General features: G+C 45.8%; 47 protein-coding genes, 1 pseudogene and 1 other annotated feature (1 of these 49 running past the window's edge). Of the genes and pseudogenes, 35 read left to right on the forward strand and 13 right to left on the reverse strand.

From position 1 onward, the window contains the following. Positions 1–618 precede the first annotated feature (618 nt). On the reverse strand, positions 619–939 hold the full coding sequence (locus E5329_RS01180; protein WP_135987759.1) for a hypothetical protein: 321 nt from the start codon (positions 937–939) through the stop codon (positions 619–621). A 171-nt stretch (positions 940–1,110) separates the two neighbouring features. Here E5329_RS01180 and E5329_RS01185 point away from each other — a divergent pair, with 171 nt between their 5' ends. The 4 genes from E5329_RS01185 to E5329_RS01200 all read left to right on the forward strand — a co-directional run bounded on the left by E5329_RS01185 (position 1,111) and on the right by E5329_RS01200 (position 10,467). Next, complete coding sequence (locus E5329_RS01185) at positions 1,111–7,896, forward strand: coiled-coil domain-containing protein (protein ID WP_135987760.1); 6,786 nt, start codon at positions 1,111–1,113, stop codon at positions 7,894–7,896. Positions 7,897–7,982: 86 nt separating this feature from the next. Next, positions 7,983–8,285 carry a hypothetical protein gene (locus E5329_RS01190; protein WP_135987761.1) on the forward strand — a complete coding sequence of 101 codons (303 nt, stop codon included), beginning with the start codon at positions 7,983–7,985 and terminating at the stop codon, positions 8,283–8,285. Further along, a complete protein-coding gene (locus E5329_RS01195; protein WP_135987762.1) occupies positions 8,269–8,529 on the forward strand; it encodes a hypothetical protein in 261 nt (86 codons plus the stop codon). The genes E5329_RS01190 and E5329_RS01195 overlap by 17 nt, the downstream gene beginning before the upstream one ends. Positions 8,530–8,886: 357 nt before the next feature. Continuing rightward, entirely contained in the window at positions 8,887–10,467 is a 1,581-nt protein-coding gene (locus E5329_RS01200) for a recombinase family protein (RefSeq protein ID WP_135987763.1), read from the forward strand. Positions 10,468–10,484: 17 nt separating this feature from the next. On the opposite strand, the pseudogene E5329_RS01205 reads toward E5329_RS01200, so the two are convergent. Next, a pseudogene (locus E5329_RS01205) lies at positions 10,485–10,880 on the reverse strand (D-alanyl-D-alanine carboxypeptidase family protein); the annotation flags it as partial. A 137-nt stretch (positions 10,881–11,017) separates the two neighbouring features. Here E5329_RS01205 and E5329_RS01210 point away from each other — a divergent pair. The 3 genes from E5329_RS01210 to scpB all read left to right on the forward strand — a co-directional run bounded on the left by E5329_RS01210 (position 11,018) and on the right by scpB (position 13,470). Continuing rightward, the gene (locus tag E5329_RS01210; RefSeq protein ID WP_135987765.1) at positions 11,018–11,881 is read left to right on the forward strand and encodes a metallophosphoesterase; all 864 of its coding nucleotides are present in this window, start codon (positions 11,018–11,020) and stop codon (positions 11,879–11,881) included. Positions 11,882–12,124: 243 nt separating this feature from the next. Further along, positions 12,125–12,886, forward strand: coding sequence for a segregation and condensation protein A (locus E5329_RS01215; protein ID WP_135987766.1), 762 nt, complete (start codon positions 12,125–12,127; stop codon positions 12,884–12,886). A 14-nt stretch (positions 12,887–12,900) separates the two neighbouring features. Next, positions 12,901–13,470, forward strand: coding sequence for an SMC-Scp complex subunit ScpB (gene scpB, locus E5329_RS01220; protein ID WP_135987767.1), 570 nt, complete (start codon positions 12,901–12,903; stop codon positions 13,468–13,470). A 98-nt stretch (positions 13,471–13,568) separates the two neighbouring features. Here scpB and E5329_RS01225 read toward each other — a convergent pair whose 3' ends face one another. Then, positions 13,569–14,207 (reverse strand): lactate utilization protein, encoded by a 639-nt coding sequence (locus E5329_RS01225; protein ID WP_135987768.1) that lies wholly within the window; start codon positions 14,205–14,207, stop codon positions 13,569–13,571. A 301-nt stretch (positions 14,208–14,508) separates the two neighbouring features. On the opposite strand from E5329_RS01225, the gene E5329_RS01230 reads away from it, so the two are divergent. From E5329_RS01230 to lepB, 6 genes are all read left to right on the forward strand, one after another. Beyond that, positions 14,509–16,245: an ABC transporter ATP-binding protein gene (locus E5329_RS01230; protein WP_135987769.1), complete on the forward strand. Its 1,737-nt coding sequence runs from the start codon at positions 14,509–14,511 to the stop codon at positions 16,243–16,245. A gap of 61 nt (positions 16,246–16,306) precedes the next feature. Then, entirely contained in the window at positions 16,307–17,221 is a 915-nt protein-coding gene (locus E5329_RS01235) for a DUF2156 domain-containing protein (RefSeq protein WP_135987888.1), read from the forward strand. A gap of 49 nt (positions 17,222–17,270) precedes the next feature. After that, positions 17,271–18,362, forward strand: a complete 1,092-nt coding sequence (locus E5329_RS01240) for a CobW family GTP-binding protein (RefSeq protein ID WP_135987770.1) — start codon at positions 17,271–17,273, stop codon at positions 18,360–18,362. 77 nt (positions 18,363–18,439) lie between these two features. Then, entirely contained in the window at positions 18,440–19,381 is a 942-nt protein-coding gene (locus tag E5329_RS01245; RefSeq protein ID WP_135987771.1) for a TIGR03943 family putative permease subunit, read from the forward strand. A 16-nt stretch (positions 19,382–19,397) separates the two neighbouring features. Further along, positions 19,398–20,075 carry a FadR/GntR family transcriptional regulator gene (locus E5329_RS01250; RefSeq protein ID WP_135987772.1) on the forward strand — a complete coding sequence of 226 codons (678 nt, stop codon included), beginning with the start codon at positions 19,398–19,400 and terminating at the stop codon, positions 20,073–20,075. A 104-nt stretch (positions 20,076–20,179) separates the two neighbouring features. Continuing rightward, the gene (lepB, locus tag E5329_RS01255) at positions 20,180–20,698 is read left to right on the forward strand and encodes a signal peptidase I (RefSeq protein WP_135987773.1); all 519 of its coding nucleotides are present in this window, start codon (positions 20,180–20,182) and stop codon (positions 20,696–20,698) included. 50 nt (positions 20,699–20,748) lie between these two features. Here the strand turns inward: lepB and E5329_RS01260 are convergent, their stop codons facing one another. Beyond that, entirely contained in the window at positions 20,749–22,917 is a 2,169-nt protein-coding gene (locus E5329_RS01260) for a hybrid sensor histidine kinase/response regulator (protein ID WP_135987774.1), read from the reverse strand. A 178-nt stretch (positions 22,918–23,095) separates the two neighbouring features. Between E5329_RS01260 and ilvD the strand changes: the two genes are divergently transcribed. Genes ilvD through E5329_RS30335 form a run of 3 tightly spaced genes read left to right on the forward strand, consistent with a single transcriptional unit; the run spans position 23,096 to position 26,670 of the window. Beyond that, on the forward strand, positions 23,096–24,766 hold the full coding sequence (gene ilvD / locus E5329_RS01265) for a dihydroxy-acid dehydratase (protein ID WP_135987775.1): 1,671 nt from the start codon (positions 23,096–23,098) through the stop codon (positions 24,764–24,766). Positions 24,767–24,781: 15 nt separating this feature from the next. Next, positions 24,782–25,615 carry a deoxyribonuclease IV gene (locus E5329_RS01270; RefSeq protein WP_135987776.1) on the forward strand — a complete coding sequence of 278 codons (834 nt, stop codon included), beginning with the start codon at positions 24,782–24,784 and terminating at the stop codon, positions 25,613–25,615. Beyond that, complete coding sequence (locus tag E5329_RS30335) at positions 25,612–26,670, forward strand: M15 family metallopeptidase (protein ID WP_275442899.1); 1,059 nt, start codon at positions 25,612–25,614, stop codon at positions 26,668–26,670. Before E5329_RS01270 ends, E5329_RS30335 begins: the two co-directional genes overlap by 4 nt. Positions 26,671–26,751: 81 nt before the next feature. On the opposite strand, the gene E5329_RS01280 is transcribed toward E5329_RS30335, so the two are convergent. Further along, positions 26,752–28,152, reverse strand: coding sequence for an MATE family efflux transporter (locus E5329_RS01280; RefSeq protein ID WP_330571876.1), 1,401 nt, complete (start codon positions 28,150–28,152; stop codon positions 26,752–26,754). Positions 28,153–28,193: 41 nt separating this feature from the next. Between E5329_RS01280 and E5329_RS01285 the strand changes: the two genes are divergently transcribed. From E5329_RS01285 to queA, 4 genes are all read left to right on the forward strand, one after another. Beyond that, on the forward strand, positions 28,194–28,472 hold the full coding sequence (locus tag E5329_RS01285) for a hypothetical protein (protein WP_135987777.1): 279 nt from the start codon (positions 28,194–28,196) through the stop codon (positions 28,470–28,472). A gap of 71 nt (positions 28,473–28,543) precedes the next feature. Then, positions 28,544–28,796, forward strand: a binding site (T-box leader). A 138-nt stretch (positions 28,797–28,934) separates the two neighbouring features. Then, the gene (gene pheS, locus E5329_RS01290) at positions 28,935–29,954 is read left to right on the forward strand and encodes a phenylalanine--tRNA ligase subunit alpha (RefSeq protein ID WP_135987778.1); all 1,020 of its coding nucleotides are present in this window, start codon (positions 28,935–28,937) and stop codon (positions 29,952–29,954) included. A gap of 63 nt (positions 29,955–30,017) precedes the next feature. Beyond that, positions 30,018–32,438, forward strand: a complete 2,421-nt coding sequence (gene pheT, locus E5329_RS01295) for a phenylalanine--tRNA ligase subunit beta (RefSeq protein WP_135987779.1) — start codon at positions 30,018–30,020, stop codon at positions 32,436–32,438. A gap of 6 nt (positions 32,439–32,444) precedes the next feature. Further along, on the forward strand, positions 32,445–33,491 hold the full coding sequence (gene queA, locus E5329_RS01300) for a tRNA preQ1(34) S-adenosylmethionine ribosyltransferase-isomerase QueA (protein WP_135987780.1): 1,047 nt from the start codon (positions 32,445–32,447) through the stop codon (positions 33,489–33,491). 137 nt (positions 33,492–33,628) lie between these two features. Here queA and E5329_RS01305 read toward each other — a convergent pair whose 3' ends face one another. Next, a complete protein-coding gene (locus E5329_RS01305) occupies positions 33,629–34,192 on the reverse strand; it encodes a hypothetical protein (protein ID WP_135987781.1) in 564 nt (187 codons plus the stop codon). A 154-nt stretch (positions 34,193–34,346) separates the two neighbouring features. Next, a complete protein-coding gene (locus E5329_RS01310; RefSeq protein WP_135987782.1) occupies positions 34,347–35,444 on the reverse strand; it encodes a glycerol dehydrogenase in 1,098 nt (365 codons plus the stop codon). A gap of 171 nt (positions 35,445–35,615) precedes the next feature. Between E5329_RS01310 and E5329_RS01315 the strand changes: the two genes are divergently transcribed. Both E5329_RS01315 and E5329_RS01320 read left to right on the forward strand, forming a co-directional pair. Further along, on the forward strand, positions 35,616–36,938 hold the full coding sequence (locus E5329_RS01315; protein ID WP_135987783.1) for a phosphoadenosine phosphosulfate reductase: 1,323 nt from the start codon (positions 35,616–35,618) through the stop codon (positions 36,936–36,938). Continuing rightward, positions 36,928–37,461 (forward strand): IbrB-like domain-containing protein, encoded by a 534-nt coding sequence (locus E5329_RS01320; protein ID WP_135987784.1) that lies wholly within the window; start codon positions 36,928–36,930, stop codon positions 37,459–37,461. The genes E5329_RS01315 and E5329_RS01320 overlap by 11 nt, the downstream gene beginning before the upstream one ends. Here E5329_RS01320 and aroA read toward each other — a convergent pair whose 3' ends face one another. Continuing rightward, a complete protein-coding gene (gene aroA / locus E5329_RS01325) occupies positions 37,462–38,772 on the reverse strand; it encodes a 3-phosphoshikimate 1-carboxyvinyltransferase (protein ID WP_135987891.1) in 1,311 nt (436 codons plus the stop codon). It lies immediately after the preceding gene. A 34-nt stretch (positions 38,773–38,806) separates the two neighbouring features. Beyond that, positions 38,807–39,904 carry a prephenate dehydrogenase gene (locus E5329_RS01330; RefSeq protein ID WP_135987785.1) on the reverse strand — a complete coding sequence of 366 codons (1,098 nt, stop codon included), beginning with the start codon at positions 39,902–39,904 and terminating at the stop codon, positions 38,807–38,809. 281 nt (positions 39,905–40,185) lie between these two features. Here E5329_RS01330 and E5329_RS01335 point away from each other — a divergent pair, with 281 nt between their 5' ends. Next, positions 40,186–42,276 carry an elongation factor G gene (locus E5329_RS01335; protein WP_135987786.1) on the forward strand — a complete coding sequence of 697 codons (2,091 nt, stop codon included), beginning with the start codon at positions 40,186–40,188 and terminating at the stop codon, positions 42,274–42,276. A gap of 34 nt (positions 42,277–42,310) precedes the next feature. Beyond that, positions 42,311–44,362, forward strand: coding sequence for a methyl-accepting chemotaxis protein (locus E5329_RS01340; RefSeq protein WP_135987787.1), 2,052 nt, complete (start codon positions 42,311–42,313; stop codon positions 44,360–44,362). 63 nt (positions 44,363–44,425) lie between these two features. Here the strand turns inward: E5329_RS01340 and E5329_RS01345 are convergent, their stop codons facing one another. Next, positions 44,426–44,959: a superoxide dismutase family protein gene (locus E5329_RS01345; protein ID WP_135987788.1), complete on the reverse strand. Its 534-nt coding sequence runs from the start codon at positions 44,957–44,959 to the stop codon at positions 44,426–44,428. Positions 44,960–45,139: 180 nt separating this feature from the next. Here E5329_RS01345 and leuS point away from each other — a divergent pair, with 180 nt between their 5' ends. Then, positions 45,140–47,548: a leucine--tRNA ligase gene (leuS, locus tag E5329_RS01350; RefSeq protein WP_135987789.1), complete on the forward strand. Its 2,409-nt coding sequence runs from the start codon at positions 45,140–45,142 to the stop codon at positions 47,546–47,548. Positions 47,549–47,747: 199 nt separating this feature from the next. On the opposite strand, the gene E5329_RS01355 is transcribed toward leuS, so the two are convergent. Both E5329_RS01355 and E5329_RS01360 read right to left on the reverse strand, forming a co-directional pair. Further along, positions 47,748–48,035: a hypothetical protein gene (locus E5329_RS01355; RefSeq protein WP_135987790.1), complete on the reverse strand. Its 288-nt coding sequence runs from the start codon at positions 48,033–48,035 to the stop codon at positions 47,748–47,750. 23 nt (positions 48,036–48,058) lie between these two features. After that, positions 48,059–48,373 carry a hypothetical protein gene (locus tag E5329_RS01360; RefSeq protein ID WP_135987791.1) on the reverse strand — a complete coding sequence of 105 codons (315 nt, stop codon included), beginning with the start codon at positions 48,371–48,373 and terminating at the stop codon, positions 48,059–48,061. Between the two features lie 118 nt (positions 48,374–48,491). Between E5329_RS01360 and E5329_RS29570 the strand changes: the two genes are divergently transcribed. After that, positions 48,492–48,638, forward strand: coding sequence for a hypothetical protein (locus E5329_RS29570; protein ID WP_168356473.1), 147 nt, complete (start codon positions 48,492–48,494; stop codon positions 48,636–48,638). A 374-nt stretch (positions 48,639–49,012) separates the two neighbouring features. Continuing rightward, a complete protein-coding gene (locus E5329_RS01365; protein WP_275442905.1) occupies positions 49,013–50,728 on the forward strand; it encodes a HAMP domain-containing methyl-accepting chemotaxis protein in 1,716 nt (571 codons plus the stop codon). 112 nt (positions 50,729–50,840) lie between these two features. On the opposite strand, the gene E5329_RS01370 is transcribed toward E5329_RS01365, so the two are convergent. Then, complete coding sequence (locus E5329_RS01370; protein ID WP_135987792.1) at positions 50,841–51,083, reverse strand: chorion class high-cysteine HCB protein 13; 243 nt, start codon at positions 51,081–51,083, stop codon at positions 50,841–50,843. A gap of 181 nt (positions 51,084–51,264) precedes the next feature. On the opposite strand from E5329_RS01370, the gene E5329_RS01375 reads away from it, so the two are divergent. The 8 genes from E5329_RS01375 to E5329_RS01410 all read left to right on the forward strand — a co-directional run. Then, complete coding sequence (locus tag E5329_RS01375) at positions 51,265–52,329, forward strand: response regulator (RefSeq protein ID WP_168356474.1); 1,065 nt, start codon at positions 51,265–51,267, stop codon at positions 52,327–52,329. Continuing rightward, entirely contained in the window at positions 52,301–52,612 is a 312-nt protein-coding gene (locus E5329_RS01380) for a hypothetical protein (protein WP_135987794.1), read from the forward strand. Before E5329_RS01375 ends, E5329_RS01380 begins: the two co-directional genes overlap by 29 nt. 2 nt (positions 52,613–52,614) lie before the next feature. Beyond that, positions 52,615–53,439, forward strand: a complete 825-nt coding sequence (locus E5329_RS01385; RefSeq protein ID WP_135987795.1) for a V-type ATPase subunit — start codon at positions 52,615–52,617, stop codon at positions 53,437–53,439. A gap of 102 nt (positions 53,440–53,541) precedes the next feature. Continuing rightward, on the forward strand, positions 53,542–55,452 hold the full coding sequence (locus E5329_RS01390) for a V-type ATP synthase subunit I (protein ID WP_135987796.1): 1,911 nt from the start codon (positions 53,542–53,544) through the stop codon (positions 55,450–55,452). Between the two features lie 46 nt (positions 55,453–55,498). Next, positions 55,499–55,912 carry an ATP synthase subunit C gene (locus tag E5329_RS01395; protein ID WP_135987797.1) on the forward strand — a complete coding sequence of 138 codons (414 nt, stop codon included), beginning with the start codon at positions 55,499–55,501 and terminating at the stop codon, positions 55,910–55,912. 12 nt (positions 55,913–55,924) lie between these two features. Beyond that, complete coding sequence (locus E5329_RS01400; RefSeq protein ID WP_135987798.1) at positions 55,925–56,233, forward strand: V-type ATP synthase subunit F; 309 nt, start codon at positions 55,925–55,927, stop codon at positions 56,231–56,233. 26 nt (positions 56,234–56,259) lie between these two features. Continuing rightward, positions 56,260–56,820: a V-type ATP synthase subunit E gene (locus E5329_RS01405; RefSeq protein ID WP_135987799.1), complete on the forward strand. Its 561-nt coding sequence runs from the start codon at positions 56,260–56,262 to the stop codon at positions 56,818–56,820. Next, on the forward strand, positions 56,817–57,671 hold the start of the coding sequence (locus E5329_RS01410; protein ID WP_135987800.1) for a V-type ATP synthase subunit A. 912 nt of this gene lie beyond the right edge of the window; 855 of the gene's 1,767 nt are visible here — the first part of the coding sequence; it begins with the start codon at positions 56,817–56,819; the stop codon falls past the right edge of the window. Before E5329_RS01405 ends, E5329_RS01410 begins: the two co-directional genes overlap by 4 nt.

Genomic DNA, 57,671 nt, shown 5'->3' on the forward strand with positions numbered 1-57,671 from the left:
TAGGCTGCTTTAGCAGCAGAGCGAACCTACCGGCTTTAGCCGGTAGTGGTTCAGTAATGGAACTAATTCATTATTGGATGTGTTGAATAAATTAACATCCAAACTTGGAAGCATAGGCACTATTGGATTAGGTGCTTTTGCTTTTATAAACAAAGGTAGATCAAACGATTTTGCCCTGTAGGGTGGTGACACCTTGCAGCAAGTTTTAAAACGTGCCAAAGTATGAAATGTGGAAGCAGAGTAATACACCGGGGAACTCTAACCCATATATATGATATATGGGACTATATAACTAACCAATAATGTTATACAGTAGATCAGTCTATGATGGAGAATAGCCTGATAATACAGAGCCGTCCGAAACCAAGCTAAGGGGGAATCCCCTTGGGGCAGCATTGGGAACACTGCCCTCCTGGATACAGGGTGAAGGTCAAGAGACTGTAAGGCACAGGGTCTTGTATATGCAAGATTCAGAAATCCAGTCCAGTTTCTACTATATAAATGTAACATATAGTAGTCCATGCTCGCTGGTAACCAGACCAGCAAGGAGGGAACTCCAGGAAGCAGTATGGAATGGGATTGAAACAATATTAAATTGTAAAGGTAAATATGAAACGGTTAAAACATGCTTTTTACAAATACCTTGTAATATTCGTCATTGATAAGGATCAGGGACTTATCGCCATCCTTCCATTCGATAGCGATAAGATATTCTTTCTTATTCTTGCCACTGATTCCGGCAACAGCACCAATACTTCCGAAAAGTGCAACACCTAATGCACCTTTCCAGAAGGAATATTGGTCTTTGTTGGATTCATCTATTACAGTGTATGAGGAAATGTTGTTTTTAGATAACCAACCATTTGCATAAAGCATTGTACCACCAGTAATTTTTGTACCCTTATTTTTACCTTCTAATACGATATTTATAGTTGCCATATGTGGTACTCCTTTTTGATTTAATATAGCAATTATAACAAAGAAATTTAATTCATTCAATCTCATAAAAAGAAAATCAAAGATTTAAAAACAGTAGTTAGTGATATTAAAAATGTAATGGTTGAACTTGATAAGGTAAATTATGTGTTTTCTAATTTATCAGGTGTTCAATTGCAAGTATTTAAAGGCTTAGATGGTGCTCAGATTCAAAATTACATAACCCAGCTTCAAGCGATTAAAGCATCATCCAATGGGTTATATGCATCAACACCAGTGGCAGAGTATGCGAAAGCCATTGAAGGTTTGGAGGCGAAACAGGCGGCATTACTGCTGTCCACACAGGGGCTAACCAATGCACAAATAGCTGAAACATTAGCGGTAAATGAATCAAATGCAGCTAAAAACTATCAGGCCATGGCAGATGCAGGATTATTAGCGCGTAAGCAGAAACTTACCGTTGCACAGGTGCAGGAGAATTTACAGACAGTATTGGGGGCAGAGGCGGACACATCCGCAGCAATGGCTTCACTCGGACTGTCCGCAGCAATGGAAGGGCAGGGACACCAGACGCTGAAGCTCACTGCAAGGAAACTGGAAGAAGCAGTCGCTACAAATGCCCTGACAGAAGCACAGGCGAAAGAGCTTGCAATGCGTACAGGGGTGATGCTTTCCATGGAGGCGCAGACAGCAAGCGAAATGCCGAAATGGATTGCTACGGTGAAAGCTGGCACAAAAGCGGTTTTGGGACAGATAAAGGCAACGGCTAAATGGCTGGCAACAACACCGGCTGGATGGGCTGCTGCTGCAATTGCTTCCATAGGCGGTGTCATTGCTGTCATTAATAACCTGGAAAAAGCGGAGAAGAAGGAAAGCGATGCGGCAGCAGAGTTATTTGAGAAATCCAAAGAAAAGGTAAGCTCCAATAAGGAAGAAGCGGAATCTTTAGAGGAATTGATTCAGAAATACCAGGAATTAAAATCTGCATCTGTCATAGATTCCGATGCCAGGGAACAGATAAAGGAAATCCAGAATGACATTGTTGGGCTGGTCGGTTCCGAAGCGAAAACGCTTGACCTTGTGAATGGCGGGCTGGAAGAGCAGTTAAGCAGACTGAAAGAGATATCATCTGAAAAGGCAAGGCAGAATGCGGAGGATGCAAAGGATGCATATGACAACGCAATCTACCAGTCAGATGTCATGACAGGGAATGCGGATGATTATGGAAACGATGTGTCCTTGAAATGGAACGGCACAGAATCCACACAGATACACAAAGTAAAAGGATTTGAACAGGCAAAATATGATGAATTTGTAAAATTTATTACGAACAGTGGGTTTGGCGATATTTTCCGAAAGAACAAGGATGAAAATATCTTCAACATGAGGCTTGTCGTTGACACCACAGGGATTGACGGGTTAGAAGAAAAGGTGGAACGGCTGAAAGAGTTCAAAGAATTCCTCGATGAAAATGGGTTCAGGAATACGGGTATGTACCAAGGTGTGGCTAATGCAATCAGCAGCTACGGGGAACAGCAGGATAGTGAAGCGGAAGCGGCAAACAACCTTGTGGAAGCAACTATCCAAAGCCTTTCAGCTTCAAGCAAGGAGCTTTCAAAGATATCGGTTGATTCCGTGAAGTCTTTTGAAGAATACCGGCAGAAGATGCTTGATGAAATGAAAAATGATGAAAGCATTGGGAAAATACTGGCCGATGGCGCATTGTCAAAAGAAAATTTAGAAACAGCAGTCAATGATTTTATGGCTGCGGCTGAACAGTTTTCAGAATGGTATGAGCGATGGAACAGTGAGATCCAGAACCAGGACACAGGAGAAATTTCAACTCCATCCTACAAAGATTCCCTGGACGGAGTGCAGTCCGTCACAGACAAACTCCATACGCTTATGGAAGTTTATGACGATGTGCAGGACGGGGAGGAATTTAATTGGTCTTCCATTTTAAACAATGACGATTTTGCGTCCGCTTTCGAAAGCGCAGGAAAAGCCTATGACGATTTCATTCAAACCGTCACCCAAAATTCAGATGACATTGGCGCATGTCAGAAAGCCTTTGACAGCCTTGCGACTTCCGTCATTGACGGCAGCGGGATCTGGGACGATTTAACCGCTGAAACAAAGGAAGCCACCATTGCAATGTTAGAAGAGAACGGGGTTGTGAACGCTTCCGAGTTAGTGAACGCAAGGCTCGCCATGCAGGAAGAGTGCCTTGCCCTGGCCAAAGACAACGCGGCACTTGCAGGGAAGAAACTTTCTGACATCACATGGGAAGAGATCGGCGCATTGTTAAGCGAAGGGGAAGCCTCCGACACGACCTCAGATTATCTTACAGCGTTAGCCATCTCAAAGATGGACGTGAACAGCGTAAAAATCAACACCCAGGACGACGTAGACCAGATCATTGCGATTGCGAACGCGGCGGGAGCCTCCACCTCCTACATCCAGAACCTTGCAAACGCGCTGCTGCATTTTAAGTCCATGGAGTTTGACACTGGCACCATGTTTGGGAAGGTGGGGGATTCCGCCAGGAACATCATGGTGAAATCCACGGAGGAAAAGCTGAAACAGGAACTCAGCGCGCAGCTGGAAGGCGCACAGCTTGATTCCTCACAGTTTTACGCAAAGTCAGGGGGAACTGGCGGATCAGGCTCCGGCAAGTCAGGCAAATCCGGCTCCTCCGCAAAAGAGGAGTCCATCGAAACTTTCGACTTCATTGAAACCGCCGTCAAACGGGTGGAAGCGGCCATTGAACGGCTGAAAACAAAAGCGGAAGAGACGTTCCGCAGCTTCACCAAAAGAGGACGGGAATACAAGAAAGCCATTTCTGAGATTGCAAAGGAAATTGACATCCAGAGAAAGGGCTATGACGCTTACATTGCAAAGGCGAACAGCATTGGATTAGAAGAATCCTGGGCAAGGCAGGTCAGGGACGGAAGCGTCAACATAGCGGACGTTTCAGACGACGGATTAAAGGAACGGATTAAAAATTACAAAGAGTGGTATGAAAAAGCCCTGGAATGCCAGGAGAAATTAGAGGAGCTTAAAAAGACCCAGAAAGAGCTTGCCCGGGAAAAGATTGAACTCTTAATCACCAAATATGAAAAACTCCTTGGGAAGCTGGAATCCACAAGCAAACGCATCCAGAATAACATGGACTTCAAAGAAACCTGGGGATTCTCCGCAAGCGCAAAGGATTACACAAAGCTCAATAAAAACGCAAAGTCCCAGATCAAAAACCTCATAAACCAGAACAAAAAGCTGAAAGAGCTGCAAAAGACGGTGACAAAAGGCTCCGAAGCGTGGCGTGAATACAATGAACGGATCAATTCCAACAATGAATCCATCCAGGAGCTGACCCAGTCCATGGCCGAGAACGCGATTGCGTCCGCCAATCTCGCCGGACAGAACGCGGAAGCCAAAAACAGCGCAAAGGACACGGCTGACAGCAGAACGGACGCAAAACTGTCCACTGCATCCACTGCGTCCAGGAAGAACAGCCTGCTAAACAACAAAGCGAAGAACATTGACGCAAGGCAGAAGAACTTACAGACCGCGTACAATAAGACGGCCAAAAGCAGGGTTTCCTATGGAAACAAAATCTTAAAGGCCAATAAGAAGGACGTTTCCAAAAAGAACAAAAAACTGTTCGCCCAGGCGATCGCAAAAGTCAAAGCGGGCAAATTAGTTTCCGCGTCCACCATAAACGGGATTGTGAACGCGCTGAAATCCGCAAAGGGAAAAGAATACAAAGAATTAAATGCGCTCCTCTCCCACTGCATTTCTTACAATGCGAACAAGAATGCGGAAGAGGAAAACAAATTAAACCTGGAAATGTATGCGCTCACCGCGCAGGAAGAGAAGAAGTCTTTCAGGCAGGAGCAGTTAAACAATTCTTTGGACGCGAACCAGTCCAAAGCGGACAGGGCCACGCTTTCAAACGCTGAAACAACAGCGGCCAAAAACCAGAACATAGACACCCAGACGCGCTTAAGCAATGCAAACGCAAACGCGCAGGAACAGGCCGCAAAGAACGCTGTAAAAGACCGGGAAACGGCGGCAGGGAAAGCGTCCTTCGCAAAAGAGAAATCCTATAAAAAGCTGAAAGACAAAAAGCTGAAAAAGCGTCTGCAGAAAGCGGTTGCGGCAATCAAAGCGGGGAAAAAGATTGACTCCGACTCCCTGAAAGCGGTCAAGGAGTACTGCCAGAAACATTTAAAGGGCAACTTAACCTACTACTATAACTGTGAAGCCTACAATGAAGCGGTGGAAAATGAGTTAAGCGCAAAAGAAGCGGAAACCCTTGCCAAAGCCCAGGCATATGCGTCCGCATTGCAGGCAAAGCGGGAAAAAGCTGCAAACACAGTGTCCGGCAGGGATGAAGAAAACGAATTGCACGCTGCAACCAGCAAAAACCAGACCTCAGCAGAAGCGAAGAACCAATATGTGGACAGGCAGATTTCAAACATTTCCCAGAACGCATCCACATATAAATCGGCATACAATACGTCTGTGACAGATTACAGCAATGCAAAGAGCGCAATTAACAAGTCCTCTGGGAACGCTGTCATAAACGAAATTAAGTCAAAATATGTAAGCAAGAACATCCTGATTCCCGCTGACTATCTGGAAAAAGCATATGCAGTCTCCAACAGCTTCGGGCTTGCCTGCTCTAACTACAATGAAGCCCTGGAAGCCATGAACGCAGCCAAAGCGGCCGCAGACCTGTATGAACAGACCGCAAAGACAGAAAAGGCCGCACTCGCCCTGGAAAAGATGGAAAACATCGACAAGGATTACGGGCACAAAATAAGCGTCTTTGAGCAGAGGGCTTCCAGAATTGACAATTCCATGGACATTGCCCAGGCCAAAGGATACCAGGCAAGCAAAAAATATTATGAGCGGCTGACGGAGAATGAGGAGAAAACCAACGAAACATTGGCGAGGAAACGGAAAGACCTCACGGATTCCTTAAACCAGTCCGTCAGCACAGGCGCGGTCACGAAATTCTCAGACGAATGGTACGAAGCCTGCGGCAGGATTGACGACGTGACGAACGCAATCGAGGAATCCGCCGTTTCCCTGGCCGAATTCAAAAAACAAATGCGCCAGATTGACTGGGACAATTTTGACTACCTGGAAAGCAGGATTAAAAACACTGTCTCTGAAACGGATTTCCTGATTGGTGAGCTGTCCCGGGAAAGCCTTGCAAATGAGGACGTTGGATGGATGACAGGCCGGGGGAAAGCCGCCGCGTTCCTGCACGCAGGGAACTATGAAAACTACCGGAAACAGGCGGAGGACTATGCGTCTGAAATCCGCAGAATCAACAGCGAATTGGAGAAAGACCCTTATAACAAGGAGCTGGTTGACCGGAAAGACGAGCTGCTCCAGTCCTACCGGGAATGCATCCAGGCGGCGCAGGAGGAAAAATACGCGGTCATAGACCTTTACACGCAGGGGTATGAAGCCCTCTCCGGCAAGCTGAAAAACCTGATCAGCGACTATGAGGATCTTTTGGACAAAGAAAAAGACGCGTTCGACTACCAGAAAAACATCGCGGACAAGGCGAAGGAAATCGCGGGAATCCGCAAGCGGCTGGAAGCCTACGCGGGCGACATGTCGGAAGAGACGAGGGCGAAAATCCAGACGTTAAAGGTTTCTTTAGAGGAAGCGGAAAAGGATTTGCAGGAGACGCAGTACGACAAATACATCTCAGACACGAAGGAAATGCTTTCTGACCTGCAGGACAGCTTTGACGAAGCCATCCAGCTTATCGTGGATTCCCTGGCGGAAAACTTCGGGAAGCTGACGGAGGACATGGAAGCCACGGCCGCAGAGACTGGGAAGTCCATCATGTCCCTTATGACGGGAATCGGCTACGCCCCCACCGAGGAATTCGGAAAACTCCTGGAAGGGACTGGGATTGCGGCTTCCGTCAACGCAGTGCTTACGGAACTGAAAGACTTCCATGCGAAAATGACGGCCTACGCGGACAAGATCGCCTCTTCCGCAAACGCGGACGCAGCCGCTGACAGCGGAAACTCTGGAACAGGCGCAAACAATGCGTCAGGAGCAGACCAGGCAATCATAAACGCGGCCACCCAGGGGACGGGCGGAGTTCCAAAAGGAGGCGCGCAGGCTCCCGCAGCCGTCCAGATTTCAGGCGACGAAACCATCAAGGGGAAGGACGGGCAGGACGGCAAGACCGACATTCTGGAGGAAACGGGGATTTCCAAACGGACGCAGGACTTCAAAGATCTAATGACGGCGAACGACTACCTGGACAAGCACTTGAAAAGCACAAAGGCAAAGCGGAGCGAGCTTACCGACATTAATAAGAAACTCTATGACAAGCACGGCAAGAAAATCCTGACCACCGCCCAGATGAAAGAGCTTGCAAAGAAACTCGGGGTGGAATACGACAACCAGAAAACCTCCGGAAGCCTTTACAAGAAGCTGAAATCCATCGGGGTGAAAGGGTTCCGCGTTGGCTCCAAAAACATCCCCTATGAGCAGCTTGCGTTCCTTGGCGAAAAGGGCGACGAGCTTCATTTCAAAAAGGACGAAGGCACGCTTACAAAAGTTGGCCAGGGGGACATGGTGTTCACGGACGAAATGAGCAAGCGTTTATGGGAAATCTCACAGATGCCGCCAGAGTTTATCCGTGAAAAATTCGGGATTCCCAGCGTCCAGCCGCAGACCGCCGCCCTTGCGCCGCTTCCTCCGTCCATTACGGAGAACAACCAGTACAATGGCGGGGACGTGAACATCAACATGGGTGGAATCGTAATGAACGGGGTGAATGACAAAAAAGAATTTGTAAGGGAATTGAACAACGCCCTTGCCACAAACAGAGACACCATAAAGATTATGCAGCACAACACCGTCTGCGCATTGGGGAAAAACTACCGACCAATGGACGTAATGAGGTATGTGAGATAATAAATTTATTTCTTAAATGAATTGGATAAGGGACGCATCCAACTGCACGGATATGCGTCCCTGCATCCGGAAAGGAAAATACAAAAATGAAAAAAATGAAAAGAGAAGAAATTGACAGGATTATTTTAGGCAGTTTCCAGGAAACGGGAGACAACACGCTTTCAAAGTTTTTGGACAACATCACCATCGTCAAATCAGCGTTGGAAAAAGACGGGATAGGGAAAGGCAGGGACAGGGATTTTGCAGCCCAGCTAATTTCATGCATTATGACCGCGCAGACAAGCGCACTTTGCACTATGCGCAACGTTCTTTACAAAATACTTTGTGAGGACAGGGAAGAATCAATACAGCCAGCCATAGGAGGAAACGAGCATGAAATTAAACCGTAAAGACAGAAAAATCCAGATCCAGCAGAACATCATAAACCGCCTGGAAGAGGAAAATGAAATATTGAGGCAACAGTTGGAAGCGCGCTGCCCTGGAAACATGGAAAGCAAGGAAACCCTCGCCGGGCAGGCATACCGGGAATACACGGGACTGATTGAAGAACTGAACGAAATGAAACAGGAATACGTGGAATTAATTAAGGAAATGGCAGAAATGAAAGAAAAAATGAAACGGAAATGTAAGTGAAATTCAAGTAAAAGGCGGTAAATATGAAACTTACCGTCTTTTGTATGCTGAAAAAATTGCGAGACTAAATAGAAACAAATCAATAGTTTAGGATGCATTTAATTTTATGGAATTGTGAATTGGACAAGCTGTGAAAAGAATAAAATGATATTAATAATAATTAGTGAGGATGCAATTTGGAAAAAAGTAACAAAAATATAAAAGTAACTGTAGTCTATGGAGATAAAAAATTAATTGATTGTATGAAAAATGTAATTATTAAACGCACAAAACAATAGAAAATAGATCTTGTATCATGTATAATAGTTTTAGTGTACATGATACGAGGATATAATAAATACGATTGGAGAGAACAATATGAAAGGAAATCGTGCAGTATTATATCTAAGGCTAAGCAAAGAAGACGCTGATAAAATCAGTAAGGGAGATGATAGCGCAAGCATTAAAAATCAAAGGCTTTTATTAACGGATTATGCTTTGACACATAATTTTAAGATTGTTAAAGTGTATTCGGATGATGATGAAAGCGGGCTATATGATGACCGTCCAGATTTTGAAAAAATGATGATTGATGCAAAGCTGAATGAGTTTGACATTATCATTGCAAAAACCCAATCAAGATTTTCCAGGAACATGGAACATATTGAAAGATATCTACACCATGATTTACCGAATCTGGGAATCAGATTTATTGGTGTTGTAGATGGTGTTGATACAGATAATGAAGAAAACAAGAAAAGCAGACAGATTAATGGACTTGTAAATGAATGGTATTGTGAAGACTTGTCTAAAAACATCCGTAGTTCTTTTAAGGCAAAAATGAAGAATGGGCAGTTTTTAGGTTCTTCTTGTCCATATGGGTATAAAAAAGATCCACAAAACCATAATCATTTGGTTATAGATGAATATGCAGCAAAAATTGTAAGAAGAATTTATAAATTATATTTATCTGGATATGGCAAAGCAAAAATAGGTTCTATATTATCTTCGGAAGGGGTATTGATACCAACTTTGTATAAAAGAGAGGTATTGGGCGAGAATTATCATAATTCCAGAGCGTTGGAAACAACGAAGAATTGGTCGTATCAAACAATCCATACTATACTAAATAATGAGACATATATAGGAAATTTAATTCAGAATAAAGTAAATACTTTATCCTATAAGGATAAAAAGAAGAAAATGCTTCCAAAAGAAAAATGGATTATTGTAGAAAATACCCATGAGCCGATTATAGATTCAGAAGTTTTTGAAATGGTAAAGAAATTACAGAAGACGCGTACTAGAAGCGTTGGTTCCATGGAAAAGAATGGAATTTTTTCTGGTCTAATTTATTGTGCAGATTGTAAACATGCAATGTCAAGAAAGTATGCAAGACGTGGAAGCAAGGGGTTTATAGGTTATATTTGCAAAACATATAAGACACAGGGAAAGGTATTTTGTGATAGTCACACCGTAAACATAGAGGATTTAGAGGAAGCAGTGTTATTTTCTATAAAAAATGAAGCAAAAAAGATTCTGAAAGAGGAAGATATAGATGAACTAAAAAAGATGGAGGTTTATAATGATAGCAGGGAATGTTATGAAATGCAGTTGGAAAGCATTCAGAAAAGACTTGATAAAATAGAGAAATTCAAAAGAAAAACATATGACAATTTTATGGAAGATTTAATTTCAAAAGAAGAGTATCTTACATATATTGCTGAGTATGATGATGAAATTAAAGAATTGCAGAAGCAGAAAGATGTGCTTGTTGGGAAATCGGATTTACAGCAGGAGTTAAATACCCAATATGATGAATGGGTGGAAGCATTTAAAAATTATATCAATATTAGAAAACTAACAAGAGATATGGTTTTAGAACTGATTGACAGAATAGAAGTAAATAGAGACGGGTCTATTATAATCTATTATAAATTTCAAAATCCATATGATTAGTGTCTACTATATATAAATGCTACACAGGCGTCATTGGCGCTTGCAACGGAAATGCATTTCAGCATGGTTTCCACCGTCTGGGTTTCTCCAGGTTCTAAGAAAACCTGGGACCCGCCCATGCTGGCAGCATATTCTGATACGGTGACGGTATCTTCCAAAGATATTTTTCCTTCTTCCAAAGCGTCAAAAATCAGAATCATAGTCATGATTTTCGTAATGCTGGCAGGGTGAAGTGAAGTATGTGCATCCTTTTCATAAATAATCTGGCCGGTAGAGGCTTCCATTAATGCCACAGAAGGAGCGGAAACTGTGACTTCTTCTGCGGGAGGCTGCTCCGCGGGCGCTTCTGAAGTAGGAAGCAGGGAGGAAATCAGCAAACACGCAGATAAGAAAATAGACAGTATACAATGCATATCAGAACCTCCATATGTTATATAACAGTTTAAGCGGAATGCTTGTATGATATGCCCGGTTTTTATGAAGTTTCTCAAGTCCGGGCGGCAGGAAATATCAGGAAGGAAACCAGACAGAATCAGAAAGGTAAAAATTAATGAAAATTATATTTTTTATATTGATAATCGTTCTTTGCTATATTTTGTGGCAAAAGTGGGAATTGACGAAGTTTGAGATAACAGAATACAGAATTTTCTCACCTAAGATAAAGAAAAGGGCCTCCACGGCAGTGATTTCAGATTTGCATGGATTTTCATATGGAAAAGAAAATGAGAAGTTATTGCAAAAAGTAAAGAAAATAAATCCTGATATAATTTTAATACCGGGAGATATGCTGGTGTCAAAATACAGCGATACCTATGAGACCGCCTTGAAAACGCTGCAGGATTTGGCGAAGCTTGCTCCGGTGTATTACAGTTACGGAAACCACGAGAGCAGGCTGAATGATCCAGAGAGAATCAACCACCCCTTATTTCTGAAATATCTCGCCAAGGTAAAGGAAGCTGGAGTCATTGTGATGCGGACTGAAAGCAGGGAAATTTCCCTGGGGGAGAATCCGGTGCAGCTTTCTGCCCTGGAGTTAGAGTTAGATTATTACGAAAAGGGCAGGGCTGTTCCCTTGGAATCAGATTATCTGGATAAACATCTTCCTACTAAACAGGAAGGAATGTTTCAGATTCTTCTTGCCCATAATCCGGCTTATGCCCAGGAATATATTCAATGGGGAGCAGATGTAACATTCTGCGGCCATAATCATGGAGGGTTGGTTCGGATTCCCGGAATTGGGAGCGTGATATCCCCGCAGTTTACCTGGTTTCCCAAGTACGATGCGGGAGATTATGAACAGGAGGGCAGACATGTGATTGTCAGCCGGGGAATGGGAACCCATACCTTTCATATACGGATTTTTAACCGGGCGGAGCTGTTGGCGGTAACGTTTTTACCGGAAAATAAGAAGTGAGAACTATTTTTCATCCATATAGTAATATTTCCGATACAAATGCCCTTTGGATAAAGCCGAAGCTTGGAACAATGGGATTTTTCTGCAAATTAATCAGCTGCTGACAAAATTTCCCTTGAAAAAAACAGAGGATACAGGTAGAATAGGTAACAGTGCTGTTTAAATAGTCGGATACCGTTTCAGGGATTTTGGCTCATAAAAACAATGGGCGAACAAAACCTGCTGGTGGGAGGGAAAAATAGTATGGATTTAACTGTGAAACTTCAGGTTTTTGAAGGGCCTTTGGATTTGCTATTGCATTTGCTGGAAAAGAATAAAGTGAATATTTATGATATTCCCATCGTGGAGATTACCAATCAGTATATGGACTATATCAACGAAATGCAGCGGCAGGATTTGAATGTGGTCAGTGAATTTCTGGTAATGGCGGCTACGCTTCTTGACATTAAGTCCAGGATGCTGCTTCCCAAGGAAGAAACGGAGGAAGAAGAGGAAGATCCCAGGGCGGAGCTGGTACAGAAGTTGCTAGAATATAAGATGTACAAATGCATGTCTTATGAATTAAAGGACAGGCAGGTGGATGCAGAAAAAGTCCTCTTTAAGATGCCAACCATACCGGAAGAGGTCAGGAAATATGAAGAGCCGGTGGATTTGCAGGAATTAATGTCAGATGTTACATTGAAAAAACTTAATGCCATTTTTCGTTCCATAATGAGAAAACAGGAAGACAAGATTGACCCCATTCGTTCCAGATTCGGCAAAATCGAAAAAGAAGAAGTGTCATTAGAGGAGCGGATGTCATATTTAGAAGAGTATGCGCTGAACCACAGACAGTTCAGCTTTCGGGGGCTTTTAGAGGCACAGAGCAGCAAAATGGAAGTGATTGTGACGTTTTTATCGGTTCTGGAACTGATGAAAACAGGAAAAATACATATTTTACAGGAACATATTTTTGATGATATAATGATTTATTCCAATCAGGAAAACAGCCAGGTGCCGGCGTAAGGAGTCAGGTCAGTATGAAAAGGGAAAAATGTGAGGCAATAATAGAAGGAATTCTGTTTGCTATGGGAGAGTCCGTAGAGATTTCAAGGCTGGCAGAGGTTTTGGAAATAACGCAGGAAGAAGTCAGGGATATTTTACAAAATATGAGGAAACGGTATCAGTCAAAGAACCGGGGAATTGAAATTATGGAAATTGAAGATGCGGTTCAGATGTGTACTAAGAAAGAAATGTATGAATATCTGATTAAGATTGCAAAACAGCCCAAGCGTCATGTGCTGACAGACGTGCTTTTGGAAACCTTATCCATTATTGCCTATAAACAGCCAATCACCAGGCTGGAGGTGGAAAAAATCAGAGGGGTAAGCTGTGCCCATGCCATTAATAAGCTGGTGGAATATAACTTAGTCTGTGAATTGGGAAGACTGGACGCCCCGGGCAGGCCTTTGTTGTTTGGAACTACAGAAGATTTCTTAAGGAGCTTCGGGGTTCAGTCCATTGAAGAACTCCCGGTACTGAACCAGGAGCAGTTGGAAGAGTTTAAACAGCAGGCAGAAGAAGAAATGCATCTGAAATTAGATGTCTGACTTTTCATCTTGATATTCAATATCACAGAGAGAGCATATCCTTTAAAAAGCCGTTACATGGTTAAATGACCACGCAACGGCTTTTTCATAATTAAAATTTAATACCCCAGAGCTTCCCCGATTAAAATAACCTTAATTCGATTTTGGGGTGTGCTTCTTCTGGTAATGACCGTATGGGAACAGATGCAGTCCGGACTTAGGCAGTCAGAACATAATCCGGTAGCGGCGCAGGGCGTGTTCCGGTTCAGGCGGTTGGCGTTCAGCGGAGAAGCCACATTTTTCACCCGGGAAACCGCTTCCTCCAGTGTGGGACTTACTTTGTTCATGCCGGCCAGGATAATCACATGTTCTGGTCCGTAAATCAAAGCTGCCAAACGGTTTCCTGTGCCGTCGATGTTCACCAGTTCCCCGTCTGCTGTGATGGCGTTGCTGCTCATAAAGTAGTAGTCTGCATGTAATGATTTGTGGTAAATTTCTTTTATCTCTTCCGGTGAGCCTGCTTTGCTCCGATCTAACAGTGTGATGTCGCTGCGCTGTTTCAGGGCATCAGCCATCCCGGAGTCTGTAAATGTCATAGAGCCGCCGAAGGATACAGTGCTGCCGGCAGGCACCAGTTTGGAGGCAAGTGTTACGGCTTCTTGGGCAGTTTTACAGTAATGGCATTCAAAATGCCGCCGTTCCAGATTTTTCATGGTAACTTTTGCTAGATTTTCGTAATAGGTTTCTGCAGGTGTCATAAATTTGCTCCTTTCGTAGATAAAGTTGTCATATTTCTTATACCGATGTTATTATGTAAGGAGTGGCTGTATTCTTTCCTATTATAAAATATCAGATTCTGTGCGTCAATTTTATTGTGGAAATTATCTTGAGAATATGTTGGCAAAAGACTATAATAAGGAACATAGGAAGGATTGAGTGGCTTTTCCAAAAGATTTGAAAAAAATACCAATTGTGTTATAATATGCCCTGTGGATGAAAATATGTGTCAGAACTCATCCGCAGAAAAACAGTAAAAAATTTTCAGGAAAGGGGATTTTAATGGAACAAAAATTAAAAAAGCTGGTCTCCTATTACAAGCCCTACCTGCCCTTATTTCTTGCAGACATGTTTTTTGCGATTTTGGGTGCAGGGGTGACATTAGTAATTCCTTTGATTGTGCGCTATATTACAAATCATGTAATTACAATGGAAGCAGATGCGGCGCTCCATAAGCTTACTGGGCTGGCAGTTTTGATGCTGGCGCTGGTTGCGGTGGAGTGTTTCTGCAATTATTTTATTTCCAACTATGGCCATGTGATGGGAGCGAAGATTGAGTATGACATGCGGGCGGAGATTTTCGGTCATTACCAGAAGCTGTCATTTTCTTTCTTTAATAACCAAAAGGTAGGGCAGCTGATGTCCAGAATCACCAGTGATTTGTTTGATATCAGCGAGCTTTTGCATCATGGACCGGAGGATCTGGTGATTTCTGTCATTAAGATTGTAGGTTCCTTCATTATTTTGCTGAATATTGATGTGAAGCTGACCATAATAGCCTTTGCCTTTGTGCCCATTATGCTGGTGTATGCGATGTACTTCAATACCAGGATGAAGCGGGCCTTCAAGCGCAACCGGGTGAAAATAGCGGAAATCAACAGCCAGATCGAGGATAATTTGTCCGGCATTCGGGTGGTAAAATCCTTTGCCAATGAAGAGGTGGAGCTGGACAAATTCGAAGAGGGTAACCAGGGATTTCTGGCTGCCAAAAAGAACAGCTATATTTATATGGCTGGATATCATTCAGGCCTCGGCGCGCTGACCACATTGATTACTATTGTGGTGCTGGTGGCAGGAGCCGTACTGATTACTGGAGAACAGGTGAATGTGACGGATTTGATTACGTTTCTTCTGTATATCAACACCTTTACAGAACCGGTGAAAAAACTGATTAACTTTACCGAACAGTTTCAGAACGGCTATACCGGGTATGAGCGTTTTATGGAGATGATGGCGATCAATCCGGATATTGCAGACAAGCCGGAGGCGATGGAATTAAAAAATGTCAAAGGGGATATCTCTTTTGAAAATGTATCCTTCCATTACGAAGAAAATGCGGAAACAGTGTTAAATCACATCAATCTGGAGGTGGAAGCAGGTTCCTATATGGCTCTGGTAGGTTCTTCCGGAGCAGGGAAAAGCACTCTTTGCAGCCTGATTCCACGGTTTTATGATGTGACAGATGGCGCGGTGAAAATTGACGGGCAGGACATCCGGGATGTAACGTTAAAGAGCCTGCGCAGCCAAATTGGCATTGTGCAGCAGGACGTGTATTTGTTTGTGGGAACTGTGATGGATAATATTCGCTATGGCAGGCCAGGCGCCACCCGGGAAGAAGCAGTGGAGGCTGCCAAACGCGCCAATGCCCATGAATTTATTATGGCGCTTCCAGACGGATATGACACCGATATCGGGCAGCGGGGCGTGAAGCTTTCCGGCGGGCAGAAGCAGAGATTGTCCATTGCACGGGTATTTTTGAAAAATCCGCCCATACTGATCTTTGACGAGGCCACTTCAGCTTTAGATAACGAAAGTGAAAAAGTTGTGCAGGAATCTTTGGAAAAATTGGCGAAAAACCGTACCACCTTTGTGATTGCCCACCGCCTGTCCACCATACGGAACGCCCAGAAGATTCTGGTGCTGACGGACAGCGGAATCGAAGAGGAAGGGTCCCACAAGGAATTATTGGAAAAAGAGGGCATCTATGCAAAGCTTTACAGTATGCAGTTTGCCGGATAGAAAAAACAAAGAAGAAGGCAGAATGCGGCTTTTGGCGTGCAGTCAGCCGGATAGGAGATTTATGGAAATCGAATTTAAGAAAATCGGACTGGAAGACCGGGAGCTTATTGACAGATATCTGAATCAGAAAAGATACCGAAGCTGTGAATTGATTTTCCCAAATATTTACCTTTGGAGCCGGAAATATCCAACAGAGTTTGCCGTTGTGGAGGACGCTTTAGTATTTCGGGGAACTTTGGAGAATGGTGAGCCAAGCATTACATTTCCGGCAGGGGAACCGGCGCAGATCCGCAGATCTATGGATGTGATGCTGGAATGGTTTCACAGTGAGCAGAAAGAATTTCACATGCATCTGGTGCAGGAGCAGGAATTTGAACTGCTGCAGCAGTGGTATCCGGGAAAATTCCAGATTGCGTATGACAGAGATTCTGCTGATTATGTCTATGAGACGGAAAAGCTTACCACTCTGGCCGGGAAAAAGCTTCATGGGAAGCGGAACCATATCAACAAATTCAAAGAGAATTATCCGGAATGGGTTTATGAGCCTGTCACTGGTGAAAATGTGGAGGAATGCTTTCAAATGGCTTTAAAATGGCGGACGGAAGCAGAATGTGACCAGGACGAAGAAAAGCGGGCGGAGATGTGCGTGACGTTAAATGCGCTGCGCCTGTTTGAAGAATTGAGACTGAAGGGCGGACTGCTTCGGACAGAGCCCAAAGGAGAAATTGTTGCATTTACCATTGGAGAGCCTTTAAATCCGGATACTTTTGTGGTGCATATTGAAAAAGCCTTTGCACATGTTCAGGGGGCTTATCCCATGATAAACCAGCAGTTTGTGACCCATGAAGCGCAGGAGTATCAGTATGTGAACCGGGAAGAGGATACCGGGGCAGAAGGGCTTCGGAAAGCGAAATTGTCTTACCGTCCGGTATTTCTGGTGGAAAAGGGCATGGTGACCTGTGGAAAAGAATCATAACGGAAACCGGCAGCCCAGGCATGATAGAAGAAAAATGGAGGGAAAATCAATGACAAAGATTGATATTATTTCAGGATTTTTAGGAGCAGGGAAGACCACCTTTATCAAAAAAATGTTAGAGGATGTATTTCAGGGAGAAAAAATTGTTTTAATTGAAAATGAATTTGGAGAAATCGGCATTGACGGCGGTTTTTTAAAGGATTCCGGCATTGAAATCAGCGAATTAAATTCCGGCTGTATCTGTTGTTCCCTGGTGGGGGATTTTGGAAAGAATCTGCGGGAGGTGATGGAACGGTTTCATCCGGACCGGATTCTCATTGAGCCTTCCGGCGTAGGAAAGCTTTCTGATGTGATGAAATCTGTGCAGGAGGTGGAACAGGAAAACGAAGTGAAATTAAACGGGCGGATTACCGTGGTAAATACTGCCAAAGCCACCAAGCAGATGAAGGCGTTTGGAGAATTTTTCAATAATCAGATTGAATACGCCACTGTAGTTGTGTTAAGCCGTACCCAGAATGTGAAGCCGGAGCAGACAGAACTGGTCGTGAAAGCAATTCGGGAGAAAAATCCGGACGCCGCTGTGATTACCACCCCCTGGGATGACATTGACGGCAAACAGATTTATAAAGTGATCGAGCAGCAGAAATCACTGGAAGAAGAGCTGATGGAAGAACATAAAAAGCATCATGAGGAGCATGGGCACTGCCACGAGCATGGTCATCATCACGAAGAGCATGAACACTGCCACGAGCATGGTCATCATCACGAAGAGCATGAACACTGCCATGAACATCATCACCATGATCATGGGCCGGACTGTACTTGCGGCTGTCACGATCATGATCACCATCATCACCACCACGCAGATGAAATATTTACAAGCTGGGGGAAAGAAACTCCGCATGTATTCACCAAAGAAGTGATTGAACATGCCATGAAAGTATTTTGTGATACAGAAGATTACGGCACAATTCTGCGGGCGAAAGGCATGGTTCCAACAGAAGACGGCACATGGATTTATTTTGACATGGTTGACGGGGAATATGAGCTTAGAACCGGAGAAGCAGATTATACCGGGCGGCTCTGCGTGATTGGAACAGATATCCGGGAGGAAAAGTTGGCGGAATTGTTTGGAATATAGTATATAGCAGGCTGCGAGCTGGAGTGGAATCTTTGCAGTCAAAAGGCTGTGTTGGAAGATAGAAAGGTCGTGAAAGAATGGAAATACCGGTATATTTATTTTCCGGCTTTATGGACAGCGGGAAAAGCTCTCTGATACGTGAAACGCTGATCGAAGGGGATTTCAGTGAAAATGGCAGGACGCTGCTGATTCTTTGTGAAGACGGGGAAGTGGAATTTGAAGAAGAGGAATTGCAAAAAGCCAATACGAAGCTGGCGATGATAGAAGAAGAGGAAGCATTTACCACCGAAAAGTTAGAGGAACTGGGCAGCGCTTACCGTCCGGCTCAGGTGTTTATTGAATACAACGGAACCTGGCAGATGTCCACATTTCTGGAAAAGGAGCTTCCCCAAAACTGGGTTTTGGTGCAGTCTTTGGCAACGGTTGACGCTTCCACTTTTGAAATGTATCTGGCTAATATGCGCGCCATGATTATGGAACAGTTGTTTGCAGCGGATGTGGTGATTATTAACCGCTGCAGCGATGATACCCCCAAGGGCAAATTCCGTCGGGCGATTAAGGTTTTAAACCGGAAAGCCCAGATTGCCTACGAGCGTGAAGACGGAACCATTGATGATAATGATATGGAAGAACTGCCCTATGATTTGAATCAGGATGTCATTGAGATTACTGATATGGATTACGGTATCTGGTACATGGATGCACTGGATGATCCGAAAAAGTATGAGGGGAAAAAGGTGCAGTTTCTGGCATTGGTGTACCGGCCGGAGAAAATGAAAAAGGGAGTGTTGATTCCGGGAAGGTTTGCCATGACCTGCTGCGCAGATGATATTACTTTTGTGGGATTTAAATGTAAATTTAACAAAGCTGCAGACATTCCCCATAAATCCTGGATTACCATTACGGCTGAAATGAAAAATGAATTCGCTATGGAATACAGGGGAAAAGGGCCGGTGCTGTATGCTTTGGAGGTAAAACCCGCAGAAAAACCGGAAGATGAGCTGATTTATTTCAGTTGAAAACAGGATGGGTTATATGGAACAGGAAAGCAGATTATCAGATCGGATTGCAGACAGCATCTTATCCATGATTACGGTGGAACAGCGGTTTCTGCCAGGCAGCAAGCTGCCGAATGAAAACATATTATCGGAAGAATTAAAGGTAAGCCGCACCACACTGCGGGAAGCTATCCGGATTCTGGTGACAGGAGGAATCCTGGAAATCCGGCGGGGCAGAGGGACTTTCGTAAGGGAAGATTTTGAAGTCGGCCGGTTCCGAGAATTTTCCCGCCTTACCCCAGCATCAGTTAATGTCAGAGATTTGTACGAAATGCGTCTGATTTTTGAGCCGGAGGCTGCGCGTTATGCGGCCGCCCGGGCTACGGAGGAAGAAATTCAGCGTATTCTGGCTTTGGGAGAAGAAATCGAAGAACGGATTCGGCAGGGCAGGGACCGCACCCGGGTGGAACAGTCTTTTCACAAATCCATCGCAAAAGCCACCCACAATGAGTTTATTAATCAGCTTATGCCGGTAATATATGAAGGAATCAATAAAGGGGTAAAATTGTCAGAGTCCCATGAAGAGGCGGTGCAGGCCACATTGGCAGATCATAAGATGCTGATGGACTTTTTGAAAGCGCGGAATGGGGAGGGGGCGTGCAACGCCATGCGGATTCATATTTTGCACGCTATGGAACAGCTTCCCATGGAATAATATCCAGATGGCGGAATGTGGAGTGTGCAGCGGGAAAATATCAAAGATGGTCCAAAGTGCAGAGCTTAAAATTGAATTCCAGAGTTCGGGAAAAGGAGAAATCAATGGAAAGAAAGATATTAAAAGAAATTTTAACAAATGTAATTCTGATTTTGCTGGCGCTGGCCTTTGGGTTCTTTTTAAATAAATTTATGATTGCCAATGCACAAGTGCCAACTTCTTCTATGGAGACTACCGTGATGGCGGGAGACAGAATTCTTGTAAACCGGCTTTCCTATGTGTTCAGCGAACCGAAACGGGGAGATATTGTGACCTTTGTCTATCCCGATGATGGCAAGACTCTGTATCTGAAACGGATTATGGGGCTGCCAGGAGAAACCATTGAGGGAAAAGACGGCATAATCTATATTGACGGAGAACCGTTAAAACAGGATTATACAGAAGAAGTAAGCGAGGATGATTTCGGCCCTTATACGGTGCCGGAGGGAGCTTATTTTATGATGGGGGATAACCGGAATGATTCTTGGGATTCCAGGTATTGGGAACATAAATTTGTGGAGCTTCAGGATATTATCGGAAAAGCTGCGGTTAGTTATTTTCCCCATCCCCGTGTGCTGAAATAGCAGGAGCGGGGAATCAGAAAGAGGCTGTCAGGGTGGGACAGCCTCTTTTTTTAAGTGGAATTTTTGCGGCTCTGCAGTATTTTGGCGATGGTTTCCAGGATTAGGGGAATATCAATGGGCTTTGTCAAATGGGCGTCCATGCCGCTTTCCCTGGACATTTGCTTGTCACTGTCAAAAGCGTCCGCTGACAGCGCAATGATAGGGATATGGGACAGTACCGGATGCGACAGTTTGCGGATTGCCCTGGCCGCTTCCCAGCCGTGCATTACAGGCATTTGAATATCCATCAGAATCAGGTCGAAATCCTCCGGAGAAGCAAGTTCTATTCTTTCTACGGCAGCCTGTCCGTTTATGGCTGTTTCCACAATGAATCCCATACCCTGAAGGATTTCCGTTTCAATTTCCAGATTAGCCATATTGTCGTCCACCAAAAGAATCTTCTTATTCAGCAGGCTGGAAAATGCGTCTTCCGTATGGTTGGCGGAAGAGAGGGGATGGGTCTGCAGCCGGAGCCTTAAAATAACGGTAAATGTGCTGCCTTTCCCCGGAACGCTGTCGATCTGAATGGTTCCGCCCATCATATCCACAATGCTCTTGACAATGGTAAGTCCCAGCCCTGAACCGTGGATACCGCTGAATGTGGTATTTTTTTCACGTTCGAAGGGTTCGTAAATATGCTTCAGGAAGTCTTTGCCGATGCCAATGCCGGTGTCCTTTACAACAAATTGGTAAACGGCGAAATTATTGGGGAATTTCTCCAGCTCTTCTGCGGTAATCTCTACGGTTCCGTCATTCTCCGTATAAGTGATAGCGTTGGAGGCCAGATTTGTCAATAGCTGGCGCAGCTTATCCTGATCCCCGAAAATATCGCAATGGGTCATACCGGAAGAATCTACGGAAAAAGTGATATTTTTCTCTTCCGCCTGAGGAAGCAGGTTCTCGTGGATGTCCTGAATAATATCGCTCAAATTGCACTCAGTTTCCGTAATGCGGGTGTCATTGGATTCAGACCAGGAAATTTCCAGCACTTTTTCTATCAGTTCTAAAAGCTGTCTGCTGGCAATGTCAATCTTACGAAGATAATCCGAAACAGCCTGGCTGTCGTTTATATGATTTCTGGCAAGGGTGGTATACCCAAAAATTGCGTTCAGCGGCGTCCGCATGTCATGGGACATATTGGATAGGAATGTGTTCTTGGCGTTGATTGCCAGGTTGGCAGTGTTCAGCGCTTCTTCAAACAGCTGCTTTTGTTCCATTTCCCGCCGGACTTCCTCGTCTACCTTCCGGTAGCCCATGACAACCTGGGAAATGTGTTCCTGGTTGCCTACATTTACAATACGAAACTGCAGGTACTGCAGTTCTCCGTTGCTGATTACACGGTAATTGGTATAATATGTTTTGCTGGTTGCCAGCTTTTTACGAATGTATGCAGGATCGCAGACCTTGAGGATTAGTTCCCGGTCTTCTGGATGGACCCAGGTGTTTACATAATCCTTCACGTACCAGCTTAATTGCCGGGGCTGAAATTTTTTGCCGAATTGAAGCTCTGTCCGATCGCTGAGACGGTAGGGCAGAATCCGGTCGGCGTCCAAATCGGCGTAAAGGATGGAATCGTAATTGACGCTGAGGCCTTCGATGACTTCCAGACGGCGCAGGTGTTCCTGATTAATCAGCTTCCGTTCTTTGTCGTATTCTTCAATCAATGATTTCAGTTTCTGTTCTTTTTGCTTTTTTTCTTCCAGCAAACGTTCTTTTTCGGAAAGATGACGGTTCTTTTTTTCCGTGGCGTCTATGATAAATACATAGAAAATATTTCCCACAGAGTCGATATGCAGATAATGTCCATAATCTTCAATCCAGCGGATTTCCTGATCTTTTCGGATAATCCGGTATTCTACATAATCCAAATCGTGTCGGCTGTGGGCAATTTGTTCCTGAATGCTCTGTTCCACTGCCTCCAGATCCTCCGGGTGAACGATGCCGCGGAAGGATTTACCGGTAAATTCCAGAAATTCTTCAATGGTATCGCACTGAAAGATCCGAAGCAGAGCTTTGTTAGCATGGATAATTTCTTCTGATTCATCGGCGCGGTAGATTAAAAAGCCGCCCGGCATCTCATCCATAAAAGCTATAATTTCCTGAATCGTCTGGTTTTCCTGGGGTTTTGAAGTAGTCAGGAGATATTCGATCAGGTTATGATTCGTTGTAGGTTCACTCATGATATGTCCCCCTGATAAACAGATTATCGTACACTAAAATATGAATTAGTATAGCATAATTTGGCAAAAAAGTCAATTTAGAAGTGGCAGATTTGTCAAACAACAGTATTGACAGCAGACAACTAAAAGGGTATAATATATTCAACTCATACAAAAATGAAGAAAGAGAGGAAGAGAAATGAGAAGCGATAATGTGAAAAAAGGGATGCAGCAGGCGCCCCACCGTTCCCTGTTCCATGCACTGGGATTTACCAGAGAGGAAATGGACAAACCCTTAGTAGGGATTGTAAGTTCTTACAATGAGATTGTTCCGGGCCATATGAATCTGGACAAGATTGTCGACGCAGTAAAGCTTGGAGTGGCGGAAGCAGGCGGCGTGCCGGTGGTTTTCCCGGCGATTGCAGTCTGTGATGGAATTGCCATGGGCCATACCGGTATGAAATATTCCCTGGTAACCCGTGATTTGATTGCGGATTCCACAGAATGTATGGCGTTGGCCCATCAGTTTGACGCATTGGTGATGGTGCCTAACTGTGATAAGAACGTGCCGGGACTTTTGATGGCGGCGGCAAGGGTGAATGTGCCCACAGTCTTTGTATCAGGCGGCCCTATGCTGGCAGGCCGTGTGAAAGGGAAAAAAACCAGCCTTTCCTCCATGTTTGAGGCGGTAGGCTCCTATGCGGCAGGAACCATGACAGAGGAAGACGTATGTGAATTTGAGGAAAAGGCATGCCCTACCTGCGGTTCCTGTTCCGGTATGTATACTGCGAATTCCATGAACTGTCTGACCGAAGCCCTGGGCATGGGACTGAAAGGGAACGGCACCATTCCGGCGGTATATTCGGATCGTCTCCGTCTTGCCAAGCACGCAGGCATGGCAGTCATGGAGATGTATAAGAGAAATATCTGTCCCAGGGATATTATGACAAAAGAAGCCATTTTAAATGCATTGACGGTGGATATGGCACTGGGATGCTCCACCAACAGCATGCTTCATCTTCCGGCGATTGCCCATGAGATAGGATTTGATTTTGATATCGGATTTGCCAATGAAATCAGTGAAAAGACCCCCAACCTCTGTCATCTGGCGCCGGCAGGGCCTACCTATATGGAAGACTTAAATGAAGCAGGCGGCGTCTATGCGGTTATGAACGAACTGGCAGAGCTGAATTTATTAAATATGGATTGTATTACTGTGACGGGAAAGACCGTAGGGGAAAACATCAAAGGATGCGTCAATAAGAATCCTGAGGTTATCCGTCCATTGGATCATCCCTACAGCGCTACAGGCGGCCTTGCGGTGTTAAAAGGCAATCTGGCTCAGGAAGGAAGCGTGGTAAAGCGTTCCGCAGTTGCGCCGGAAATGATGGTGCATGAAGGGCCGGCGCGGGTATTTGACTGTGAGGAGGATGCAATCGCAGCCATCAAAGGCGGGAAAATTGTTGCCGGAGATGTGGTGGTTATCCGCTATGAAGGGCCGAAAGGCGGGCCGGGCATGCGTGAAATGTTAAATCCAACTTCAGCAATTGCAGGAATGGGCTTAGGATCTACGGTTGCGTTGATTACAGACGGAAGATTCTCTGGAGCAAGCCGCGGGGCTTCCATCGGGCATGTTTCTCCAGAAGCAGCCGTGGGAGGAACCATTGCGCTGGTGGAAGAAGGAGATACCATCAAAATTAATATTCCGGAAATGAAGCTGGAACTGGATGTGCCAAAGGAAACCCTTGCAGAACGGAAAGCAGCCTGGACACCCAGGACTCCGAAGGTAACGGAAGGTTATTTGGCCCGTTACGCCCAGATGGTAACTTCTGGCGCAACCGGCGCTGTGATGAAAAAAGAACTGTCATAACACAGGGAGATTCATATGTTGAGAATTGGATGTCACCTGTCTTCTTCCAAAGGCTTTTTAGCCATGGGAAAGGAGGCGGTGAAAATAGGAGCGAATACCTTTCAGTTTTTTACCAGGAATCCAAGAGGCGGCAAGGCAAAAGCATTAGATCCGGAGGACATTGCCGCCTATCTGGACTTTGCAAAGGAGCATGGGCTGGCGCAGATTCTGGCCCATGCTCCCTATGTCCTGAATCCATGCGCCAAAGATGAAGGGCTGCGGCAGTTCGCCTTCGATACCATGTGCGACGACTTAAGCCGCCTGAAATATATTCCAGACGCCATGTATAATTTTCATCCCGGCAGCCATGTGAAACAGGGGACGGAAACAGGGATTGCGTATATTTCCGATATGCTGAACAGAATTAATGAGAAGGAATATCAGACCGTGATACTTCTGGAGACTATGGCGGGAAAAGGGACGGAGATTGGCAGGAATTTTGAAGAACTTCGGAAAATCATAGATCATGTGGAAGACAGCAGCCGCCTGGGAGTTTGCATGGATACCTGTCACGTATTTGACGGCGGATATGATATTGTGGAGCATTTGGAACAGGTGATGGAAGAATTTGACCGCATCATTGGCTTAAATCGGCTGAAAGCCATGCATCTAAATGACAGTATGAATAAGCTTGGAAGCCACAAAGACCGCCATGAGAAAATTGGAGAAGGCAATATCGGCCTTCCCGCCTTTTGCGCCATTGTCACCCATTCCAAGCTGCGCCATCTGCCGTTCTTTTTGGAAACGCCCAATGACCTTGACGGGTATCAGCGGGAAATTGCATTGCTGCGGAAAGAAGCCGAATTATGAAGAAGAAAAAGTTATCTGCAATCCGAAGAGGCGGCGCGATAGCAGGCGGATGCTGCCTCCTGTGTCTGCTGGTTTGCGCTTTCTTTTTTTTGCGGAATCCAGGAAAGCAGAACAGAGAAACCAAACCAGGGCAGTCCGCTGCAGCTGAAGAGCGGGAGGATGGAAAAGAGCCATCCAGCGCATCTTCCGAACAGGAAAATGGAACAGAGCAGAGCGGCATGTCCGCAGGCCAGGAAGACATACAAGATCTGTCCGGCGCATCTTCTGAACAGGAAGACGTCAAAGAGCCGTCAGAAAATAGCGGGCAAAGCAGTGAAGAAGAGGCCCAAAGTTCCCGGCGGCAGGCGGGTATGGAAGATTCCAGCAAACAACCTGCAGCGCAGGCGCAGAGCTCACAGGTATTGGAGCTGTCCGATATCCTGGCAATGCCCGCCGGGGAGGTTCTGGATACTTCCGCTTTCTCAGAAGACATTCTGGACAGTCTTTTCTTCAGCGAGGAAATATCAGAGGAAATCCGACAGCGGATCTGGGGGAATTCCTATCAGGAAAATAACTATGTTTCTCTGTCAGATCTCCGCTATCTGCGGGTGCTTCATGTGGGATTTGACGGAGAAACCCACATTGGGGAATTAATGGTCAACCAGTCCATTGCAGAGGATATCTTAGAGATTATGTCCGAGCTTTACCGTCAAAAATACCCTATCGAAAAAATGCTTTTGATAGACGAATACGGGGCAGATGATGAAAGCTCCATGTCAGATAATAATACATCTGCCTTTAATTACCGTGAAATTGCAGGATCTTCCAAGCTGTCCAGGCACGCCCTGGGATTAGCGATAGATATTAATCCAAGATATAATCCCTATGTGAAGCATACGGGGGACGGCGGGCTTCTGGTAAGCCCTGCAAACGGCGGGGAATATGCAGATCGGAATCAGGAATTTTCCTATAAGATTACAGAAGGCGACTTGTGTCTGCAGCTTTTTTCTGAACATGGTTTTGCCTGGGGCGGATACTGGAATTCGGTTAAAGATTACCAGCATTTTGAAAAATAATGGACTTACTCTCTTTTGGGAAACGCTTTCTATTCAGCGCTTTCCAAAAGAGCCGTTCGTATCCAAATACAAAAAGCTCTGTCAAGTTTCACTTCGCTTTTGCTTTTTTGTTATTATCAAATACGCAATCACACAGATTACAGACGACAACAGCGAACCCAGCGGCGCGGCAAGCCCCATAGGAAACAAATTGTTTGGATATCTTTGTGAAGTAAGCCAGGAAACAGGAATACGCATCAGCACAATAGATAAGGAGTTGTGCAGAAAGGAAACGCCGGATTTCCCCAGGGCGCAAAAATACCCCGAAAAGCAGAAATGTATTCCTGCAAGTGCGCAGTCCCAGACATAGCTTCGCAGATATTGGCTGCCGAGACGGATTACATCGGCGTTTTCCTCAAACAGCCCAATGATCTGCGGAGCGATAAATTCTATAAGGATGGACGCCACAGTCCCGAAGCCAATGGAAATGATAAGGGCGCAGCCCAAAGTCTGCTTTGCCCTGTCATGCTTTTTAGCGCCGATATTCTGTGCGGCAAGTGCAGAGACTGCTGACAGCATGGAGGATGGAACCAGGAACAAAACGCCGATGACCTTTTCCACGATGCCTACGGCGGCAGCGTCATTGAGCCCCCGGCGGTTGGCAATAATTGTAATCACAAGGAAGGCAATTTGAATAAATCCATCCTGCAGGGCTACTGGCAGGCCAATCTTCAATATCCCTCCCATTACATTTCTTTGAGGCCTGAAATCGCTTTTTTTCAGGACCAGTCCTGTTTTTCTTTTCAAAATTACCAGAAAAGCCGTAAGAATAGAAATGGTCTGTGAGACTGTGGTGCCAAGAGCGGCGCCTATAGCCCCCATTCCCAATGTCCCGATAAAAAGATAGTCAAGGACAATATTGCAGACGCAGGCTACTGCGACAAAATACATGGGCCTTTTGGCGTCTCCAAGGCCCCGGAAGATGGAACTGAGAATATTGTAAGCAGTAATAAATGGAATGCCTGCAAAGCAAATCCTGAGATAAGCCAAGGTGCCTGGAATTGCTTCCGAAGGCGTAGACATTGCGGCCACAATTGGTTTTGCCAAAAGAAGCAGCAGTGCGGTAACGGCAAAAGAACCGGTTACAAACAAAGTGACGGTATTTCCCACCAGCCGGGAAGCTTTTTTTATTTCCTTTGCCCCTACGGCAAGTCCAATGGTTACGGTTGCGCCCATGGCAAGTCCTACAATCATGACAGTGATCATGTGCATAACCTGGCTGCCGATGGATACGGCGGTAATGCTGTCAGTGGCGTTAAACTGGCCGATGATAAACAAATCGGCCATGCCGTACAAAGTCTGAAGAAAGAAGGACAGCATATATGGTAAAGAAAAAAAGAGAATGTTTTTCAATACGCTGCCTGAGGTTAAATCTTTTTCCATAATTTTTGACACGTATGCTTTCTTTGGCGGAAGAATGTCAGATTTTCGTTCCGAAACCATACGGATTGCTCCCAGGCTATTTTAGCACAAACCGGAGGATTGTGGTATATTTTTCATTTTTTACGCCCTTGAATCTCTTGCAGTTTGGGAAATGCGGCGGATCACTTGATTTTTTCAGTGGGAGTAAGGCAAAGTACTGCCCAAAGAAAAAGAGAACCTTTCTGCCGGATAAAAATTTTAAATTCTATGGTTCTGCGGAAAATGGCAGATACCGGATTTCCAAGAAAGAGGGAAAGGAGTTGTGCAGCAACGCCAATGGCTTGGATGTTATCTTTAAAGTGAAAAATAATAAAGTGGTTTCCATCAGCTTTGTCAGCTGACAGAAGAAAATTGCATCAAACGCAAAAAAACTCTTGCAGTTTTTGAAAGCCCATGTTAGAATAGTTTCCAGTCAAAAGCGATGAAGGCGTTCAGTAGAGAACTGCACTGCTTCCAGAGAGAGAGGGCCGTCGGCTGTAAGCCCCCTTAAGAAAAGGCAGCAATCGAATTTCCCGCCGGAGCTGCATATCTGAAACAGAAATTTTTTGGAGTAAGATGTGACGTTTCCTGCACGTTACGCAGAAGAAGTGTTTGAGAATTGCTGCGGATAGAATGCGGGAATTCTTAAGAATCAGGGTGGTACCGCGGAATTTTTCGTCCCTATGCTTAGGCATAGGGGCTTTTTTATCTTATAGCAAGGACTGTGTTACTGTGAAGTGTTAAAGTTCATGACTTTCCTATTAAGATAAAAGCCCTTCGGGCAGGATGCGAGAATAAAAGGTTGTTGTCAAAGGAGAATGATAATGAAAGAAAAACTGGAACAGATTAAGAAAAAGGCAGTCCGTGAAATCCAGAATTCTGATGGGCTGACGAAATTAAATGATGTGAGAGTTGCGTTCCTGGGCAAAAAGGGAGAACTGACAGCCGTATTAAAAGGCATGAAGGACGTGCTTCCTGAGGAGCGCCCCGTTGTGGGACAGTTGGTGAATGAAACCAGAGAAAGCATTGAAAGGCTGATTGAAGAGACAAAGGCCAGGTTAGAGGCGGCAGAGCGGGAATTGAAATTGCAGCAGGAAGTGATTGACGTGACGCTTCCCGCAAGGAAAAACCGTGTGGGCCACCGCCATCCCAATACCATTGCATTAGAAGAGGTGGAGCGTATTTTCGTAGGCATGGGCTATGAAGTGGTGGAAGGGCCGGAAGTGGAATACGATTACTATAATTTCGAAGCGCTGAACATTCCGGCAAACCATCCGGCCAAAGACGAGCAGGATACTTTCTATATCAATGATAAGATTGTGCTTCGTACCCAGACCTCACCGGTACAGGTGCGGGAGATGGAAAAAGGAAAGCTGCCGATCCGCATGATTGCCCCGGGTCGTGTGTTCCGTTCCGATGAAGTGGACGCCACCCATTCCCCTTCCTTCCATCAGATCGAAGGACTGGTAGTGGATAAGCATATTACCTTTGCCGACTTAAAAGGAACGCTGGCAGAATTTGCCAGACAATTATTCGGAGAAGGAACCAAAGTAAAATTTCGCCCCCATCATTTCCCCTTCACAGAGCCAAGTGCGGAAGTAGACGTGACCTGCTTCAAATGCGGCGGGAAAGGGTGCCGATTCTGTAAAGGCTCCGGCTGGATTGAAATTTTAGGCTGTGGAATGGTGCATCCAAGGGTTTTAAAAATGAGCGGAATTGATCCGGAGGAGTATTCCGGATTTGCCTTCGGCGTGGGGCTGGAGCGTATCGCATTGCTGAAATATGAGATTGACGATATGCGCCTGCTTTATGAGAATGATGATCGCTTTTTGCAGCAATTCTGAAAATCAGAAGAGGGAACAGAGACGTTCATAGAAAGATAGGAAAACAGAAAGGAATCAATCGTTATGAATACATCATTATCATGGATTAAGGCTTATGTGCCGGATCTGGACGTAACGGCCCAGGAATACATGGACGCAATGACACTTTCCGGTTCCAAGGTGGAAGGGTACGAAGAATTGGACGCAGATCTGGATAAAATTGTCATCGGTCAGATTAAAAAAATAGAAAAGCATCCAGACGCTGATAAACTGGTGGTATGCCAGGTGGATGTGGGCGCCAGGGAAGAGATTCAGATTGTCACTGGCGCTCCCAATGTAAAGGAAGGCCAGAAGGTTCCGGTAGTTTTAGACGGCGGACGGGTGGCGGGAGGCCACGACGGAAAGAAAACTCCCGGCGGCATCAAAATTAAAAAAGGAAAATTAAGGGGAGTGCCTTCCAACGGAATGATGTGCTCCATTGAAGAGCTGGGCTCCAACCGGGATATGTACCCGGAAGCCCCAGAGGAAGGCATCTATATTTTCGAAGAGGACGCCGTGGTAGGCGAAAGCGCAGTCAAAGCTCTTGGCCTGGAGGATGTGGTGTTTGAATATGAAATCACTTCCAATCGGGTGGACTGTTTTGGCGTGCTTGGTTTAGCAAGGGAGGCGGCAGCTACCTTCCAGAAGGAATTTCAGCCTCCGGCAGTAACGGCAACCGGAAATGAGGAAGATGTGAATGATTACATTAAGGTTAGGGTAAATGATACCGAGCTCTGTCCCAGATATTGCGCCAGAGTGGTGAAAAATATTAAAATCGCCCCTTCCCCCAAATGGATGCAGCGGCGTCTTGCTTCCCAGGGAATCCGCCCTATTAATAACATTGTGGATATTACCAACTATGTGATGGAGGAGTACGGCCAGCCCATGCACGCCTATGACCTGGATACCATTGCAGGACATGAAATCATTGTAAGGCGCGCTTTAAAGGATGAAAAATTTGTGACCTTGGACGGCCAGGAGCGGACGATGGACGATTCTGTGCTGATGATTTGCGATGGAGAAAAGGCAGTGGGAATCGCTGGAATCATGGGAGGAGAAAATTCCATGATTACAGATCATGTACAGACCATGCTGTTTGAAGCTGCATGCTTTGACGGAACCAATATCCGCCTTTCCAGCAAAAAAGTAGGGCTTCGGACAGACGCTTCCGGCAAATTTGAAAAAGGGCTGGACCCCAACAACGCGATAGACGCCATTAACCGCGCCTGCCAGTTGATCGAAGAGCTGGGAGCAGGAGAAGTGGTCGGCGGCGTGGTGGATGTATACGGCAAAAGGAAAGAGGGAAGAAGGATTCCCTTTGATCCGGAGAAAATAAACCGTCTGCTGGGAACGGACATTAAGAAAGAGACCATGCTGGAGTATTTCCGGAAAATAGATCTGGATTATGATGAAGCGGCGCAGGAAGTGATAGCGCCCTCCTGGAGACAGGATTTGGAGTGCCTGGCGGACTTGGCGGAGGAAGTGGCAAGGTTCTATGGATATGACAATATCCCCACCACATTGCCTACCGGAGAAGCAACCACCGGAAAACTGTCCTTTAAGCTCAGGGTGGAAGAAGTGGCAAGAAATATTGCGGAATACTGTGGCTTCAGTCAGGGGATGACCTATTCTTTTGAAAGCCCTAAGGTATTCGATAAGCTGCTGCTTCCCGCAGACAGTGAATTGCGTAAAACTGTAGTGATTTCCAATCCGTTGGGGGAGGATTTCAGTATTATGCGGACCATTTCGCTGAATGGGATGCTTACGTCCCTGTCTGCCAATTACAACCGTAGAAACAGAAATGTGCGTCTGTATGAGCTGGGGAACATTTATCTGCCCAAACAGGTGCCGGTAACAGAGCTTCCGGAGGAACGCATGCAGTTTACTCTGGGTATGTATGGAGAAGGGGATTTCTATACCATGAAAGGGGTGATTGAAGAGTTTTTCGATAAAGTGGGACTATCTGGAAAAGAAACCTACGATCCCAATGCAGGAAAGCCCTTTCTGCACCCGGGCAGACAGGCAAATGTCATCTATGACGGCCAGGTAATGGGATATCTGGGAGAGATTCATCCTCAGGTGGCAGACAATTATTCTATCAGAGATCGTGTATATGTGGCGGTAATTGATATGCCAAAGGTGGTAGAACGGGCAAGCTTTGACCGGAAATATGAAGGAATTGCAAGATTCCCTGCAGTTACCCGTGACATCAGCATGGTGATGAAGAAAAATATTTTGGTGGGAGAAGTGGAGAAAATATTCGAAGCCAAAGGCGGTCAATATCTGGAAAGCTATGAACTGTTCGACCTTTATGAGGGAGCGCAGATTACGGCAGGATACAAGTCTGTGGCATATTCTCTGACCTTCCGGGCCAAGGACAAGACATTGGAGGAGGCAGATTACGCGCCTGCCATGGATAAGATTCTGAAAGCGTTAGAAGCCATGGGCGTTGAATTGAGGAAGTAAATATTTATGGATGTAAAAGATTTTTACTATGAATTGCCCCCGGAGCTAATTGCCCAGGACCCTTTGGAGGACCGTTCCAGTTCCCGTCTTATCGTGCTTCACAAAGAGACGGGGGAGCTGGAGCACAGGAAGTTTTGCAGTATTTTGGATTATCTGAAACCTGGGGACTGCCTGGTGCTCAATAATACCAGGGTAATCCCAGCGAGGCTCTTTGGAGAGCGGGAAGGCACAAAAGGAAAAGTGGAAATCCTGCTGCTGAAACGAAGAGAGAATGATATTTGGGAAACTCTGGTAAAACCTGGAAAAAAGGCAAGGCCTGGCACTAAAATTCTTTTTGGCGGCGGGATTTTGACGGGAGAAGTGCTGGAAATTGCAGAAGAGGGCAACCGGCTGATTCAGTTTACTTATGAGGGAGTTTTTGAAGCGGTTTTGGATCGGCTGGGACAGATGCCTCTGCCGCCCTATATTACCCATCAGCTTCAGGACAAGAACCGGTATCAGACGGTATATGCAAAATATGACGGTTCTGCAGCGGCCCCCACGGCCGGGCTGCATTTTACGCCAGAGCTGTTGGAAGAAATCAGGCAGAAAGGCGTTTCCATTGCGGAAGTAACCCTTCATGTGGGCCTTGGAACTTTCCGTCCGGTAAAGGCGGATCAGGTAGAAGAGCACCATATGCACTCAGAATTTTATCAGATAGATGAGAAAGCGGCGGAATTGATTAATGAGACGAAGCAAAGAGGGGGCCGGGTCATCTGTGTGGGAACCACAAGCTGCCGCACCATTGAGTCTGCTGCACAGCGTCTGCAGAAGGAGAAGCGGCCAGGGGAGGCAGTTCAGGCAGGAAGCGGCTGGACAGATATTTTTATTTATCCCGGCTATCAGTTTCAGGTGATGGATGCATTGATCACCAATTTCCATTTGCCGGAATCCACGCTGGTGATGCTGGTGTCAGCCTTTGCCGGAAGAGAGCAGGTGATGCATGCCTATGAAACGGCGGTGCAGGAGAGGTACCGCTTTTTCAGTTTTGGGGATGCAATGTTTATTTTATAGAAAATGGTTGGACAGCGATAAATAGTCGGTAATCAGTCTATGGCATAAGCCACCATATTCAAATGGAATAGAAAACCCCGGAGCCACAACTCCGGGGTTTTCATTAGTCAGTCATTCATATGGAAGACTCACATCTCTTAAACCGTAGTATGAATCCGACCTTTAATATGAACTTTGTTATGTGCGGGACAGTAATTCCTGCAGTTTTTAATGTTCTTGTGGATAACCTTGTGGTAAGCGCAGTAGTTCTTGCAGTTCTTAATGTTCTTATGAATTACCTTATGTGTGGAGCAGTAATTCTTGCAGCTCTTGATATTCTTGTGAATTGTCTTGTGCTTTGGGCAATAATTTTTACAGCTCTTGAGACTGGTATGAATGGTCTTATGGTATGAGCAGTAATGATTGCAGTTCTTAACGTTTGAGTGGATGGTATGATGGTAGCCGCAGTAATTTTGACAATCCGTCACATTCTGATGGATAGAATGATGATAAGGGCAATAGTTCTGACAGCTCTCCGGGTTCTGATGATTGGAATGGTGATAAGGGCAGTAAGTTCCAGTATTGGAATACCCTCCGCCGCCATGATGTCCTCCGCCGCCATGGTGTCCATGGGCCATGACAGGCGTTGCAAAGCTTCCGATGCATACAAAGGCTGCCAGCACTGCAGCGGCAGTTTTTTTCCAGTTTTTCAACAATTTCATATACAATTCCTCCAAATAAAGCATAATTTACCAACGTTTCTACTTATAATACGGCACAGCTTTCGGGATCCTTGCAGGAAAATAATCATTTGCTGTAAAATAATTTTCCTGCCTGCATCAACAGAAGGGATACAGGCAGGAAAAGCGGAATCTGTTATTTTCCAAGATAATAATGTCCGTATGCATCGGCTGCTTTGATTGCGGCGCTTACAGTTTCCGGATTCACTTCAAATGGCATATTATGTAAGGTATCAGTGTCAGCGCATGCGGCAGCGGCCACAGCCATAATCTTTTCGTCTGTCACCTCTTTCACACCCAGCTCCTTTAATGTTACAGGAAGCCCAAGTTCAATGCACCATGTGATGATATCCTCCAGTTCCTCGCCAGGAATGTTCTCCAGTACAAGCTGGGTAATGGTTCCGAATGCAACCTTTTCTCCGTGATACATAGGATGGCATTCTTCTAAAACGGTCAGGCCGTTGTGGATGGCATGAGCGCCTGCAAGGCCGCCGCTTTCAAAACCAATGCCGCTTAAGAGGGTGTTTGCCTCAATTATTTTTTCCACTGCAGGAGTGCATGCGCCCGCCTCCAGCGCCAATTTTGCCTTAACGCCTTCTTCCATAAGCGTGTTGAAGCACAGCTCTGCCAGGGACATTGCTGCAGAAGTTGCAAGTCCTCCGGCGCAGGTAGCCGCTCCGCTGTTTTTGCAGGCCCTCGCTTCAAAGTATGTAGCCAGTGCGTCTCCCATACCGGAAACGGTCAGACGAACCGGGGATTTTGTAATGATTTCCGTGTCCATCAGAACAAGATTCGGATTGGCCGGAAGGAACAGATACTCTTCAAACACGCCTTCATCGGTATAGATTACCGATAATGCGCTGCAGGGAGCGTCTGTGGAAGCGATGGTGGGACAAATCAGCACTGGAACAGATTTATGGAAAGCTACCGCTTTGGCAGTGTCCAGAATTTTACCGCCCCCGATGCCGATGATCATGTCGCAGCCTGTGTCCTCTACAACTTTCAGCAGACGGTTGATTTCTGTTTTGCTGCATTCCCCGTTGAAATAGTCGAATACCGTGGAAACTTCTTTCCCCGCAAAGCTGTCTTCCACAATATTCCCGATTCTTTTGTAACCGGATGAGGTGATAAGAATCAGGGCTTTTTTTCCATATTTTTCAGCATATTCCCCCAGTTTTTTCATTTCCCCTGCGCCCTGAACGTATTTTCCAGGGCTGATTAAAATGTTTGCCATGTAAAAAACCTCCTTTTTTATAATGCGCTTTCTGAAGCTATCTCTTATTGTATGCCTTGATTGGGAGCCTGTCAACGAAACTTGGGAAAAAGGTTGCAAAAATATTTTGTTCGAAGTATGATAGTAGAGAAACTGGAAAATTCTGGAAAAAGCGAGGATAAGTGAGACAGGATGAGAGTACGGGAATATCAAAGAGAAAATGTTTATGAGGCGCTTCAGATGAGATTCCATTTTTTGTTTGAGGAATTTGAGAATATTTATGTTTCTTTCAGCGGAGGCAAGGACAGCGGAGTGCTTTTGAATCTTTTGCTGGATTTTAAGCGGAAGTATTATCCCAATCGGAAGGTAGGGCTGTTCCATCAGGATTTTGAGGCCCAGTATACGGTGACCACAGAATATGTGGAACGGACATTTCAGCGTCTGGAAAAGGAACTGGAACCTTATTGGGTGTGTCTTCCCATGGCGACCCGCACGGCAGTAAGCAGCTATGAAATGTACTGGTATCCCTGGGATGATACCAAACAGGAGATCTGGGTGAGGCCTATGCCCAGCCATCCTTATGTGATTAATATGAGCCGGCCCTTTCATCATTATCGTTACCGGATGCCCCAGGAGAATCTTGCGAAACAGTTTGGGCGTTTTTATAAGGAACAGCATGGAAAAAGAAGCACGGTCTGTCTTCTGGGAATACGGGCGGAAGAGTCCATGCAGCGTTACAGCGGATTTGTAAACCGGAAGTATGGGTACAAAGGGGAATGCTGGATTTCCAAGCAATTTAAGGACGTTTGGTGCGCTTCTCCTCTTTATGATTGGACCAACAGTGATGTGTGGGCCGCCAATTTCCAATTTGAATATGATTACAATAAGCTGTATGATTTGTACTATATGGCGGGATTAAAGCCCAGTCAGATGCGGGTGGCTTCTCCTTTTAACGATTACGCCAAGGACAGTCTGAACCTGTACCGGGTGATTGATCCGGAAATCTGGGCCAGGCTGGTGGGAAGGGTGAGAGGAGCCGATTTCGGTGCGGTGTATGCAAGATCAAAAGCCATGGGCTATCGGAATATTAAGCTTCCCCAGGGGCATACCTGGGAATCCTACACCAAGTTCCTGCTGGATACGCTGCCAGTCAGGATACGGAATAATTATGTGAAAAAGTTTCGGACTTCCATGAAATTCTGGCATACCACCGGAGGAGGGCTTTCCGAGGAAACCATTCAGGAACTTTTGGATCATGGCTATCAGATACAGAGAAACGGTATCTCTAATTATACCGTGAATAAGAATTCCAGAATTATTTTTACCGGAAAAATACCGGATGACACAGACGATATTAAATCTACCAAAGATATTCCAAGCTGGAAGCGAATGTGTTACTGCATTTTGAAAAATGACCATATTTGCAGGTATATGGGATTTGGCTTGTCTGCCAGAGAAAAAGAGCAGATTAATGCCATTAAGAAAAAGTACGGAGGATTTGTAAATGAGCGGTAAAATATACGAAAGCCCGGCTTACAAAGTAACGCCGATCCCGATAGAAAAGATTATTCCCAATGATTACAACCCCAATGCGGTGGCGCCGCCGGAAATGCGGCTTTTGTATGACAGCATCAAGGAGGACGGCTATACCATGCCGATTGTCTGTTATTACTCTAAGGAGAAAGATGTTTATGTCATCGTAGACGGATTCCACCGCTACCGTGTGATGAAGGAGCATAAAGATATTTATGAGCGGGAGCACGGGATGCTTCCGGTGACGGTCATTGAGAAATCTCTGTCTAACCGGATGGCAAGCACCATCAGGCATAATCGGGCAAGAGGAAGCCATGATGTGGATTTGATGAGCAATATTGTGAAGGAACTTCATGAAATCGGAAGATCTGACGCCTGGATTGCCAAGCACATGGGAATGAGCAAGGATGAGATCCTGCGGTTAAAACAGATTACCGGCCTTGCGGCGCTGTTTCGGGATGTGAATTTCGGGCAGGCGTGGAAGCCGATCGAGGAAGACTGCTGATTATTTCAGCAGTCTTTCCACATCCTGATAAAAAGAAGGATAAGAAACCGTCACGCAGTTCTCATCGTCAAAGCTGGTTTCCCCATCTGCATTCAGCCCTGCAACGGCAAAGGACATGGCGATCCGGTGATCCCCATACGTGCGGATTCTGGCGCAGTGAAGGGATCTGCCGCCGTTGATAATCATTCCGTCTTCAGTGGGAGTAATGTCGGCTCCCATAGCCATTAAATTCTCGGTCACAGAGGCAATCCGGTCAGATTCCTTTACTTTCAGTTCCTGAGCGTCTTTGATGACAGTGGAGCCTTCTGCAAAAGAGGCCATTACTGCAATGACAGGAAGCTCGTCAATCAATGTGGGGATGATGCTTCCTTCAATCACCGTGCCGTGAAGGCTGCTGGATTTTACCAGAATATCTGCAGCAGGTTCTCCGGAAACCGTGCGTTCATTCAGCAGGGTAAGGTTTCCTCCCATGGCAAGAGCAGCCTTGAGAATACCGCTTCGGGTGGGATTAACTCCTACGTTTTGAATCAGCAGTTCGGAATTGGGGCTGATTAATCCCAGCGCGATAAAATAGGCAGCGGAAGAGATGTCACCCGGCACATGGATGGACTGTCCCTCCAGGACAGGCTCCGGCCAGACGGCGGCGGTGGTTTCTGTGGAGAGAATATTAGCGCCGAAGCCTGCCAGCATCAGTTCTGTGTGGTTCCTGGACAGAACAGGCTCCGTTACTCGGGTAATGCCGTCCCCATAAAGCCCTGCCAGAAGAACAGAAGATTTTATCTGGGCGGAAGCAATGGGGGACTGATAGTGGATGTGTTTGAGGTTGCCGCCCTGTATGGTGAAAGGGGCGCGGCCAGAACTGGATTTTATTGGATGCTCTGGAAAATGCATGGCGTCCCAGCACTGAAATCTTGCGCCCATCTCTGACAAAGGGGTAAAAATCCGCTTCATGGGACGTTTTTGGATGGAGACGTCTCCATTTAAGACACTTTGAAAGGACTGTCCCGCAAGGATGCCGGAAATCAGCCGCAGCGTGGTTCCGCTGTTGCCCACATCCAGTGCCAGCTCTGATTTTTTCAGGCCCCGAAGCCCTTTTCCATGCACCAGTACTCTGGAGCCGTCATTTTCAATGGCAATGCCAAGCTGCCGGAAACAGGATATGGTAGAAAGGCAGTCCGCCCCCTGGAGAAAATTGGTAACCTCTGTCAGTCCATTGGAAATGGCGCCGAACATAATTCCTCTGTGGGAAATGGATTTATCACCGGGAACGGTAAGTTCTCCGTGAAAAGAATGTTTTTTTGTAATTTCCATGATAGTCATTTGTTCCTTTCCTTTTATTTCAGGCTCACCTTTCATATAAGGTATAGCGGTATTTTCTCAACAGTACAAGGGCTTTTTCCAGAGCCTCCTTCTCATAGAATTCAATGTGAAGCGCGCCGTCCTGAAATTCCCGATTATGTATAATTCCAATATTTTTAATGCTGATCTGGTTGGTTCCAAGGATTGTGGCAAGGGCCGCGATGCCTCCTGCTTCGTCCACCATATCACAATAAAGTTCATAGATTTTGGGCAGGGAACCGGAGCTTGTAAGGGGCAGGGAATCCCGGTAATCCTTTGCGGACTGGAAAAAATCAAATAAATTATCCCCTTCAGAAGAAGCGATGGCTGCCCTGGTTTGTGCCAGAGAAGCGGCAAATGCATCCACCAGAGTTAGAATCTGCTGTCGGTTCGTCAGGCAGATTTGCTGCCACATGACAGGAGAAGAGGAAGCGATTCTTGTAATATCCTTAAACCCTCCGGCGGCCACCTGCTTCATGATCTCCTCTTCATTATCCAGATCTTTTACCAGATTTACCAGACTGGAAGCCAGAATGTGAGGCAGGTGGCTGACGGCCGCAGTGATGAAATCATGCTCCTGATAGTCCAGCACAATGGGAAGCGCCCCAAGGGATTTGACAAATTCTCGGAATTCCTGTACGGAATCGGAAGCTGTTTCCCGAGAGGGGGTAATGATATAATATACATTTTCCAGCAGGTAGGCAGTCGCATGGGAATAACCGCTCTTTTCAGAACCGGCCATAGGATGTCCGCCGATAAAGTAAGGAGCCAGAGACGTATGGGCGATTTCCTGATGAATAGCTGATTTCACGCTGCCTACATCTGTAATGATGCAGTCCTTTCCTGCAAAAACAGATAATTTTTCCAGAAATTCCATATTTTTCTGTACCGGGGCGCAGAGGAAAATATAACGGCAGCCGGCGAAAGATTCCGTCAAATCCTCGCAGGCTTCAGCAATGATGCCTTCCTCCAGCGCAAGCGCCAGAGAGGATTTGTCCACGTCATATGCGAGTAATGCAATATCCGGATGAATCCGGTGAATGGTTTTGGCAATGGAGCCGCCAATCAGGCCCAGGCCGATAAAACCGATTTTTTCAGGTTTCATAATGAAGCAATTCCTTTCCTGTAAAACTGTAAGTATTCCCTGACTGTACTGCAAAAATTTTCAGGTCAGCCGAACAGTGACGTTTGGCGTTCAATTGTATTTTATCATAAAGGAATCATGGAAAAAAGTCAATAATTCGATGCGTTGAAGTGAAAAAGCAAATATTGAAAATTCCAAGAATTGAAACTGTATTGTAAATGTTGAATAAAATGGTTGTAAAATTCTAAAAATTTTAGTAGAATATATACATCATAAAATATACTTGTATTGGAGGAATTCATATGAACGTTTATACAACTGACAAGATAAGAAACGTGGCACTTCTGGGACATGGCGGAAGCGGGAAGACGACCCTGGTGGAAGCGATGGCGTATTTGTCCGGCATCACAACCCGCATGGGAAAAATCAGTGATGGAAATACCTTAAGCGATTATGATAAAGAGGAAACCAAACGGCTTTTTTCTGTGAATACTTCTGTTGTTCCGATTATCTGGGAAGACACCAAAATTAATGTGCTGGATACTCCCGGCTATTTTGGATTTGTTGGAGAAGTAGAGGAAGCAGTCAGCGTGGCAGATGCGGCAATTATTGTGGTGTCCGGCAAGAATGGAATTGAAGTGGGAACCCAGAAGGCATGGGACATCTGTGAGAAATATAAGATTCCCAGAATGGTATTTGTGACAGAGATGGATGACGACAATGCAAGTTTTCGCCAGGTAGTGTCAGACTTAGAGGAAATGTACGGAAAGCGGATTGCCCCCTTCCATCTTCCCATCCGTGAGAATGAGAAGTTTGTAGGATATGTGAATGTAGTGGCTCAGACCGGAAACCGCTGGGATGACAAGGGTAAGGTTGTGGAAACTGAGATTCCCGATTATTCCAAGGCCAATCTGGATCTTTGCCGGGAAACATTGATGGAGGCAGTGGCAGAGACCAGCGAAGAATTTATGGATCGCTATTTTGCCGGGGAGGAATTTTCTGAATTTGAAATCCGTTCTGCTTTGCGCACCAATGTGGTAGACGGAAGCATTGTTCCAGTTTCTATGGGCTCCAGCACATTGGTACAAGGCGTGTATACGCTTCTGGATGATATTCTCAAATATCTGCCAAGCCCGGAAAAGCGTCCCTGCAAAGGCGTTAATATGAAGACCAACGAAGCGTTTGACGGAGATTACGATATTGCAAAGCCCAAGAGCGCATACATATTTAAGACTATCGCGGATCCGTTTATTGGAAAATATTCTTTGATTAAGGTGAATTCCGGCGTTCTTAAGACCGATGACGTGCTGTTTAATTCTGAGAAGAATATGGATGATAAGATTGGCAAGATTTATGTGATGCGCGCCAATAAGCCTATTGAGGTGAAAGAGCTTCATGCCGGAGATATCGGCGCCCTGGCGAAGCTGACGAAGGTGTCCACCGGAGATACGTTGTCCACCAAGGCTGCGCCGGTGATTTATGGAAAGACTCAGATTTCCATTCCTTATACTTATATGCGCTATAAAGCGAAGAAAAAGGGAGATGAGGACAAGATTTCCCAGGCGCTGCAGAAATTAATGCAGGAGGATCTGACTCTGAAGACGGAAAATGACAGCGCTAATGGACAGACTTTGATTTACGGTATCGGAGATCAGCACCTGGAAGTGGTAGTCAGCAAGCTGGCAGAACGCTATAAAGTGGAAATTGAACTGAGCAGGCCGAAGATTGCATTCCGGGAGACCATCCGCAAGAAATCTGACGTTGAGTACAAATATAAAAAACAGTCCGGCGGACACGGACAGTACGGACATGTGAAGATGACTTTTGAGCCGAGCGGAGATCTTGAGACAACCTATACCTTTGAGCAGCAGGTGGTAGGCGGTGCAGTGCCTAAGAATTATTTCCCAGCCGTAGAGAAGGGGCTGCAGGAATCTGTATTGAAGGGGCCTATGGCAGCTTATCCGGTTGTGGGCGTAAAAGCAGTGTTGTATGACGGCTCTTATCATCCGGTGGATTCCTCCGAGATGGCGTTTAAGATGGCTACCATCCAGGCCTTCAAGAAAGGCATGATGGAGGCTTCTCCTGTATTGTTAGAGCCGATTGCAACCATGAAAGTGGTAGTTCCCGATAAATTTACTGGTGACGTTATGGGCGATTTGAATAAACGCCGGGGCCGCGTGCTGGGAATGAATCCGGCGGAAACCGGCAAGACAGAGATTGCAGCAGACGTTCCGTATATGGAAATTTACGGTTATATGACAGATCTGCGTTCCATGACAGGAGGAAGCGGACTGTTTTCCTATGAATTTGCACGTTATGAGCAGGCTCCTTCTGATATTCAGGAAAAAGAAATCGCAGCAAGAGCAAATAAGCTGGAAAACGGCGAAGAATAAATAGATTAATGAATGAAAGAAGGTTGAGGACCGTATGAAAAAGAGAAAGAAGGAGCATACGGCAAAAAAAACAAAAAGCTTCAGCATACAGGAGATAAAGCGTCTGTATCGTGAGACGATCAAAGGGAAGATTAGCACGTCAGTACTGGCGCTGGTAATTATTCCTCTGGCGTTGCTTGGAATTATCACCAGTGTACTGAATAACCACAGCACCAATTCCACGTTGGAGCGTAATATGGTTGCTACGGCAAAGGTGGCGTCAGAACGTGTGGAATGGGAGATGACCTCTTACCGGAATCTTGCAGAAGATTTGGGCATGACGGTCCGTCTTGCCAGGGATGATGTGTCCCTGGAAGAAAAACAGGAAATCTTAGACGAACGTGTTCAGGTAAATGAGCTGACACGGGGGAATATTCTGGACAAGAACGGCGTCAGTATTTTCTCAGGAGAGGATTTCAGCGACAGGGAATATTTTAAAACGGCAATGGGAGGACAATCCTGTGTTTCAGAGCCGATTATCAGCAAGACTACAGGAAAGATGAGCGTGATTATTGCAGCTCCTATATGGGAAGGCGGAATTTGGGGAAGCCAGGTGATAGGAGTCGTATATCTGGTTCCGGAAGAAACGTTTTTGAATGATATTATGATGGCTATCAATGTCAGCGAGAATGGCTCTGCCTATATGCTCGACAAAGAAGGCACCGTGATTGCCCATGAAAATATGGAATTGGTGAAAAATTATGATAATTCCATTACAGATGCAGAGACCAATCCCAGGTTAAAGGCCTTGGCAAATCTGGAAAAGAAAATGATTGCAGGGGGAATTGGAGTTGGAACCTACCGTTATGGCGGCGTGAAAAAGATCATGGCTTATGCTCCTGTGGAAAACAGCGATGGCTGGAGTATTGCCATTACAGCTCCTCTTTCGGATTTTAACATTGAGACAATCGTAGGAATTATTCTTACGATTGTGATTGTGATTATCTCTATTGCCATTGCAGTGAACATTGTCAGGAAGCTGGCAGATAATATCGGAACGCCTATCAGGCTTTGTGCAGAACGTCTGAAAGAACTGGCAGCAGGAGATCTGCATTCAGAGATTCCGGCCATTACATCTGAGGATGAAACCAAGGTTCTGGCAGAAGCAACCGGAGTGATTGTGGAAGAAATCGGTGAGATGATTACAGATATCAAATACCTGCTGGGAGAGATGGCAGTGAATAACTTTGACGTCCATTCCAGGGCGACGGATTCGTATGTGGGCGATTTTGAGGAAATCCTGGTGGCAGTCCATAAGATTAATCATTCTTTAAGCGGTACCCTGGGGCATATCAGAGAATCTGCCGATCAGGTGGGCCTTGGCTCTACCCAGATGGCGGAAAGCGGACAGGCGTTGGCAGAGGGCGCTACCGATCAGGCGGCTTCCATAGAGGAATTGCTTGCTACCGTTAATGATCTGACAGAGCAGGTAGAACGGAATACCAGGAATGCTGTTTCCACCAGCAGGAAGGCAGATGACATTGGGAAACAGGCCCAGGCCGGCAATGAGCATATTGTTGAGATGACTCAGGCGATGAGTAAAATTAATGACGCTTCCCTGGAAATTGCAAATATCATCCAGACCATTGAAGCCATTGCGGATCAGACCAGTCTGCTTTCACTGAATGCGTCCATTGAAGCAGCCAGAGCCGGAGAAGCAGGACGCGGTTTTGCCGTGGTTGCTGGAGAAATCGGACATTTGGCAAGTCAGAGTTCAGATGCTGTGGAAGATACCAGAAGGCTGATAGAGGCTGCTGTAAGCGAGGTGGAAAGTGGCAATCAGATTGCGGAGGAAACGGCGCGAGCTTTGCAGGCAGTGATCGAAGGAATTGCAGATATCGTGAAAGCTGTTGAAGAGGTGGCGGATAATTCCAGCCAGCAGAACGGCGCAATGCAGCAGATTAACCAGGCCATTGAACAAATTTCAGAGGTGGTGCAGTCTAATTCTGCAGCAGCGGAGGAGAGTTCTGCAACCAGTCAGGAATTGTCGGCACAGGCAATTGAATTAAATGATATGATTGAGATGTTTAAGCTGGCAGAGCAATAAGCAGCAATTCGGGTTTTTCTTTCTGTTGAGGATAAGGGAAAGAAAGACCCGAATTGTTTCATGTTACACAGCCTGAATGGCGCCGCAGGCTATTTTTGTCCCGGAATTTCCAGCAGGCTGGCTGGTGAAGTCATCCACGCCGCTGTGTATAATCACGGTTTTCCCAATAATATCAGAAATAGAAAAACGATCCGTGGAATACATCATCCAGGCAGTGCCGTTATTTCCAAACAGAGGCGGCAGATCCCCTTCGTGGGCAGGATGCGGACAGAGGGTTGGGTTAAAATGCGATCCGGCATTGGCGTAAGGATCTGCTTCTGTCCCGGTGCAGGAATGGCCTTCGTGGATGTGAAAACCAAAAATATCAGAACCGCAGGGATTCGTGTTGACGGGCAGGCCGTAAATTTCCGCATTGACTAAAACCTCTGAACCAACGGAATAGAACCTCACCATGCCGATAATTTCGCCCGTTCCCGGATTTCCCATAAGCTCTGCATAGGCGTCGGGCATATGGGTCAGGGCAACCTCCAGATAAAACCTTCCCGGATTCTCATAAGACTCTTCTGTAACTATGTGATCTATCTCATAATTTCTCATAATCCTCTCCTGAAATTTTGTTGATATGATTTTATTATAATATGATTGTGACTCCAAAAACGTGCCGAAGGTTTGAGGATTCTGTAAATTTAGAAACCGGGAATTCTTGACAAATATCCTTGATGTGATAAAATTTTAAAAGAATTAGAGATGTTTAAACGAAATTTAGGAGGATATCAAATGGCAGCACCATACAATCACAGAGCTTTGGAAGAAAAATGGCAGAAGATTTGGGATGAGGAAAAGGCTTTTGCCGCTACCGAGGATTATTCCAAGCCGAAATATTATGCATTGGTAGAATTCCCATACCCTTCTGGGCAGGGGCTTCATGTGGGACATCCCCGTCCTTATACGGCCCTTGATATTGTAGCCAGAAAACGCAGAATGCAGGGCTATAATGTGCTTTATCCCATGGGGTGGGACGCATTCGGACTTCCCACGGAGAACTATGCAATCAAGAATAAGATTCATCCGAAAATTGTAACAAAGAACAACGTAGAACGGTTTAAGGGACAGCTTCACGCTCTGGGATATTCTTTTGACTGGGAGAGGGAAGTCAATACTACGGATCCCGAATACTATCATTGGACCCAGTGGATTTTCTTGAAATTGTTCCAAGAAGGCCTGGCCTATAAGACAGAAATGCCCATCAACTGGTGCACTTCCTGCAAGGTGGGCCTTGCCAATGAGGAAGTGGTAAACGGCGTCTGCGAACGATGCGGCGCGCCTGTAGTCCGTAAGGTCAAGAGCCAGTGGATGCTGAAGATTACCGAATATGCCGAAAAGCTTTTGGAAGGCTTAAATGATGTGGATTATATTGAGCGGGTCAAGGTTTCTCAAAGGAACTGGATTGGCAAGAGCCAGGGAGCGGAAGTGGATTTTCGGATTGCAGGAAAAGAGGATAAGCTTACCGTATACACCACCAGGCCGGACACGCTGTTTGGGGCAACCTATATGGTAGTGTCACCGGAACACCCCATTCTGGAAAAGTATAAAAATGAAATTAAAAACTGGGATGCAATTGCAGCATACCAGGAGCAGGCGGCAAGAAAATCTGACTTTGAACGTTCCGAGCTGGCAAAAGAGAAAACCGGAGTGGAAATAGACGGTTTGCGAGCCATTGATCCGGTGAATGATAAAGAAATTCCAATCTGGGTGTCAGATTATGTGTTGATGAGCTATGGAACGGGTGCAATTATGGCAGTTCCGGCCCATGATACCCGCGACTGGGAATTTGCTAAGAAGTTCGGACTTCCTATTATTGAAGTAGTGGCGGGGGGAGAGGATGTTCAGAAGGAGGCATACACAGACGTTGCCACAGGTAAATTGGTGAACTCCGGATTTTTGGACGGCCTGGAAGTGGCAGAGGCTAAGAAGAAAATTATTGAATTTCTGGAAGAGAAACAGATTGGAAAGGGGAAAACCAATTTCAAGCTGCGTGACTGGGTATTTTCCCGTCAGCGTTACTGGGGAGAGCCGATTCCTATTGTAAATTGTGAGAAATGCGGTTACGTGGCGTTGCCGGAATGTGAGCTTCCCCTGGAACTTCCTGAAGTGGACAGCTATATGCCTACGGATAACGGGGAATCTCCCCTTGCGGCTATGACAGATTGGGTTAATACTACATGTCCCTGCTGCGGCGGGCCGGCAAAGCGGGAGACAGACACCATGCCTCAGTGGGCAGGATCTTCCTGGTATTTTCTGCGTTACACAGACCCTGGGAACAAAGAGGCCCTGGCGAGTGAAGAGGCGTTAAAGTACTGGCTTCCGGTAGACTGGTACAACGGAGGGATGGAGCATACCACCCTGCATCTTCTGTATTCCAGGTTCTGGCATAAGTTCCTCTATGACAAAGGCATTGTGCCCACGCCGGAACCTTATCAGAAACGGACATCCCACGGCATGATTCTTGGAGAAAACGGGGAGAAAATGTCCAAATCCCGGGGCAATGTGGTTAATCCTGACGACATTGTAATGGATTACGGGGCAGACACCCTCAGGACTTATGAGATGTTTATCGGAGCCTTTGACTTAAGCGCTTCCTGGTCGGAAAACGGCGTAAAGGGCTGCCGCAGATTCTTAGAGCGTGTGTGGAAGCTGCAGGACATTCTGGTGGACGGCCAGGGGTATCGGTCGGAATTTGAGACCAGGATGCACCAGTTAATCAAGAAAGTAAGTTCTGACTATGAGAATCTGAAATACAATACAGCCATTGCGGCGATGATGTCCATGCTGAATGATTTTTCCAAGGCGGGCAGCATCAGCCGGGGAGAGTTCCGGACGTTTTTGATTCTGCTGAATCCGGTGGCGCCTCATATTACAGAAGAAATCTGGGAAGCCTGCGGCTATGAAGGCAGGATTTACCAGTGTGTCTGGCCGGAATATGAGGAAGCGAAAACCGTGGAAAACACCGTGGAACTGGCAGTTCAGATTAATGGAAAAACCAGAGCCACCGTTACCCTTCCTGTAGATGTAGACAAGGATACGGCCATTGCCGCGGGGAAAGAGGCCCTTGGGGATAAGCTGACGGGAAATGTGGTGAAGGAGATTTATGTTCCCGGGCGGATTATCAATGTTGTGATGAAATAGCAAAATATGTTTGCTGAATAGGAAAAGCAACGCAGGAATTGGAGACAATGCCTGCGCTGTTTTTATAAGTGAAATATTTGGGCTGTCAGGAAATGACAGATTTTCCACAATAAATATTGTGTATAAAATTCATTTCCCGACAGCCCCATTTCTTACTTTCTTACGTGAATGTGTTTCTCCTAAGATATGTCGGCAAAGGCTATTTCCGCATGTTTTTCATCATCTGCATCAGCAAATCCACCCTTTTCTGTTCCTGGGGCGGCATGCTCTGTTTTAATACCTCAATAATCAGATCCCGCTCCGCAGAGGAGAAATCAACTCCCTGGTTTTTCACGCTTTCGGAGGCGTTTTTCAGGGATTCTGCCATAGCCTGGGGATTGGAGGCGTTGGCAGAATTATTGCTGGCAAGTTCGATTAATAGCTTAAGTTTATCAGGAGAAATATTTTTCTGAAGCTGTGGGTTGTTTAATATGTCCTGTGGGTTCATAGCATTCCTTTCTGTGGCTGTAGTTAAGTTGTTGTAAACAGGGTTTCATAGGTGGAAAACATCTGGACAAAGCTGATGATGTTGTCTATCATTTCTTTTTCCCTGTCCGTACAATATTCCCGTATGGCAGTCAGCATCTGCACTGGATCCTTGCGCTCTTCCTCTGAGCACATCTGCAGATCATTTCCGGAATTCTGAAACAGTGCCATGGTTCGCTGTAATTCCATAAATTTTACCAGCATTGCCATATTTCTCTGCCGGGAATTATCTAAATAGGGAATGGCAGCTTTTATCATTTCAAGGTGCCTATCCTGAATCAGTGTATCAATCGCTTCCATTGCATTCACCTTTTTTATTTTAATCTATGTGAGAATGCTCTGTGATATGACAAAAGAGGAACTTCTCATTCCCGGCACAAATATAATAGTAAGGAATATATTTCAGGAGATGAGATTTGTGGGAAAGTTAGTGATAGATGGTAACAGTGTTTATGAGATAGATGAAGAGTGTGTGCGGAGAAAGGAGAATCCCAATAAGTATCCGCAAAGCAGGCAGGAAAGCCGGGAGCAGTATCCAAACCGGAGGCCTAAGAGAAAGGGCTGAGACGGAAGAGCTGACAAAAAGCTTTGCAAGAAATGACAGGCAGCGAATAGGGACCGTCAGGAAATGATAGCTTATAAAATTCATTTTCCGGCAGTCCCTTTTAAAATGTGAAAATGTTTCCATGGCGGATGCCCTGGCATTGCAGTCAAAAAGTATTTGCGGTATGTGTTTCAAAAATGAGTGATTTAGGGAATTGTAATAAATAGACATGATTTTGCAAAAAAGCCAAGTCGATTTTTGGGGAAATATATCATATTTTGCTATTGTGTTTTTGGATAAATCAGGTATAATAATATTTGGTAAAATAGATTTGATAACTGGCAGTTGAAATTTTAGATTGTTAAAAGAAAACGTATGGGATACAGGGAGAAAGGATGGATAGAGTGATGGATGTGCAGCAAGCAGGCATTGAAAAGAGGCTTACCAAATCTTTTACAAAGGTGTCAGCGATTACAGTGGTGGTAGCGTTATTAGGTTTGATTGCGGTGTTGATGGTGTCTAACAGGTATTCTTATGCATTGCAAAATTATGGTTTTGCCCAGGGGGATATCGGCATGGCCATGTTTGAGTTTGCAGATGTGAGGTCGTCCCTCCGGGCAGCCATTGGGTATGATGATCCGGATGCCATTGCCGCAGTGGTGGAACAGCATGGGAAAAGTAAGGCGGCGTTTGAAGAAAATTTTGCGTTGATTGAGAATACCATTGTATCGGATGATGGCAGAAAAACCTATGATGAGATCAAAGCCGAACTGGAAACCTATTGGGAATTGGATCAGAAAATTATGGATATCGGCGCAACTACGGACAGGGAGCTTTGCCGGCAGGCCCAGGAGCTGGCCCTTGGCGAGCTGGCAGACAGCTATAGCAGTATCTACAGCAAATTGGAGAATTTGCTGAATGTGAAAGTAACGGAAGGAAAACGTTTGTCAGTAATCCTGAATGTTACAGGATGGATTCTGGCGGCTGCAATGGCCGCCGCTGCAGTGATTGCCATTATCTTTTCCACGAAGATTGGCAAGAGCATTGCGACAAGGATTTCAGAACCACTTGGAAAATTGGGGAGCCGTCTCAAAACTTTTGCAACCGGCGACCTGACGTCTCCGTTTCCCATGGTTATGACTGGGGATGAGGTGGAATATATGGAGAAGGATGCTTCCGAGATGGCGGACAATCTGAATGTGATCATTCATGACATTGATGAAGTGCTGGGGCAAATGGCAAGCGGAAATTATGCAGTTACATCCAACGCTTCGGACAGATATACCGGAGATTTTGGAAAGCTATACGAATCTATGCACAGTTTACGGGAGCAGATGACACAGACATTGGTGTCCATCGGGGAAGCTTCTGAACATGTGTCGATTGGCTCCGGTGACTTGGCAACCGCGTCCCAGAGTCTGGCAGAAGGGGCAACGGAGCAGGCCCAGGCGGTGCAGGAGCTGCATGCAACGATTTCTGACATTGCAGTAACAATGGAAAAGAGTGCAGAGAGTGCAGGGGAATCTTACATGAGAGCCCAGCATTACGCCAATGAGGCAGATAACAGCCGGGAAGAAATGGATACTATGATGGCGGCCATGCAGCGGATTAATGATGCGTCTACAAGGATTGGAGATATTATCTCTGAGATTGAATCTATTGCAGCTCAGACCAATCTGCTGTCATTGAATGCTTCCATTGAAGCGGCAAGGGCCGGGGAGTCAGGCCGGGGCTTTGCAGTTGTGGCAGATCAGATTCGTGAGCTGGCAGATCAGAGCGCACAGGCTGCCGTTGACACCAGGGAATTAATCGAAGGCTCCATTCGGGAAGTTACAGAAGGAAACCGGGCAGCGGAGCGCGCCTCTGACGCCATTGTCTCTGTGGTAGATGGAATTAAGCAGATTGCAGATTTTTCCAAAAGATTAAAGGGAATGGTAGAAGACCAGAGTGAGGCCATGCGTCAGGCAGAAATCGGAATCAATCAGATTTCCGAAGTGGTGCAGAGCAATGCGGCCACGGCAGAGGAAGCTTCAGCTACCAGTGAAGAATTGTCAGCGCAGGCACAGATTCTGGATGAGCTTGTAGGGAAGTTTGTATTGGCAGAAGAATAGAATAAGACAGGAATTTAGCGGTTTTAAGCAGAAAATAAATTCCGCAAAGGGACAAAGCCGGCGCAATGCGCCGGCTCTGCTTTTTGGAAGGAAAAAATTTTTCCTGTCAGGATTAGCAGCAGAAGCCGCCGCCGAATCCATTGCCGTTTCCGCCGCAGCAGAAGAGAAGCAGGATAATCCACAGGCAGCTGTTGTTGCCGCCGCATCCGCATCCATCGTTGCCGCCGAAGAAACCATTGCCGCATCCGCCGCCGCAGCAGCTAAGCAGAATGATTAACCAGATAAGAGAAGAGCATCCTCCATTGTTATTTCCTTCGCATCCACATCCACAGTTTGTAGCAGCTAAATCACTCATGTTCAAATCCTCCAATATTTTGATTACAATGTATCATATGTGGGCTGCTTGTATGTGTTTCTCAATGTTTTGAAAAAAATTTTGAAAATTATATAGTATTCTGATATAATAAAAAATGGCGGGAAATGGATGGCAGAAGAATAGCAGGGGAGAATCGTATTTTCCCGAAGGGAGGCAGGTTGTGAATACAGTAGTGATTCTGGATCATGAGAGCAAGAATATTGAAGGATACCGGCGGATGCTGGAAGCTTCCAGAGAGCAGATAGACTGTGAGTTTTTTCAATATCCTGAAAAAGCCCTGGATTATGTAAAGAGTCATCCGACAGCGGTGTTAATCAGTGAACTGGCAATGCCTGTAATGTCAGGGAAAGAGGTCTTTGATATGGTAGAGATGCTTTCTCCTTCCACAGTGAGAATTGCCATGACACAGATGGACAGTGTTGCCGAAACTTTAGAGATCTTTAACCAGATTAGAATATTTAAGTTAATTTTAAAGCCGTTTTTTTTGCCGGAGGATCTTATCAATCCAATTCAACAGGCTCTGGAGTATCATAAAGAATTGGAACAGGAAGAACTGCGGATTAAGAAAATGGAGCAGGAGAGGCTGCGCCTTGACCAGTTATGGCAGCAGCTGACAGATAAGCTGGAGAAAAAGAAAAACAGATATAAGGGAATCTATCAGGTTGCTTCGGGCATTATCCGCGGGAATCTGAATTCTGAAATGAAAGGGCTGAATGCCCAGGAAGCCGGTTTTGCTGCGGAAGTCTGTGAAGAATTGCTTCAGGAATTTATGCGATACTATATGTTTGAGGAGCGTGACTGGCAATTTCATGTAAGGTATCTGCAGGTACGGTTCAGTTATCCGGAAGACGGATGCATTCTGCAGATTAAGAATAATACAGGGAGTGAGGCGCCCAGGGAGATTCTTCCGGAAATTGCTTACGGAATATTTCTGGGCGGTTACTTGTGCCAGATGCTCTTTTATTCTTACCGTACCCTTATGTTGGTTGAAAAAGAGGGAGCGGTGTATGTATTAAGAATGTTTTGCCAGCATTCTTCCGGAAGAAAAAGTTATAAGATTACCGATGAAGGAGTCCGGAATTTGATGATAAACTTCATACGAGAGATTGCAAAAGCCCTGTCATTCCGTATGGCAAGCGGCGTAAAAGAACAAAAGTTTGCAGTCAGGCTGTATTTTAGGAAGGAAGATGGGTGCAATGAATGCGATAATTATGGGGCTCTATGAGATCGAAGAGCAGGCAGGAAAGATTATGGAGAATGCCGAGGCTCGGAAACAGGAATTGACAGAGGAAAGCAGAAAGCAGAGAGAAGATTCTGTGGTAGAACTGGAAAAAGAACTGGAAGGCAGACTGACGATTTTGCGTTCTCAATTGGAGGCTCAGACAGAGAGTGAGCTGGAAGCGGTTGTGAAAAAAAATCAGGAACAGATCCAGCAGTTGAATGCGAGATGTGAGAAGAATCTGGATCAGATTGCCAAAAAAATTGTAGAGAAGATAACAGAGGTGTAGCTATGGCAGGTGAATTGCTGCAGTATAGCGGGTTGATTGCCAAGACGAGAGCCATGCACAGTCGGCTGCTGAAAAGAGAAGATTTTGAGCGGATTGCAGAATTGCAGACGGTTTCTGAAGCGATTGGATTTCTCCGGGAACAGGAAAGCTATGGGAAGATATACGGCGGCCGGGAGGATATCCGACACCGGGGACAGGTAGAGGAATTGATTCACAATTCAATTATGGAAGATTATCAGAAGCTGTACAGGTTTGGGAATGAACAGCAGAGAAGGGCTCTGGAGTTATACCTGCCCCAGCTTCAATTTGGGGAATCGGTTCCGAAAATTGAGAATTCTTATTTTACGGAAGTATGGAAGCAGATTGACAAATTTTCCGGCAGTCAGATGCGCAAGGTGCTGCGGGAGATCTTTGGCACTCAGGTGGACTGGCTGAATATTATGTGGATGTACCGGGGCAAAGAATTTTTCCATCAGAAACCGGAGGAAACCGCAAAAATTCTGATTCCTTTGCACTATAAATTAAAGAGGGCGGAAATACAGAGGCTTTTAGAGACGGAAGGGACAGAGGAGTTTTGCCGTATTCTGGAAGGCACCATGTATTTTAAGGGAAAGGATGCGCTGGTGAAGATGCAGGATGAGATTTCCTGCCATCAGGTTATGAAGAAAATGTATCAGAGGATTTGCCGGAAATATCCGGCTTCTATGGCGCCGGTATTTTATTATTTTTATGAGAAGGAACAGGAAATCGAACATCTTACCACAGCGCTGGAAGGGATACGTTACCAGGTTCCAGCCAGGGAGATCCGGAAGTTGATTTTACTGTGAAAGCGAGAACTTTCATAGTTTGGATGGTCATGGAGCCTGCCAGACGGCAGATGGAAGTTTACTGTAAAAATTCAGAATATAGGAAGATTGGAGGAGGAAGCATTGATTGAGAAAATGAAGTTGTTGCATATTACTGGTCCGAAAAATGACATTGACCGGGTAGTGAAGCTGTATTTGAATCAATACGACATTCATTTTGAGAATGCAATGACAAGTCTGAACAATTTGAAGAATGTACGGCCTTTTGTGGAAACAAATCTGTACAAGGATGCAGCGCAGAAAGGAGAAGAGCTGAAGCAGTACCTTGAGGTCTCCAGGAAAACGGATCTGGAGGTGACGGCACAGCAGGCGCAGGAAATTATTTTTGCAGTCCATGAGCAGCTGGCGGATGTGGTGCGGCAGCAGGAACGTGTACAGAAAGAGCTGCGGGAGCTTAAGGAATGGATGGTAGAGATTGCCCCGTTTATCGGACTGGATTTTGAACTTTGCAAGCTGAGGGATTTTCATTTTATTGATTATCAGTTTGGCAAGATTAAAGTGGAGTATTATCATAAGCTGGAGCAGTATGTATACCATAATCCCTATACGCTGTTCTATGAGTGCAACAACGACAGCGAATATGTCTGGGGCGTTTATTTTGCGCCGCATACCCATCTGGTGGAAATTGAAGCTGTATACGACTCTTTCCATTTTGAGGCGATTCAGGTGCCGGATGATTTGGAGGATACTCCCAGGCAGGCGTTTGAACAGGCAAGAAAACTTTTGCAAAATCACCAGCAGAAATTAGAAAGCTTAAAGATGCAGGCCATAGAGGTGGCAAGGGGCAAAGAGCAGGAAATACTGGCGGCCTGTGAATGTCTGGAAAGCTATTGCGATAATTTTGAAATCCGCAAATACGCAGCCTGCACCAGTGCCAGGGAAGATGGCGTTGAGTACTATATCTTGTATGGCTGGATGGCCAGGCAGGATGCGGATAAGCTGCAGCGGGAAATCGCTATGGATGAGAATATCAACTGCGTGGAGGAAGAGCCAGGGGATGATTTGGGCAGCAGGCCTCCTACCAGGCTGAAGAATCCGAAGATTTTAAAGCCCTTTGAAATGTTTGTGGAAATGTACGGGCTGCCCGGTTACAATGAGATGGATCCAACCTTGTTTATTGCATTGACCTATACCTTTATGTTTGGCGTGATGTTCGGGGATGTGGGACAGGGAGCGTGTCTTTTGGCCGGGGGAATCCTGCTTTATAAGATTAAGAACATAAGGCTTGCAGGGATTGTAGGAGTGGCTGGCGTCTGGTCTGTGATTTTTGGATTTCTGTACGGAAGTTTTTTTGGATTTGAAGAAGTGATACCGGCTCTGTGGATGAAACCTATGGACAATATTATGACAACACTGATGCTTGCCATTGGCTTCGGCGGAGTATTGATTCTGGTGGCTATGGTGCTGAATATGGTGAATGCAGTTCGGGCGAAAGAATACGGCAGGCTGCTGTTTCACCAGAGCGGCCTGGCAGGGCTGATTTGTTATGGATTTGTATTTCTGTGCGTTTTACTTTTCGCTGCAGGGTACGGCCTTCCGGCAACGATACTGATTGGAACGGCAGTGGGAGTCCCGCTGATTGCGATTTTACTGAAAGAGCCTTTAAGTCATTTGATTGAGAGAAAAGGCAGCATTTTTCCAGAGGGCAGTAAGGTGATGTTTTTCGTGGAAGCCCTGGTGGAAGGCTTTGATGTGGTATTGAGTTATGCCACCAACACGATTTCTTTTGTGCGTGTGGGAGCTTTTGCATTGAGTCATGCAGGCATGATGGGCGTGGTAATGACCCTTGCGGGCTTGGAAAAAGGAAATCCCAACTGGATGATTATCATATTGGGAAATGCTCTTGTGGCCGGCCTGGAGGGGTTGGTTGTGGGAATCCAGGTGCTCCGTCTGGAATATTACGAAATGTTCAGCCGTTTTTATACCGGGGATGGAAAACCCTTTATTCCATTCAGAAAGCAGGAAGAAAGCTAAAATAATGTAACACTTGTAATGCAATATTTAACAGGAGGATAGGAAAATGGTAACGAAAATTATATTAGTGGTGATTTTACTTTGCAGCATGATTATTCCGGTGGGCGGATTCTTACTCAGCAAGCGGAAAGAGGGAGGTTTTAAAGCAGCGTTGGCCAGCAATCTGTTTTTCTTCTTCGGAACTGTGTTAGTAGCAGATATTTTATTGTTTGGCGGTAATGTGCAGGCAGCGGGAGAGGCGGCAGAAGCCAGCGTGGAAGGATGGCGTTATCTTGCCGCAGCGTTGTCTACAGGGCTTTCCTGTATCGGTGCGGGTATCGCTGTAGCAAGTGCAGCCAGCGCGGCTTTGGGAGCGCTCAGCGAAGATTCCAGCATTATGGGTAAAGCATTGATTTTCGTGGCTCTGGCAGAGTCGATTGCTCTTTATGGTCTGTTGATTTCCTTCTCAATTCTGGGATAAAGGAGATCGGTTATGAAGATGTATTTAATCAGTGATAACAGGGATACCTGGACGGGAATGCGGTTAGCCGGAGTGGAAGGCGTTGTGGTGCATGAGCGTCAGGAGCTGAAAGAAGCGCTGGATACTGTGCTTCAGGATAAGGAGATTGGAATTGTACTGCTGACGGAGAAGTTTGGCAGGGAGTTTCCGGATTTGATTGATGAAGTAAAGTTAAACCGGCGGCTGCCCCTGCTGATTGAGATTCCGGATCGCCATGGAACCGGCCGAAAGGAGAATTTTATCACAGATTACGTCAGTGAGGCAATTGGACTGAAACTTTAGAAGCTGTCCGGACGGGAGGAAAAGGAATGCAGATAAAGGAAAAGCTGGAGGTATTTCGGAAGTTTACCATTGATGTGGCAAACAGTGAAAGCAATACGTTGATTCGTGAATACGAAGAGGCCTGTGAAAGAGAGACAGAAGAATTCCGAAAGAACAGGCAGATAGAAATGGAACATAAATTTCAGATGGAAGAAACCGCAATCCGGCGGGAGCTTAACCGGAAAGTATCGGAAGAGGTAGTGCGTCAGAAGCAGCTTTTGGACAGATGTAAACGGGAGTGGGAAGAGAAGCTGTTTGAAAAAGTGAAGGATCGGCTCAAGAAGTATCAGCAGACAGAAGATTACAATAAGTATTTGATTGCAAAAATCGCAATGGCGAAGGAAGTGGCTGGGGAAGAAGAGGTTACTGTGTATATCAATCCTTCTGATGTAGATAAGAAGGAGATGCTGGAAGAGAAAACAGGCGTGGAAGTAACAGTCAGTACCATGGAATTCGGCGGAGGAATCCGGGCGGTGATCCGTTCCAGGAATATTTTGATTGATGAATCCTTTATGACGAAGTTAGAGCAGGAGGAGACGTTTCTATGAATGTAACAGGTAAAATATATGGGATTAATGGGCCGATTATCACCATTTTAGGCAATCTGGGGTTTAAAATGTCTGAGATGGTCTATGTGGGAGAGCACCGTCTGGTGGGGGAAGTCATTGGGTTAACCAAAGAGCAGACAACCATCCAGGTATTTGAGGAAACCACAGGGCTGAGGCCCGGAGAGTTGGTGGAGGGCGCCGGACGGGCCCTTTGCGTGACGCTGGCGCCGGGTATCATTACCAATATTTTTGATGGAATTGAGCGCCCCCTGCAGTTGATCGGACAGCAGTCAGGCGCCTACATTCCCCGGGGCGTCAATGTGGATTTGCTGGATCGGGAAAAGAAATGGGATACAAAGATCACTGTGAAGAAAGGAGATATCCTGACTGCCGGAATGATTATTGCGGAAGTGCCGGAAACGCCTGCCATTGTTCACAAGGTGATGGTGCCGCCGGGGATGGAAGGCACGGTAATAAGCGTCTCTGAGGACGGCTCCTACACCATTGAAGAGACTCTGGCGGTGATCCGTAACCGGGCCGGGGAGGAGCAAAAGCTTACCATGACCCAGAAATGGCCCATCCGTGTGCCAAGGCCCATTCAGAGGCGTTATCCGGCTGATCGTCTGCTGGTGACCGGCCAGCGGATTTTGGATACCCTCTTTCCCATTGCAAAAGGCGGAACTGCCGCAATTCCGGGAGGTTTCGGAACAGGAAAGACCATGACCCAGCATCAGCTTGCCAAGTGGTCGGATGCAGATATTATCATTTATATCGGATGCGGCGAGCGTGGAAATGAGATGACGAATGTGCTGGAAGAATTTTCCAGGCTGGTAGATCCCAAAACAGGAAAT

Source organism: Petralouisia muris (assembly GCF_004793545.1).
GTDB classification, from domain to species: Bacteria; Bacillota; Clostridia; order Lachnospirales; family Lachnospiraceae; genus Petralouisia; species Petralouisia muris.

Excerpts from the sequence above, each read along its gene's own strand:
- E5329_RS01395 (WP_135987797.1), top strand. The coding sequence starts at position 55,499 with ATGGTAACGAAAATTATATTAGTGGTGATTTTACTTTGCAGCATGATT.
- E5329_RS01190 (WP_135987761.1), top strand. The coding sequence starts at position 7,983 with ATGAAAAAAATGAAAAGAGAAGAAATTGACAGGATTATTTTAGGCAGT.
- E5329_RS01215 (WP_135987766.1), top strand. The coding sequence starts at position 12,125 with ATGGATTTAACTGTGAAACTTCAGGTTTTTGAAGGGCCTTTGGATTTG.
- E5329_RS01195 (WP_135987762.1), top strand. The coding sequence starts at position 8,269 with ATGAAATTAAACCGTAAAGACAGAAAAATCCAGATCCAGCAGAACATC.
- E5329_RS01380 (WP_135987794.1), top strand. The coding sequence starts at position 52,301 with ATGAATGCGATAATTATGGGGCTCTATGAGATCGAAGAGCAGGCAGGA.
- E5329_RS01345 (WP_135987788.1), bottom strand. The coding sequence starts at position 44,959 with ATGAGAAATTATGAGATAGATCACATAGTTACAGAAGAGTCTTATGAG.
- E5329_RS01320 (WP_135987784.1), top strand. The coding sequence starts at position 36,928 with ATGAGCGGTAAAATATACGAAAGCCCGGCTTACAAAGTAACGCCGATC.
- E5329_RS01225 (WP_135987768.1), bottom strand. The coding sequence starts at position 14,207 with ATGACACCTGCAGAAACCTATTACGAAAATCTAGCAAAAGTTACCATG.
- E5329_RS01230 (WP_135987769.1), top strand. The coding sequence starts at position 14,509 with ATGGAACAAAAATTAAAAAAGCTGGTCTCCTATTACAAGCCCTACCTG.
- pheS (WP_135987778.1), top strand. The coding sequence starts at position 28,935 with ATGAAAGAAAAACTGGAACAGATTAAGAAAAAGGCAGTCCGTGAAATC.
- E5329_RS01360 (WP_135987791.1), bottom strand. The coding sequence starts at position 48,373 with ATGGAAGCGATTGATACACTGATTCAGGATAGGCACCTTGAAATGATA.
- pheT (WP_135987779.1), top strand. The coding sequence starts at position 30,018 with ATGAATACATCATTATCATGGATTAAGGCTTATGTGCCGGATCTGGAC.
- scpB (WP_135987767.1), top strand. The coding sequence starts at position 12,901 with ATGAAAAGGGAAAAATGTGAGGCAATAATAGAAGGAATTCTGTTTGCT.
- lepB (WP_135987773.1), top strand. The coding sequence starts at position 20,180 with ATGGAAAGAAAGATATTAAAAGAAATTTTAACAAATGTAATTCTGATT.
- E5329_RS01400 (WP_135987798.1), top strand. The coding sequence starts at position 55,925 with ATGAAGATGTATTTAATCAGTGATAACAGGGATACCTGGACGGGAATG.
- E5329_RS01240 (WP_135987770.1), top strand. The coding sequence starts at position 17,271 with ATGACAAAGATTGATATTATTTCAGGATTTTTAGGAGCAGGGAAGACC.
- E5329_RS01385 (WP_135987795.1), top strand. The coding sequence starts at position 52,615 with ATGGCAGGTGAATTGCTGCAGTATAGCGGGTTGATTGCCAAGACGAGA.
- E5329_RS01355 (WP_135987790.1), bottom strand. The coding sequence starts at position 48,035 with ATGAACCCACAGGACATATTAAACAACCCACAGCTTCAGAAAAATATT.
- E5329_RS01180 (WP_135987759.1), bottom strand. The coding sequence starts at position 939 with ATGGCAACTATAAATATCGTATTAGAAGGTAAAAATAAGGGTACAAAA.
- E5329_RS01280 (WP_330571876.1), bottom strand. The coding sequence starts at position 28,152 with ATGGTTTCGGAACGAAAATCTGACATTCTTCCGCCAAAGAAAGCATAC.
- E5329_RS01305 (WP_135987781.1), bottom strand. The coding sequence starts at position 34,192 with ATGAAATTGTTGAAAAACTGGAAAAAAACTGCCGCTGCAGTGCTGGCA.
- E5329_RS01260 (WP_135987774.1), bottom strand. The coding sequence starts at position 22,917 with ATGAGTGAACCTACAACGAATCATAACCTGATCGAATATCTCCTGACT.
- E5329_RS01335 (WP_135987786.1), top strand. The coding sequence starts at position 40,186 with ATGAACGTTTATACAACTGACAAGATAAGAAACGTGGCACTTCTGGGA.
- E5329_RS01210 (WP_135987765.1), top strand. The coding sequence starts at position 11,018 with ATGAAAATTATATTTTTTATATTGATAATCGTTCTTTGCTATATTTTG.
- E5329_RS01330 (WP_135987785.1), bottom strand. The coding sequence starts at position 39,904 with ATGAAACCTGAAAAAATCGGTTTTATCGGCCTGGGCCTGATTGGCGGC.
- E5329_RS01315 (WP_135987783.1), top strand. The coding sequence starts at position 35,616 with ATGAGAGTACGGGAATATCAAAGAGAAAATGTTTATGAGGCGCTTCAG.
- E5329_RS01200 (WP_135987763.1), top strand. The coding sequence starts at position 8,887 with ATGAAAGGAAATCGTGCAGTATTATATCTAAGGCTAAGCAAAGAAGAC.
- E5329_RS01235 (WP_135987888.1), top strand. The coding sequence starts at position 16,307 with ATGGAAATCGAATTTAAGAAAATCGGACTGGAAGACCGGGAGCTTATT.
- E5329_RS01370 (WP_135987792.1), bottom strand. The coding sequence starts at position 51,083 with ATGAGTGATTTAGCTGCTACAAACTGTGGATGTGGATGCGAAGGAAAT.
- E5329_RS30335 (WP_275442899.1), top strand. The coding sequence starts at position 25,612 with ATGAAGAAGAAAAAGTTATCTGCAATCCGAAGAGGCGGCGCGATAGCA.
- E5329_RS01365 (WP_275442905.1), top strand. The coding sequence starts at position 49,013 with ATGGATAGAGTGATGGATGTGCAGCAAGCAGGCATTGAAAAGAGGCTT.
- E5329_RS01250 (WP_135987772.1), top strand. The coding sequence starts at position 19,398 with ATGGAACAGGAAAGCAGATTATCAGATCGGATTGCAGACAGCATCTTA.
- E5329_RS01340 (WP_135987787.1), top strand. The coding sequence starts at position 42,311 with ATGAAAAAGAGAAAGAAGGAGCATACGGCAAAAAAAACAAAAAGCTTC.
- E5329_RS01245 (WP_135987771.1), top strand. The coding sequence starts at position 18,440 with ATGGAAATACCGGTATATTTATTTTCCGGCTTTATGGACAGCGGGAAA.
- E5329_RS01270 (WP_135987776.1), top strand. The coding sequence starts at position 24,782 with ATGTTGAGAATTGGATGTCACCTGTCTTCTTCCAAAGGCTTTTTAGCC.
- queA (WP_135987780.1), top strand. The coding sequence starts at position 32,445 with ATGGATGTAAAAGATTTTTACTATGAATTGCCCCCGGAGCTAATTGCC.
- ilvD (WP_135987775.1), top strand. The coding sequence starts at position 23,096 with ATGAGAAGCGATAATGTGAAAAAAGGGATGCAGCAGGCGCCCCACCGT.
- leuS (WP_135987789.1), top strand. The coding sequence starts at position 45,140 with ATGGCAGCACCATACAATCACAGAGCTTTGGAAGAAAAATGGCAGAAG.
- aroA (WP_135987891.1), bottom strand. The coding sequence starts at position 38,772 with ATGGAAATTACAAAAAAACATTCTTTTCACGGAGAACTTACCGTTCCC.
- E5329_RS01310 (WP_135987782.1), bottom strand. The coding sequence starts at position 35,444 with ATGGCAAACATTTTAATCAGCCCTGGAAAATACGTTCAGGGCGCAGGG.
- E5329_RS01405 (WP_135987799.1), top strand. The coding sequence starts at position 56,260 with ATGCAGATAAAGGAAAAGCTGGAGGTATTTCGGAAGTTTACCATTGAT.